Source organism: Salipiger bermudensis (assembly GCF_020171625.1).
GTDB lineage: Bacteria > Pseudomonadota > Alphaproteobacteria > Rhodobacterales > Rhodobacteraceae > Salipiger > Salipiger bermudensis_B.
This window is the reverse complement of sequence record NZ_JAIUZY010000005.1, coordinates 504,715-554,370: the sequence shown is the minus strand read 5'-3', so window position 1 is coordinate 554,370 and position 49,656 is coordinate 504,715. Positions and strand designations below refer to the sequence as shown.

The following is a 49,656-nucleotide window of genomic DNA, read 5'->3' as shown; positions in this document are numbered from 1 at the left end:
GAAGGGGCTTTTACGGATACCCCCCGATACCCGCAACCCCTTTTTTAAGAAAACGTCATGATTTTCCGGAACCAAGTGGAATAAAGAACGATATCAGAGACTTAGGTGATGATTTTTCTTACCCCAAACCCCCGCCAAACCACCTGACCCAGGGGCAAGTAAACCGCGCAGTGTCGGCTCGTCGGGGCGTATTGCGAGCTACCCACAGACCTATCCACAGATCCATCCAGAATCCGGCCGATTCAGCCCCCGAGTCAGCCGAGTCACCCCTCGGAATCGCAAGCGGCCCCGACTCGGACGAGTCGGGGCCGCTTGTCGGAGGTCGGAAAGAAAGCGCCTCAGCCGCGCAGGGCCACGCGGCGCTGAAGAACCGGGAGCCGCAGCGCCACCAGCACCGCCGTCGCCCCCAGATACAGAAGCGGCTCGATCTGGAAGCCCTTCGCCAGCATCACCCAATGCAGCGCGCCGAGCAGCACCGCGGGATAGACCAGCTTGTGCAATTGCCTCCAGCGACGCCCGAGCCGCCGGATCGCCCGGTTGCTCGAGGTCAGGGCCAGGGGCAGCAACAGCAGGAAGCCCGCCATGCCCACGGTGATATAGGGGCGCTTGAGAATGTCGGCCCAGATCCGCGCCGGGTCGCGGATGTCGAGCCCCAGCCACACCGCGAGGTGCAGCGCCACGTAGAAGAAGCCGATCAGCCCCACGGCGCGGCGGAACTTCAACAGGTTCACGCCGGCATAGCGGCGCAGGGGCGTGATGCAGAGCCCGGCGATCAGAACCTGCAGCGCCAGTACCCCGAGCGCATGTTCCAGTCCGGCGATCGGCTCGACCCCGAGCCCGCCGGTGAGGCCCTGATACAGGAACCAGAGCGCCGGCAGCGGCGCCACGGCGTAGAGCGGCCAGGTCGGCAGTTTGCGCGCGGCAGCATTGATGCGATCCGTCAGCATCAGAAGTTCCGGATCAGGTCCATGCCCTCGTAGAGCGATGCGACCTCCTCCCCGTAGCCGTTGAACATCAAGGTGGGCTTGCGGGCCGAGAACAGCCCACCGCCGATCTCGCGTTCGGTCGCCTGCGACCAGCGCGGGTGGCTGACCTCGGGGTTCACGTTGGAATAGAAGCCATATTCGCGCGGGTTGGCCTTGTTCCACGCGGTCGGCGGCTCGCTGTCGGTCAGGGTGATGCGCACCACCGACTTGATCGACTTGAAGCCGTATTTCCACGGCACCACCAGCCGGAGCGGCGCGCCGTTCTGTTTCGGGATGTCGCGCCCATAGATGCCGGTGGCCATGATGGTGAGCGGATGCACCGCCTCGTCGAGCCGCAGCCCCTCTACATAGGGCCAATCGAGCACCTTGTAGGCGGTGCCGGGCATCTCGTCCGGGCGCAGCACGGTCTCGAAGGCCACGTATTTCGCCGAGGACTGCACGCCGGCCAGATCCAGCAGGTCGGCGAGCTCGAAGCCGTTCCACGGCACCACCATCGACCACGCCTCGACGCAGCGGAAGCGGTAGATGCGCTCCTCGATGGTCATCTGGGACAGGATCTCGTCGAAGGCATAGTCGCCGGGCCGGTCGACCAGCCCGTCGATGCGCACCGTCCACGGATCGATGGTGAGCTGGTCGGCGTGGCGGGCGGGATCCTCCTTGCCGGTGCCGAACTCGTAGTAGTTGTTGTAGCCGGTGATCTCCTCCCACTCGTTGGGCTCGAGATCCTCCGGCGCCGCGGCTGCCCTACCGGCGATGCCAGCCAGACCGACCCCGGCGGCCCCGGCCATCAGCTGGCGACGGTTGAGCCAGACATGTTCTGGGGTGACGTCGGATGCGGTCAGCGGACTCTTGTAGCGGCCGGCCATGGGGAACCTCCTTTGCTTGCTTGGGCAAAAGGTATGCGAACAAGGCAGGTCTGCCAAAGCAAAGCGTCTCACGTTCACGTTCGGGCACTGAAATATTGCGGCTGCCCGGCCTCTGGGAACGGCGAGGCCCCTCTCCCGCCCCCCGCATCCGTCCGGCGCCGCAGTCATCTGAGAAACCGCCCCGCCCTCTCGGCCAGGTTCGAGGCCGCTTCTGAGATCGTGGCTTGATATCGTGTAAGGTGATCGTGCCAGACCGCGACCGCCGTGCTCTGGCGGAAGAGCGCAGCGCCTGCGCCCTCACCGCGGGACTGCGCCGCAACAGGACTTGCGGCGCGGCCCGCAGCCCCCCACCTCGGCGGGCCACCGGAAGGTCTGGCCAAGGTCGCCCGGGTCTTCAGAAGGCGAGCCCCACGCGAAGGGCCGCACGACGCTAAGAGAATTTGTGACGCCTGCGCCGGGAGGACGCCGGCAGGCTCATCCCGACCGGCTCCCCCTGCGCTGCGTTCCGCCCTATGCCCCGATCAGGCTCCGGTCCGGGGCGCCGCGACGTCGGGCTGATAGCTCGGGCGGATCTTGTTGAACGGGATCGAGCTGCCATCCGGCTGCACGATGCGCACATGCCGCCGCCGCATCTGGCGCGGCTCTGAGACGCCGACCGAGTGGGCGATGGTCTCGACCTCCTTGATCACGCCCTTGGCGTAGTTGGCGACCTTCTTGTACTTGTTCTGCACCACGAGCCCCTGCTGCAGGCGCGGATCATGGGTGGTGATGCCGGTCGGGCAGGTGTTGCGGTTGCACTTCAGAGCCTGAATGCAGCCGAGCGAGAACATGAAGCCGCGCGCCGAGGTGACGAAGTCGGCACCGAGGCAGATCGCCCAGGCCACGTCGGCGGGGTTCACCAGCTTGCCGGAGGCGATGATGCGGATGCGGTCCTTGAGCCCGTAGCGGTCGCGCAGGTCGACGATGCGCGGCAGCGCCTCGCGGATCGGCATCCCGACGAGGTCGATGAGCGGCATCGGTGCCGCGCCGGTGCCGCCCTCGCCGCCATCGATGCAGATGAAGTCGGGCGCGCTCTCGCTGCCGCGCTCGACGATCAGCTTGAAGAGATCCTCCCACGCATCCGACGAGCCGATCACCGTCTTGAAGCCGACCGGCTTGCCCGAGACCTCGCGGATGTGGCCGATCATGTCGAGCAGGTCGTCGAAATCGTCGATCTCGGGGTGGCGGTTGGGCGAGATGCCCGCCTGCCCGACCTTGAGCCCGCGGATCGCGGCGACCTCCTCGTTGACCTTCTCGCCGGGCAGGATGCCGCCTTTGCCGGGCTTGGCACCCTGCGCCAGTTTCAGCTCGAACATCCTGACCTGAGGGTTGGCGGCCACGGCGCGGAGCTTGTCATCATCGATGAGGCCCTGCTCATTGCGCAGGCCGAACTTGGCGGTGCCGATCTGGAACACCAGATCGCAGGGAGCCGCCCCGTGATAGGGCGACAGCCCGCCCTCGCCGGTGTTGAGCCAGATCCCCGCCTCGCAGGCGCCCTTGCTCAGCGCCTCGACCGCCGGCTTCGAGATCGCGCCATAGCTCATCCCCGAGATGTTGTAGATCGACCGGGCGAGATAGGGCACCCGCGCGTGCGGGCCGATCACCATCGGGTCGGTCGTGGCGAATTGGTCGTCGAGCGGCGGGAACACCGCGTTCACGAAGATCGGCGTGCCGGGGATGTTGAGGTTGCGCGTCGATCCGAAGGCGACGGTGTTATCCTTGCCCTTGGTGGCGTGATAGACCCAGTCGCGCTGCGCCCGGTTGAAGGGCATCTCCTCGCGGTCCATGGCAAAGAAATATTGCCGGAAGAATTCGCCCAGCTTGGTGAAGAGGCCGCGGAACCGCCCGATCACTGGGTAGTTGCGGCGGATCGCGTCGTTCGACTGCACCGAGTCGACGACATAGAGCGCCAGCGCGACGAACACGCCGATCCCGACCACCGCGACAAAAACCAGTGCCAGCACCTGAAGCGCATACATCGCCGCACCCATGGTCACATCCTTACGTATTCATTGCTTCGAGTGAGATCCGCCTCCCGCACACTCTGCGGGTCCTGGCGGCACAGTGACAACGCTTGCCGGCAACGGCAACCAAAAGGGCGCGGAGCGAGATCAGGATGAGGTGTGCCCGCCACGCCCCGGCGAGACGCCGCCGCCCGCCCCCTGGGAACTCCCTGCTTAGCAGACTCAGCGCGCCTGCGACACGATCCACGCCACCGCCTCGGGCAGCAGCCGCGAGGTGGCACGGTCGAAGGCCGCGACGAGGTTGTCGAGGTCGGTCGCGGCGGCAAGCTCGGTGGCCTCGAAGCTTCGGGTCGCGACGACACTGGCATCGCGCTCGCGCACCACGCGCAGCACGAAGCGCACCCGCACCAGCCCGGTCTCGGCGCCCTGCATCGCCTCGCCCTGAAAATCGGTCAGCTCGCCCAGCACCGCGTAATCCGCGCGCGGACCGACAGGCCGGCGGCTGACCGAGCCCAGCGCAGCGCTCTCGCTCAGGCTGCGCACCAGCATCGTCTGCAGCATAGCCGGCGCCGGATCGGCCCAGCGCACGCCGGGCAGGTACTGCGCCTGCAGCGGCGAGGGCCGGATCATGATGCGTTCGGTCGAGAGCGAGCCGCTGGCCAGCGGCTCCTCGACGATCACTTCCACGCCGCGACGCGCTCCGCTTTGCGCCACCGCCGGGGTGCGCAGCTCGTAGACCTCGAGCGGCGTCGCCGCGTCTTCGAGCGCGGTGAGCGCGCCGCAGCCGCCGAGGGCGGCGGCAAACAGGATCGGGGTCAGGCGCAGCATGGGGTCATCTCCTTATCGCCCGTATTCCGGGGCACGCTGGTCGAGCAGGAAGCGGCCCGGATCGCGCCCGAGGCGCTCGACCAGGTCGTCGAGGTTGTTGATGAGGGTCCGCGTTTCGACCGCCAGCCGCCCGAACTGCGGCAGCGCATCGGTGGCGAAGGCGCGCACCGCAGGCGAACTCTGCCCCACCGCTGTCTCGATCTCGGCAAAGGCGGCCTGCGCCGAGCGGCTGGCAGAGCGCAGCTCCGCGGTGACGCCCGGCACCTCGTCCGCGACCTCGGCCACCGCCGTCTCGAGCTGGGCCAGCGTCGCGCGCAGGCTTGCGGCGATGCCCGCCACCTCTTCGTTCATCACCCGGTCGGCGCCCTGAAAGGTCTGTTCCGCCGCCCGCAGGGCGCGGTCGCCGGTCTCGAGCGCGGCGTTGATGGCAGAGAGCGTGTCGTTGGCATTGCGGAAGGTCACGCGCACCTCGTCGAGGGTTTCGCCCGCATTGCGCGCCAGATCGTCGAGCTGGCCGGAGGCCGAGGACAGGTCCTCGCCCACCCGCGCCGCCACGCCCGAGGCAGTCTCGGTGGCGCTGCGGATATCGGCGATGATCGCTGGCAGATCGGTCTCGGCCACGGCGCCCACCTGCCCGATCACGCGCCGCGCCTCGGCGGTGGCCGCGCGCAGGTCCGCCACCAAGGCCGTGCCGTCGCCCGCAAACAGCGTATCGACCGATTGCGCCGCGCCGTCGACGGTCTCCATCGTGGCGCCGATGCTGGCGATCATCTCGTTGGTGGCGGCCAGCGTCTCGCGCGCCTCGGTCAGGCGCTGCGTCGCGGTCTCCCCGGTTTCGGTGAAGGTCACGACCAGCCCGCCGGCGCTCTCGCTGAGCGCGGCGAAGCGGGTCTCGATATCGGCCACCGAGCGCTGCAATTGTTCGGTCGCGGGGCCAAGCTGGTCGATTACGTAGCGCTCGGCGGAGCCGATGGCGCTGTCGGCCTGCGCCAGCGTGCCGCCGCCCTGCTCCAGCACGACCCGCGCCTCCTCGGACAGCTCCCGGATCGAGACCACCGCCTCGCGCACCTCGGCCAGCGTCGCCGAGGCATCGCGGCTGACCGTGTCGAGCGTGTTGTTGAAGCGGTCGATCTGGTCCGCGAACGAGGCGACCGAGCCTCCGACCGCCGAGAAATCGTCGAGCGCCTGCGCGAAGGCGACCGAGGAGTCCTCGACATTGTCGAGGATGCTCTGCACCTTCGCCTGATTGTCCTCGCCAAAGAGCTGGCGCACGTCCTGCACCGCGCGCAGGGTCTCCGAGATCAGCAGCGGCGCGTCTTCGGTGAGCGATTGCAGCACCGATTGCCCCGCCTCGATCGTCGGCACGTCGGCGTCCGAGACCTCGGCCAGCAGCGGCGCGTCGGGCGTTCCGGCGGAGATGCCGACATAGGACACCCCCGTCACGCCCTGCGCTTCGATGGTGGCGACGCTGTCGCGGCGCACCGGCGTGTCGGCGCCGATCTCGATCCGCACCCGCACCGTGCCGTCGCGCTCGGGCGACAGGCGCACGTCGACCACCTGCCCCACCGGCAGCCCCGAAAAGCGCACGTCAGAGGCATCGGACAGGCCCGAGACGGTGGGGAAGTCGATGTCGTAATAGGCGAACTGGCGGTCGAGCTGGATATTGGCGAACCACATGAAGGCCGCCAGCATGGCAACGAAGCCCGCCAGCGTGAACGCCCCGATCAGCACGTAATTGGCGCGGGTTTCCATGCCTCAGTCCTCCCGGTCTGCCGCGGTGTCGGCAAACGCCGCCCGGGCACGCGGCCCGTGGAAATACTCGCGCACCCAGGGGTCGTCGACCTCGAGCATGTCCTCGAGGCTGCCGGTCACCAGGACGCGGCGCTCCGAGAGCACGGCGATCCGGTCGCAGATCGCGTAGAGCGTATCGAGGTCATGTGTCACGAGAAAGACCGTAAGCCCGAGGGACTGGCTGAGGTTGCGGATCAGCGTATCGAAAGCCGCCGCGCCGATGGGGTCAAGCCCCGCCGTGGGCTCGTCGAGGAAAACGATCTCGGGATCGAGCGCCAGCGCCCGCGCCAGCCCCGCCCGCTTGCGCATCCCGCCCGACAGTTCGGACGGGTAGAGATCGCCCGCCAGATAGGGCAGCCCGACCATCGAGATCTTCAGGTCCGCCAGTTCGCGCCGGATGTCGGCGTCCAGCCCCGGCACCGCCTTCATCGGCACCTCGATATTCTCGCGCACCGTGAGCGACGAGAACAGCGCCCCGTCCTGGAACATCACCCCCCACCGGTCGTCGAGGCTGTCGCGGTCTGCACCGCCCGCCAGCACGTCGACGCCGAACACCTCGATCTCGCCCGCCGCCGGTATCTGCAGCCCGGTGATGGTGCGCAGCAGAACCGACTTGCCGGTGCCCGAGCCGCCGACCACACCGAGGATCTCGCCGCGATAGACATCTAGGTCGAGATTCTCGTGTACCACGTGGCTGCCGAACTGGGTCTTCAGCCCGCGCACCCGGATCACCGCCTCTCGCCCATCCTCGGTCATATGCCCACCTTTGCAAAGAACACCGAGAACAGCGCATCGGCGAGGATCACCGCGAAGATCGCCGCGACAACCGAGCCCGAGGTCATCCGCCCGAGCGACTCGGCGTTGCCCTTGACCTGCATCCCCGCGTGGCAGCCCACCACGCCGATGATCAGCGCAAAGGCCGGTGCCTTGACCAGCCCGACGACAAGGTGCCCGACGCCGGTGCCTTCGATCAGCCGCGTGACGAACATCGAGGGCGAGATGCCAAGCTCGAGCCACGCCATAAGCGCGCCGCCGAAAATGCCCATGAAATCGGCAATGATCCCGAGGATCGGCAGCATCAGCAGCAGCGCGAGGATACGCGGCACGAACAGCATCACCCCGGGATCGAGCCCAAGCGTGCGCATGGCGTCGATCTCCTCGCGCATCTTCATCGAGCCGATGGCGGCGGTGAAGGCCGAGGCGGTGCGGCCCGCGACGATGATCGCGGTGAGCAGGATGCCAAGCTCGCGCAGCACCGAGATGGCGATCAGGTCGACCACGAAGACCTCGGCGCCGAACTGGCGCAGCTGTTCGGCGCCTTGGAAGGCCAGCACCACGCCGATCAGGAAGGCCATCAGCGACACGATCGGCACGGCGCGCAGCCCGACATCCTCGCAATGCGCCACCAGCGCGGTCAGGCGAAACTGCGACGGGTGGCGCAGCACCCGCGCGAGCCGGGCGAGGAACAGGCCGAAGAACCCGGTCAGGTCGGCGAAATAGCGCAAGGCGCCCACCACGGCGCGGCCGATACGCTCGAGCAGCGCCCGAACGCCGCGCGCCGCCTCGGGCCGGTTTTCCGGTTCGGGGCGGGCCTGCCTTACGTTGTCGAGCAGCAGCGCGGTGGTGTCGCGCACGTTGCGCAGATCGAGGCTGCCGCCAGCAGACTGCGCCCGCGTCTCGAGATCAACCAGCAGCCACGCGCCGGCGGTGTCGATGCGCGCGACCCCGGCAAGATCGACGACCAGAGGTCGGTCGAGGTTCAGCGCGGCCAGACGGTGGCGCAGCTCGCTGACGGTGCGGATCGAAAGGACGCCCGAGAGGCTCAGCGCCGCCCCTGCGTCTGTCTCGGAAAGACCGAGTTCGATGCGTTCCTCTCGCGCCGCCATTCGTCCTGCCTCTGTTCCGGCCCCACCGGGCGGCCCCTCACGGATCGCGCGGCGACGTTCCGCCGGGGTCGCTCTGCGTGGATCGCGAGGCCCGGCAAACCGGGCCGCCCCCGCAGGCTACGGTAGCCACTCTGAGGCTCGCAGCAACCGCAGTTTGCACGGCAGCGCCATGCGGCAACTCGAAGCAGTGGCCGGGGCGGCGCTGCTCAGCCCATGATCGCCTTGCGCAGCATGTTGAGCGCCACGAGGATCAGGAAGGCGCCGAATAGTTTCTTGAGCGGCGCCGGGTCCATGGCGTGGGCGAGCTTCACGCCCAGAGGCGCGGTCAGCAGGGTCATGGCGATCACCACCAGAAAGCCCGGCAGGTTCACCGCGCCGATGGTGAAGGGCGGGCGCGAGCCCGGCTCGATGGTCAGCAGCAGGAAGCCCACCGCCGAGGGCACCGCGATCAGCACGCCGAAGCCGGCCGCGGTGGCCACGGCGCGGTGGATCGGCACGTTGTGCAGGCTCATCAGCGGCACGCCGAAGCTGCCACCGCCGATGCCCATGAGCACCGACAGGAAGCCCACCGCCGGGGAATAGATATACTGCTTGCCGCCGCTCGGCATCGCCTCGGCCAGCCGCCAGCTGCGCTTGCCGAAGGTCATGTAGGCGCCGATCACCAGCGCCAGCACCCCGAAGATCACCTGCAGGCTGGTGGATTTCAGCGCCGAGGCGGCAAGCACGCCGACGATGGCGCCGATCACGATGCCCGGCGCCCAGCTCTTGAGGATGTCCCAGTCGACCGCTCCCTTGCGGTTATGGCTGACCACCGAGCGCAAGGAGGTGACGATGATCGTCGCCAGCGAGGTGGCAAGGCAGACCTGCATGGTCTGCGGCCCGTCATAGCCCAGCGCCTGGAAGGTGAAGAAGAAGGCCGGCACCAGCACGATGCCCCCGCCGACGCCGAGAAGCCCGGCGAGCACCCCGGCAAAGCCTCCGATCACCACCATGAAAAGCAGCAGTTCCAGCGTCAGTGTCAGATCGGGCATATGGGTCTCCAGAAAGCTTGGACGGCAGCGGCGCGGATCACTCCGCCCGGCGGGCCAGGATGTCGGTCAATACGATGTAGGACGAGGCCACGTGGCTGCGCATCAGCCGCCGCGTGGTTTCGGAGTCCTGCGCGAGGATGGCCTCGGTGATACCGCGATGCTCGGCGCGCGAGGTTTCGAGCCGCGAGGCATCTTGGTGGAAATTGGCGGCGCGCCACGCCAGCGTGCGCAGGTTCAGCTCGTCGAGCGTGGCGGCAAGGATGGCGTTGCGTGCGCCGCTCTTGAGGATCTCGTGGAAGCGGGCGTTGATCGCGCCATAGGCCTCGGGATCGTCGCAGGCATCGCCCTCGGCGAGGATCGCCTCGAGCTTGCGGCGCTCGATCTCGCTCATGCGGTGGGCCGCCAGAGCCGCCAGCCCGCTCTCGACCTCGCCCGCCGCCTCGAACAGCTCGGCCAGATCGTCGGGCGCCATCTGCCGCACGAAGAAGGCCCGCCGCGCCCCGCGCTCGGCAAGGCGCGCCTGCTCCAGACGGTGCAGCGCCTCGCGCACCGGGGTGCGGGAGACGCCGAACTGCTCGGCCAGCGCCATTTCGACCAGAGGCTCACCGGGAGGCATCCGCCCGGCCACGATGCCGTCGACCAGCGTCTCGAAAATGCTTTCTGCTGTGCGAATAGACATCTGCCGTCCGCCTCACGGGTTTGGAACACTTTTATCTTGCATATGTATACATGTCTCAGCAAGTTGAATTCATAACAAGGTCGCATGATTGGGGAGACATCGACAAAACCGCCTCGAAACCAGACCGAGGCGCGCGAGATCCGGAGCCAACCGGGCCGCGGCAAGGGCACTGGCCTCTACGGAGAAAAAAGGGAGGAGACCATGCCAACAGGAGAGACGAAACATGAAGAAGGTAGATCACAAGAAGGCTCTGGCCGAACGCCTCTCGGCGCGTCTCGGTCGCCGCGCCGTGCTCAAGGGGATGGGCGCAGGGCTTCTGACCGCAGCCGCCTCGACCGGCGCGCCGGGCATCGCCCGCGCCCAGCAGAGCGGCCATCTCAAGATCGCGTCGATCAAGGTGATCGACACGCTCGACCCGCATTTCACCGGCTTTCTGTCGGCGATCCAGATCATCAACAACATTCACAACGGTCTTCTCAAGATCGCCTATGACGGCACCAACGTCACCTTCGAGCCCGATCTGGCCGAGACCTGGGACCTCGAGGACGACAAGACCCACGTCTTCAAGCTGCGCGAAGGCGTGATGTTCCACGATGGCACGCCCTGCAACGCCGAAGCGGTGAAGTTCTCGCTGCTGCGCGTCAAGGAGGGCGAGCCCAAGTCGCCGCACGCCTGGAAGCTGGAGCTGCTCGACGAGATCGAGATCGTCGACGACCTGACCGTCAAGCTGCACTTCTCGCAGCCCTATGCCTTCCTGCCCGTGGCGCTGAACGGCTCGACCGGCCGCGCCGGCACCATCGTCAGCCCCGCCGCCGTGCAGAAATACGGCGCCGATTACGGCCGCAACCCGGTCGGCACCGGCCCGTTCAAGTTCGTCTCGTGGCGCGAGAACGACGCCATCGAGCTCGAGGCCAACACCGAGTATTTCGAAGAGGGGATGCCCAAGCTCGAGCGCGTCACCTTCGTTCTGATGAACGAGGCCTCGACCGCGCTGGCCGCGCTGATGGCCGGCCAGATCGACGGCATGACCGACTGCCCGATGCAACTGGTGGATCAGGTCGACGCCTTCCCGAACGCCAAGCTCTATGGCGAGATCGAGGGCAACTACACCTTCGTCGGCATGAACTGCGCCCGCGCGCCGTTCGACGACATCAACCTGCGCCGCGCCGTGGCCTGGGCCCTGGACCGCGAGACCCTCGTGAAGCAGGCCTATTTCGGTCGCGCCCAGCAGGCCTATACGCCGATCTCGCCGCCGATGACCGACTTTTTCGACCCCGACATCGCGACCTCGGGCCGCGGCCAGTGGTTCGATCTCGAGAAGGCCAAGGAATTCCGCGCCAAGGCCGCCAATCAGGGCGAGGTCGAGGTGACCTACATGATGGCCGAGCGTGGCCCCGTCGGCACCCGCGTCGCTCAGACCGTGGCGCCGATGCTGGCCCAGATTGGCATCAAGGCGAACCTCGAGCTGATCGAGCCCGCCGCATGGGTGAAACGCCGCAACGAGGGCGATTTCGACCTTTACGATTTCGAGTGGGTGGCCGACCTCGACCCGGACGAAACGCTCTACCCCGAGTTCCGCTCGGACGGCGCGTGGAACTTCGGCAAGTGGGTCAACACCGAGTTCGACGAGCTCTGCGCACAGGCGCAGGTGGTGCTCGAAACGGAGGCCCGCAAGGAGCTCTACTACAAGGCAGAGGATCTGCTGATGGATGAGGCGGCGATCGCCGTCATGGCGCACATGCCCATCTACAAGGTGTTCTCGAACAAGGTGCAGGGCTTCGAGTACATCCCCGCCGACCTCGTGAACCTTCACACGGTGAGTCTCGCCTGATGTGGGGACAGGCACTGGGAAAGATCGCGCAGACGCTTGTCGTCCTGTTCGTCGTCTCGGTGGCCAGCTTCGGACTTCTGAAGCTGGCGCCGGGCGACCCGATCCAGATCATGCTGGGATCGGAGTTCTCGCAGGAGGCGTATGACTCGCTCACCGCCGAGCTGGGGCTGGATCAGCCCTTCCTCGCGCAATACGCCGACTGGGCGGTGAGGTTCGTACAGGGAGATTGGGGCACATCCTATGTCGCCCGGACGGATATCTTCACCTATGCCTTCAAGGAGGCGCTGCCCGTCACGCTGACGCTCGCCTCCTTCTCCCTCGCCTTCGCGATCTTGATCGGCGTGCCCTTGGGCGTGCTGTCGGCGGTCAAGAAGGACACCGCGTTCGACGCGGGCGCCGCGGTGCTGGCCCTGACCGGCACTGCCTTCCCCTCGTTCCTGCTCGGCATCCTGCTGATCTGGTTCTTTGCCGTGAAGATGCAGCTCTTCCCGGTGATGGGCTATGTCTCGCCGTGGCAGGATTTCTGGGGCGGCATCTATCACATGATCCTGCCCGGACTGACGCTGTCGACCTATTTCATCGCGATGATCACCCGCCTCACCCGCGCCACCCTCATCGAAGTGATGGAGCAGCCCTACATCGCCGCTGCCCGCGCGCGCGGCGAGCCGTCGTGGCGGGTGATCTGGGTGCATGGCGTGCGCAACATCGCCATGCCGCTGGTCACCATCCTCGGGCTTCAGCTCGGCGTTCTGCTGCAGGGCACGGTGCTGACCGAGACGGTCTTCAACCTGCCGGGCATCGGCCAGATGCTGACCTCCGCCGTTCTGGGGCGCGAATACATGGTCGTGCAGGCCGGCGTGATGATGACCGCCACCCTCTTCATCGGAGTGAACCTTCTCGTGGACCTCTCCTACCCCGTCCTCGACCCGCGGCTGAGGACACGGAAATGAGCATTCAGACCCCCGAAGCCCCGACCACCCTGCCGCCCGCCGAGCCGCCGAAGAAGGTCAGGACCGGCCGGCGCTCGATCTTCCTGCGGCGCCCGTTCTTCACCATCGCCCTCATCGTTGCGGCGGGCTACGTGCTGGCGGCGATCTTCGCTCCCTACGTGGCGCCCTATGATCCGGTGATGCAGGACATCAACGCGATGATGCAGGCGCCGAGTGTGGCGCACCCGCTGGGCACCGACAGCTACGGTCAGGACATCCTGAGCCGGGTGATCTATGGCGCCCGCTACGCGCTGATCATCGGCCTGTTCTCGGTGCTGATCGGCGCCGCCGGCGGCCTCGTCATCGGCCTTGCCGCCGGTCTTTCGGGCGGCTGGGTCGAATGGGTGCTGATGCGGCTGATCGACTCGATCCTCGCGCTGCCCTCGCTGATCCTCGCCGTGGCCTTCATCGCCATCCTCGGACAGGGCGTCGACAAGGTGGTCGTCGCCGTGGGCCTGTCGATGATCGGCCCCTTCGCCCGCACCGTGCGCGCCGACGTCATGCAGGTGCGCGTGCAGCTCTTCGTCGAGGCGGCGACGCTGATGTCGATCCCCTATCTCAGGGTGATCTGGCGCCACGTGCTGCCCAACGTGATCTTCCCGCTGGCGGTGCAGGTCACCATCCGCATCTCCGAGGCGATCCTCGTCTCCTCGTCGCTCTCCTTCCTCGGCATCGGCGTCACGCCCCCCACACCCGATTGGGGCCTGATGATCGCCGAAGGCCGCGCCTTCGTCAGCTTCGCGGCGTGGATGTCGGCGATGCCCGGCTTCGCGCTCGCCCTGCTGCTGATCGCGCTGTCGATCGTCGGCGACGGCATCCGCGAGGAATTCGACCCCAAGCTCCGGAGGGGCGCATGAAGGACATGGCAACCCAACCGATCCTCACCCTTTCTGATCTCAGCGTGCATCGCGGCGCGGCCAAGATCCTCGACCGGGTGACCCTGTCGCTGGCCGAGGGCGAGACGCTCGCGCTCGTGGGCGAGAGCGGCGCCGGCAAGTCGACCATCGCCACGGCGCTGATGCGCCTGCTCGATGGCGCCAAGGTCGAGGGCACGGCCGAGATGGCGGGCGCCGGCGACCTGCTGGCGCTGCCCGAGCGCCAGATGGTCAAGCTGCGCGGCCGCCGGCTGTCGATGATCTTTCAGGATGCCGGCTCGGCCCTGAACCCGTCCTACACCGTGGGGCGACAGCTCATCACCGTGCTGCGGCGCAATCTCGGCCTGTCGAAAGCCGAGGCACGCAGCCGCGCCATCGAGCTTTTCACCTCGGTCGGCATCAACGATCCCGAGGGCCGGATGACCGCCTATCCGCACCAGCTCTCGGGCGGGATGCAGCAACGCGTGATGGTGGCCATCGCGCTGGCCTGCAACCCCGACCTGCTGCTGGCGGATGAGCCGACCTCGGCGCTCGACGTCACCATCCAGGCCCAGATCGTGCGGCTGATCCTCGCGCAGACCAGATCGCGCGGCGCGAGCTGCATCTTCGTGCTGCACGATCTGGCGCTGGCCAGCCAGTCCTGCGACCGCATCGTGGTGCTCTATGCCGGTCAGGTGGTCGAGGCGGGCCCCTCCCGCGACATCCTCGAACGTCACCGCCACCCCTATACCAAGCAGCTGAAATCCTGCGTGCTCGAGATCGGCACCAAGGACATCACCGCGCCCGAGGGCACGGTGCCGCCGCATAGCGAGATGCCCTTGGGCTGCCGCTTCGCCACCCGCTGCCCCCGCGCCCTGCCGCGCTGCGCCGGAGAGGCACCGCCGCTGCAACCGGCCCGCGCCGGGGCAGATGGCCCGCTCGATCACCAATTCGCCTGCTGGAACCCGGAATGATCATGTCGCAGATCCAGACCAAGCGCCCCGCCATGGCGCCAAACCCGCCGGTCTTCGAGCTGATCGAGGTCGAGCAGGAATTCTCCGTGCCGAAACCGGGCCGCAGCCTCCTGAGCCGCGAGACCGTCGGTCTCAAGGCGCTCGACGGGGTGCGGCTGAGCATCGCGCAGGGCGCCTCGCTGGCGCTCGTGGGCGAGAGCGGCTCGGGCAAGTCGACGCTGCTGCGCGTGCTGCTCGGGCTCGACGCGCCCAGCGGCGGGCGCGCGCTCTATCGCGGCAGGCCGATCCGCGAGGCCCGCGCCCGCGGCACCGGCTTCGCCCGCGACGTGGCGATGGTCTATCAGGACGCGCGCGGCTCGCTCGATCCGCGCATGACCGTGGGCCACCTCATCGCCGAGCCGCTGCGCCATTTCGACATCGTGCCCAAGGCCGAGGAAGCCGCCCGCGTGGCGCAGCTCATCGACCGGGTGGGCCTGCCCACCGACGCCGCCAGCCGCTACCCTTCCGGCCTGTCCGGCGGTCAGGTGCGGCGCGTCGCCATCGCCCGCGCGCTGGCCTCAGAGCCCTCGGTTCTGGTGGCCGACGAGGCGGTCTCGGGCCTTGACGTGTCGACACAGGCACAGCTGCTGACGCTGTTGCGCAGCCTGCAGCGCGACATGGGGCTGACGCTCGTCTTCATCACCCACGACCTTGGCGTGGCGAGCTATCTCTGCGAAGAGATTGCCATCATGTATCTGGGCCGGATCGTCGAGACCGGCCCCACGGATGCGGTGCTCGAAAGGCCCGCGCATCCCTATTCCGCAGCCCTTCGGGCAGCGGCTCCGCGGTTCTTCGAACCGATCCCCGAGCCGCTCCCGGGCGAGATCCCGAGCCCTCTGGATCTGCCCAAGGGCTGTCGTTTCTCCTCGCGCTGCCCGGCAGCGCAGGACGATTGCCGACTGCGCGACCCGCAGCTCGGCCAGCAAGGCGCCGGGCGGGCCGTCGCATGTCTTCACCCGCTCACTTCGACGGAGGCGCAGGCCTCTGAAACTCGCTAAGGTCCATACATCACTCACGGAACCGAAGCACAAAAGCAGGACACAAAGACCCATGTTCGACTTCTTCTCCGCCCGGCGTCCCAGCACTCTGGCCTCCGACGCCATGATCGCCACGTCGCACCCGCTGTCGACGGCGGCCGGGCTCGAGATCCTCTCCGCCGGCGGCAATGCCGTCGATGCCGCGATCAGCGCCGTTGCGGTGCAATGCGTCGTCGACCCGCTGATGACCGGCATCGGCGGTGACTGTTTCGCGCTCTACGCCCCCAAGGGCGGCGCGGTGAAGGCGCTCAACGGATCGGGCCGCGCCGCCAAGGCCGCCACCGTCGAGGCGCTGAAGGCCGCGGGCCTCACCGACGAGATCCCGCAAACCAGCCCGCACGCCGTCACCATTCCCGGCGCAATCTCGGCCTGGTGCCGCCTGCACGAGGATCACGGCTCGATGCCGCTCGATCGGCTCTTCGCCCGCGCCATCCACTACGCCGAGAACGGCTATGTCGTGACCCCGCGCGTCGCGATGGACTGGGCCGAGACCGCCGCGCTGGTCGGCAAGGACGAACACGCTGCCAAGGTCTTCCTGCCGAACGGTGCCGCACCCAAGGTCGGCGAGAGGCACGCCCAGCCGCTGATCGGCGCGCGCCTGCGCGAGATCGCCGAGAAAGGCGCCGCCGGGTTCTACGAGGGCGAGACCGCCGCCAAGATGGCCGCGCATCTGCAATCGCTCGGCGGTCTGCAGACCGAGGAAGACTTCCACGCCGGCAAGGACGCCGCCATCTGGGTGGACCCGATCTCGACCGAGTTCGGCGGCTATGACGTCTTCGAGTGCCCGCCCAACGGCCAGGGCCTCGCGGCGCTGCTGATCCTGCGCATTCTGTCCAAGTTCGACATGGGCCCGGACCTCTCCGAGGCCGACCGCATCCACATCCATGCCGAGGCCGCCAAACTCGCCTATCACCACCGCGACGCGCTGATCAGCGATCCGGAGCATTGCCCGGACGTCACCGAAACCCTGCTCTCTGACGAAGTGGTCGACACGCTTGCCGCCCGCATCGACATGAGCAAGGCCGGCGCACCGGCGCTCTGGGATGAGCCAGAGCACAAGGACACGATCTATCTCTGCGTGGTCGATGGCGAGGGCAACGCGCTGTCCTTCATCAACTCGATCTTCCACGGCTTCGGCTCGACCCGGCTCGACCCGGAGACCGGCGTGCTGTTCCACTCTCGCGGCGCCTCGTTCCGGCTGATCGAGGGCCATCCCAACGCCATCGCGCCGATGAAGCGCCCGATGCACACCATCATCCCCGGCATGGTCTGCAAGGACGGCGAGGCGGTGATGCCCTTCGGCGTGATGGGCGGCCAGTATCAGGCGGCAGGCCACGGCCAGTTCCTGTCCAACATGTTCGACCTCGGGCTCGACCCGCAGGCGGCGATGGACACGCCGCGCAGCTTCGGCTTCGGCGGTGAGCTTCAGCTTGAACCGGGCGTCTCGGCCGAGGCCCGCGCCGAGCTCGAAGCGCGCGGCCACAAGCTCGCCATCCAGAAGAGCCCCATCGGCGGCAGTCAGGCGATCCTGATCGACCGCAAGACCGGCACGCTCACCGGCGGCAGCGACAGCCGCAAGGACGGCATGGCGCTGGGATTCTGATCCCCCTGCGACCGCCATCCGGCGATACTGTCCCGGGCGTCATCCCTTGCGGGATGGCGCCCTTTTCGTTGCCCGAGCGGTCAGGTTCGCGAATGCTTCTACGAGTGAGAATAGAGGGCGTTCGCGCCGAATCTCCCGACAGGCCGCGCCCAGCACCCCGGCGCAGGCAGGCGCCTCCCTGCGAACAGCGAAAGCGCGCACGCCGTCGCCAAGCGATGCTGTCGAGCGCGCTCGCTCCTCGCGAACAGCTTAAACGGCAGCCCCGGTCAGCCGGTGATCGCCCGCGCGCCCATCCACAGCGCTATGGCCACCATCATCACGTTCTCGGTCAGCGACACGAAGCCCAGAGGCACGTTCGACCCGCCGCCCACGCAGGCGCATTTCAGCTCGCGCTTGTCGATATAGACCGCCTTGAACACGCTGACCGCGCCGATTGTCCCGATCACCAGCGCCACCGGCACCGAGATCCATGTCAGCGCCCCGGCAGTCATCAGGATGCCCGCCAGCGCCTCGCCGAACGGGTAGATCTTGCCGTAGGGCACCCAGCGCCGGGCCAGCAGGTCGTAGTTGAGGAACATGGTCGAGAAGCTCTCGAGGTCCTGCAGCTTCTGGATCGCGAGGATCGCCATCGACAGCGAGATGAACCACTCGACCGCGCGCAGGGTGAAGATCGTGCCGTACTGGTGCCACGACAGCCCCAACGCCAGCAGCGCCGCGACCGAGAAGATCGCGATGACCGGCTGGTAGCTGGTCTCGCTCTGCTCCTCCTTCGGCGGATCAAGCTCGAAATACACGCGCAGATCGTCATAACCGCCGATGCGCTTGCCATCGATGAAGGTCTGCGGCGTGGTCTTCACGTCATGTTCCCGCTGGAAGGCGTCGGTCTCCTCCCGCGTGGTGAGGTGATGGTCCTCGACGTCGTACCCCTTACGCTCGAGCAGATCCTTGGACTTGAGGCCGAAGGGGCAGAGATGGTCGGGCATCACCATGCGATAAAGCACGGCGGTCTTGGCGGTATCCTTGGGCATTTCTGGTCTCCCTTGCAGGTATGTGGTGCGGCCGAGGCGGCACAGATCCCGTCCGCGACGGCGGCGATGAGGTCCGGACGCGCGCCGATCCCGTGTCCGTCGACCGGGGGCGGTCGGCGCGTCGGCGTCGCAGCCGGTACGGCACGCCACGGATCGTCATCGCGGCACAGGCCTCGCGGCGAAATCGGCCCAGCCTGCTCCCTTGACCGGCAAACCGCCGGTCGCGCCATTCAGGGCCGGCGGTCCAGACAGGAAGGGGGCGGTAAGCATCGGGCGGTTCCGTCGTTTCGGCAATCTCAGGATCAACGACCTTCCACCGCGGGAGGGTTCCCGGAAAACGCCCGGACAGTCCCTGCTCCCGAACGCACCCCCGATCGCGGCCCGTCGGAGCGGCTTTAAGGCGAGACCCCGGCCTCAGCGCGGCCCCCCCACCAACGCGCAGCCCTGTCACTGACGAGACCGCGAGCGCGCACCCTGTGCGCAGCCCCCAGCCATGCCGCCTGTCGCGCGTCGCCCGCCTCGCGATGGCAGCGTTTGAAAAAGCCCACGTTCTGGACAATACCGGACCGGACATCGCCACGCGGGGCCGCCCCCGCCGTTTCATCGCAGGAGCCTGCCATTCGTTTTCCGCTGACCATCGCGCTCATCCTGGTGCTCTCCGCCGTGGGCCTGACCTACGAGATCGCCGCCGGCCGGGTGCTGGCGCCGTTCTTCGGCACATCGCTTCTGACCTGGACCACCGTGATCGCCACGGTGCTGGGCGGCTTTTCCCTCGGCAGCGCCCTCGGGGGCATCGTCGCCGAGCGGCCCCGCGAGGCTGCCCTGCGCACCACGCGCGGCGCCCTGGTGGGAACGGCGGTGCTGATGGCCGCCTCCCCGACCCTGCTCGGCCTGCTGCACAACTGGGGCGCGCGCGGAACTGACGGCATGATGGTCAGCGTCTTCCTCGTCTTCTTTCCGGCCTCGGTGCTGGTCACCCTGCCCTCGCCCCTGCTGGCAAAGCTCGCCATGGAGGCCCGGCCGGGGCGCGAGGGCTCGTCGCTGGGCTTCGTGCTTGCCGCCGGCTCGATCGGCGCCATCGCGGGCGCGATCCTCGCGGGGTTCGTGACGCTGCCGCTGATCGGATCGACGGCGACCTTTGCCACGTGCGGCGCGCTCACCCTATTCTGCCTGCCGTTCCTGCGCGCCGGCCCGCCCGACAACCGCGTCGTCACCCTCGCGGCGGTGGGGTTCGTAGGCGTGGCCGGTCTCGCCGGCTCCCCCGCCTGTGAGTATGAATCCGGGCTGTCCTGCCTCGACATCGCCCACAAGGGGCCAGAGGTGTTTCTGGTCTCGGACGGCACCGTACAGGCGGCGGAGCGCCGCGCGCCGGAGGAGCTCGGGCAGGGCTCTGTCCCGCTCGCCCTCGGCTATACCGACTGGCTCTGGTCGCGGATGGCGCAGGACCTCGGACAAGCGGCTTCGGTGCTGTTCATCGGCGGCGGCGGGTACACGCTGCCGACCAAGCTGCTCGCCACGCGGCTCGATGCGCAGGCGGTCGCGGTCGAGATCGACCCGCTGGTGACCGATGTCGTGCGCCGCCACATGCCCCGCGCCGCCGCGATGATCGACGCCACCGGCTATGAGGCTTCGGACGGCGACGCTGGATCGGGGCGGCTCGGTATCGTGCACGCCGATGGCCGGGTCTACCTCAACGAAACCGAGGCGCGCTTCGATGCCGCCGTCATGGATGCGTTTTCCTCCGGGTCCGTGCCGGCGCATCTGGTCACCCGCGAGAGCTTCGCACGGCTGCGCGACATCGTCGACGGCCCGGTCTACGTGAACCTTCTGGACGCGCCGGACGGCCCTCTGGCCCGTGGCGTCCATGCCATCCTGACCGAGCTCTATCCGCATGTGGTGGTGGCACAGGGCCCGGTGAGCGCGCGCAACCGGGCAAACGTCCTCTTTGCCGCCTCCGCTCAACCGCTGGACGCCTTGACGGAGCAGCCCGAGGGCTACGGCCCGGTCCGGATCAGCGAGGCCCGGGCCTTCACCGACGATCGCGGCTGGATCGGGCACCGATAGGACCGCCCGCGCCTCGCGCCTCTCCGGCGGCGGAAAGACGTGGCAGACGATCCCTGGCATGGAGATCCTGCCCGACACTCGACCACCGTTGGACGAGGCTGAGCCTCCCGGCAGATGACAGCCCCGTCACGGTGTGCAAAGACGCTCCGCCGACCGGCTGAGTGGCACGTCCGGGAGCACGCCATACGCGATGACCGGCATTTGAGCAGCGCCGCCCTTGATTTGCGCCCACATCAGGCGCAGCTTAGCACCATGAACAGCCTTACGCCTTTTCCGGGCCCCGGCCACGCGCAGGACGTCGTCGCCTTCCACCGGACCGAGTTGAACGTCATCCTCTCGCTCTACGGGCGCATGGTCGCAGCCGGCGAATGGCGCGATTACGGCATCTCCTGCCTGCGCGACGTCGCCGTCTTCTCGGTGTTCCGCCGCACCGCCGAACACCCGCTCTACCGCATCGAGAAACGCCCCAAGCTGCGCAGCAAGCAGGGGCAATACGCGGTCCTCAGCATGGAGGGGCAGGTGCTCAAGCGCGGCCACGACCTGCGCACCGTGCTCCGCGTGCTCGAGCGCAAGCTGATCCGCGCTGTCGACTAGCGAGGATTAGCGTGGACGGGCGCCCACCGAAGGCGCTCAGCTCTCGGGCTCGCTCTGCAGCAGCACCTCGCGCGATTGCGAGGCGAACTCGCGGCGCAGGATCATCACCAGCGCGACCGCGGCGGCGACGATCAGCGCTTCGGGACCAATCAGCCAGCCGGTCGAGGCGATGCCGAAATAGACCGCCCGCAGGCCGCGGTTGTAGCTCTTGGCGGCGAAGATGTTGATCTCGGCCGCCTTGGCGGCGCGGGCATAAGCCAGATCGCTTGCCTCGTTCGGCACCGCTCCCATCATCACCGAGCAATAGCCGAAGAGCCGGTTGGACCAGACGAATTTCAGAAAGGCGTTGGCGGCGAAGAGCAGCGGCAGCAGCAGCTTGACCTCCCAGACGAAGACCGGCGCCACGCCGTCGGTCAGATCGCCGGCCACGCCGCGCAACTGTTCGGTGTTGCCCAGGAGCGCGAAGATCCCGCCGATGGCGATCATCGAGGCCGAGGCAAAGAACGCGGTGCTCTGGCGCAGCGAGGCGACGATCTGCGAATCGAAGATGCGCGGCTCCCGGGTGACGAACTGCACCATCCAGACCCGCCGATACTCGGCCATCAGGCTCGACACCGAGGGCCGCCAGCTTGGCGGGTGCTCGACGAACCACGAGGACAGCAGCCAGCCCGCGATCAGCAGCACCGTTCCCGCGAGATCGAGCAGGCGGAAATAGTCGAACTGGTCGAGCCACCCCATCGATCAGAACGGCTTGACCACGACGACCCAGAGCACGGCAATCACGCCGACCACGCTGATCTCGTTGAAGATGCGCAGGAAAAGATCGGACTCGCGGAACGCGCCGCGCTTGGCGCGGAGCACCATCTTCCCGGTCCAGACGTAATGGACCACCAACAGCGCCACCAGCGCCAGCTTGACGTGGATCCACGGCGCCCAGGCCCAGAACTGCGCCAGCACCAGCCCGGTGATCAGCGCGATCACCGCCAGCGCCGCCGAGAACCGGTAGAGCCGGACGGTCAGGTCGCCCAGCGGGCCGAACGCGCCCAGCTTGGCATATTCGCGCTTCCAGTAGATCAGCGCGCGCGGCACCGCGAAGATGGAGGTCATCCAGCCCATCACGCAGAGAAGATGTATGATCTTTACCCAGTCCATGGCCCACTCATGCTACCGTTTTCCCGCCGAACGCAAGCCGCAGGCGCCCTCGTGAGCCGCGCGCCGGAAAATGTCTGGCGCCAACGCGGCAAATTGGTTATATCACTTTACCAATTCCAAGGGAGGACCCTCAGATGCAGATGCCCGAGCCCGACGCCAGGGTACTGAGCCGTAAGGCCGAGATCGTCGCGCGCCTGCGCGAGGTGCTGCCCGCCGACGCGGTGATCGACGACGAGGCCGAAACCCGCGCCTATGAGTGCGATGCGCTCACCGCCTATCGCTGCCCGCCGCTCTGTGCGGTGCTGCCCGCCTCGACTGAAGAGGTCTCGGCGGTGCTGACGATCTGCCACGAGGAGGGCGTGCCGGTGGTGCCGCGTGGCTCCGGCACCTCGCTGGCCGGGGGCGCGCTGCCGACGGCGGATTCGGTGATCCTCGGCGTGGCGCGGATGAACGAGGTGCTCGAGACCGATTACGAGAACCGCTTCATCCGGGTGCAGACCGGTCGCACCAATCTCAGCGTCACCGGCGCCGTCGAGGAAGAGGATTTCTTCTACGCCCCCGACCCCTCGTCGCAGCTGGCCTGCGCCATCGCCGGCAATATCGCGATGAACTCGGGCGGCGCGCATTGCCTGAAATACGGCGTCACCACCAACAACCTGCTGGGCGTCACGATGGTGCTGATGGACGGCACGGTGATCGAGCTCGGCGGCGCGCATCTCGATCCCGGCGGGCTCGACCTGCTGGGGCTGGTCTGCGGCTCGGAGGGCCAGCTCGGCGTGGTGACGGAAGCCACCCTGCGCATCCTGCGCAAGCCCGAGGGCGCGCGCCCGGTGCTGATCGCGTTCAACTCGAACGAGGTGGCCGGCGAATGCGTGTCGGACATCATCAAGGCGGGCGTCCTGCCGGTGGCGATCGAGTTCATGGACCGGCCCTGCATCGTTGCCTGCGAGGCCTTTGCCAAGGCGGGCTATCCCGATTGCGAGGCACTGCTCATCGTCGAGGTCGAGGGCTCGGAGGCCGAGATCGCCGAGCAGCTCGGGCTGATCACCCAGATCGCCCGCCGCCACGATCCGGTGGAGCTGCGCGAGGCACAGGACGCCGACGAGGCCGGCCGCATCTGGCTTGGCCGCAAGAGCGCCTTCGGCGCCATGGGGCAGATCAACGATTACATGTGCCTCGACGGCACGATCCCGGTCTCGGCCCTGCCGCAGGTGCTGCGCCGCATCAGCGAGCTGTCGCGCGAGATCGGGCTCGAGGTGGCCAACGTGTTCCATGCCGGCGACGGCAACATGCACCCGCTGATCCTGTTCAACGCCAACCAACCCGGCGAGCTCGAGAAATGCGAGGCGCTGGGGGCGGAGATCCTGAAGCTCTGCGTCGAGGTCGGCGGCTGCCTGACCGGCGAGCACGGGGTGGGCATCGAGAAGCGCGACCTGATGTCGGTGCAATATGCGCCCGCCGATCTCGAGGCGCAGATGGCGGTGAAGGACGTGTTCGACCCGGGCTGGCTGCTGAACCCCGCCAAGGTGTTCCCGCTCGCGGTGTCCGAGGCGCGGCGCGCGGTGGCCGCCGAATAGCCGGGGGCGCTGCCCCCGTCCGCGCGAAGGCGCGGACTCCCCCGAGGTATTTTTGAACCAGAGAAGCCCATGAGACCTGAGACAGAGACCGAGCTGGCCGAGATGATCCGGGACGCAAGCGGCCCGCTGAGGGTGCGCGGCGGTGGCACCCGCGCGGTCGGCAGGAGCGCCGGCGAGGTGCTGGAGACCGGCGCGATGTCGGGCATCGTGCTGCACGAGCCGGGCGCGCTGACGCTGGTGGCCAAGGCCGGCACGCCGCTGGCCGAGATCGAGGCGGCGCTCGAGGCCGAGGGCCAGCGGCTGGCCTTCGAGCCGATGGACCATCGCGGGCTGCTGGGCACCGACGGCGCGCCGACCATCGGCGGCGTGGCAGCGGCGAACGTGTCGGGGCCGCGCCGGGTGCAGGCCGGCGCCTGCCGCGATTTCATGCTCGGCGTGCGCTTCGTCGACGGCGCCGGCCGCGTGGTGAGCAATGGCGGGCGGGTGATGAAGAACGTCACCGGCTACGACCTCGTCAAGCTGATGGCGGGGAGCTGGGGCACGCTGGGGGTGATGACCGAGATCGCCTTCAAGGTGCTGCCGAAACCGGCGGCCACGGCGACGCTGGTGCTCGCCGGTCTGAGCCCGGAAGAGGCGGTACCGGTGCTGTCCCAGGCGCTTGGCTCTCCGTTCGATGTGAGCGGCGCGGCGCATCTGCCCGAAGGGCCCAAGGGCGGGCCACTGACACTGGTGCGGATCGAGGGCTTTGCCGACTCGGTGGCCTATCGCGGCGGGCGGCTTTCAGAACTCTTCGCGCGCCACCAGCCGGTGGTGGAAACGGACGCGGCGCGCGGCGCGGCGCTCTGGAAGGCGGTGCGCGACGTCGAGTCGTTCCACGGAAAACCGGGCGATGTCTGGCGGATCTCGTGCACGCCGTCCGACGCGCCGGCGCTCGCCGCAAGGCTGGGCGCCGAGGCGCTGGTCTTCGACTGGGGCGGCGGGCTGATCTGGGCGCTGCTGCCCGAGGGCGCCGATGCACGCGACAGGCTCGGCGCGGGGTTCCGCGGCCACGCCACGGCGGTGCGCGCCAGCGGCGACCTCCCGACCTTCCAGCCAGAGCCCGCGCCGGTGGCGGCGCTGAGCGCAGGGCTCCGGGCGCGCTTTGACCCGAAAGGCCTGCTCAATCCCGGGTTGATGGCATGAGCCCCGTCATCGCCTTCGCGCCATGCGTCAAGCGCGCCCCTGCCCCGCGCCGCGCCATCGCGACGACCACCGGCCTCTGCGCCACTCCCCTTTCCCGCTCCGGGCACGCCACCGCCCGGAGGATGACCTCCTGAGAGTTCCATGCAGACCCATTTCACCGACCAGCAGCTTCAAGACCCGGGCACCGAGCGCGCCAACGAGATCCTGCGCGCCTGCGTGCATTGCGGCTTCTGCACCGCCACCTGCCCGACCTATCAGGTTCTGGGCGACGAGCTCGACAGCCCGCGGGGGCGGATCTACCTGATCAAGGACATGCTCGAGAACGAGCGCGTGCCGGACGCCAAGACCGTCAAGCATATCGACCGCTGCCTGAGCTGCCTCGCCTGCATGACCACCTGCCCGTCGGGGGTGCATTACATGCACCTCGTCGACCACGCCCGCGCCTATATCGAGCAGAATTACCAGCGCCCGTGGAGCGACCGCGCGCTGCGCTGGCTGCTGGCGCGGATCATCCCGCACCCGATGCGGTTCCGCGCCGCGCTGGCCGGTGCCAAGCTCGGCCGGCCCTTCGCGCGCCTGCTGCCCGATCCGCGCCTGCGCGCCATGCTCGAGATGGCGCCCAAAACGATTCCGCCGGTGAGCCGCAACGACGACCCGCAGAGCTTTGCGCCGAAGGCCCCGCGCCGCAGGCGGGTGGCGCTGATGACCGGCTGCGCGCAGAAGGCGCTCAACACCGATATCAACGACGCCACGATCCGGCTGCTGACCCGGCTGGGCTGCGAGGTGGTGGTGGCCAAGGGGGCGGGCTGCTGCGGCGCGCTCACCCATCACATGGGGCGCGAGGGCGAGAGCCACGGCTCGGCGGCGCGCAACATCCGCGCGTGGTGCGCCGAGATCGACGGGGACGGCCTCGATGCCATCGTCATCAACACCTCGGGCTGCGGCACCACGGTGAAAGACTATGGCCACATGTTCCGCACCGACGCGGCGCTGGCGGGCGACGCGGCGCGTGTCTCCGGGCTGGCCTGCGACATCTCCGAGCTGCTGGCCGAGCTGATGCCCGAGGCCGACGTCACCGCGCGCAACCTCGCCAAGGCCGAGATCGCCGGCACCGACATGCCCGAGCCCATGGGCGCCGAGGGCAGCGGGCCGATCCGGGTGGCCTATCACGCCGCCTGTTCGCTGCAGCACGGGCAGAAGATCAAGTCCCACCCCAAGGCGCTGCTGAAAGGCGCCGGCTTCGAGGTGGTGGAGCCCGCCGACAGCCATCTGTGCTGCGGCAGCGCCGGCACCTACAACCTGCTGCAGCCCGAGATCTCGGGCCAGCTCAAGGCGCGCAAGGTGCGCACGCTCGAAGCCAAGCAGCCCGACGTCATCGCCGCCGGCAATATCGGCTGCATGATGCAGATCGGCTCGGGCACCGGGGTGCCGGTCGTGCACACGGTCGAGCTGCTCGACTGGGCCACCGGCGGGCCGAAACCGCGGGCGCTGGCAGAGTAGCGCCAGTGTCCGCGCCCGGTCCGGTCGCGCCCAATTCTTGACAAAGACCGCCGGTACCCCCGAACTGGGTGAAAAGGGGAAGTCGCGGTGCGCCTCATTCTGGCAGTCCTGTTGATCTGCCTGTCCGGCCCGACATGGGCGGATGGCAGTCTGTTTTCGATGCAGAGCCGCGAAGACGGCCGCCCGTGGGAGGCCGTCGGTCGGCTCGAGCTGGCGGGCAAGGCGTTCTGCACCGGGGCGCTGATCGCGCCGGATCTGGTGCTGACCGCCGCGCATTGCCTGTTTGATGCCGAGACCGGCGCGCGCATCCCGGCCGGTCAGATCCAGTTCCTTGCCGGATGGCGCAACGGCCGCGCCGCCGCCTATCGCCGGGTGCGCCGGGCGGTCGCCCACCCCGCGTATGATTTCTCCGCGCCGAGGGACGCCAAGCGCGTCAGAAGCGACGTCGCGCTGATCGAGCTGCAGCTGCCGATCCGCAACACCACCATCCAGCCCTTCGCCACAGGGCCGCACCCGGCGATCGGCAGCGAGGTGAGCGTGGTCTCCTACGCCCATGACCGCTCCGAGGCGCCGTCGCTGCAGGGGCTTTGCGGCGTGCTCGACCTGCAGAGCCGCATGATGGTGCTCTCCTGCGCGGTGGATTTCGGCGCCTCGGGCTCTCCGGTCTTCGCCGGCCCCGAGGACGCGCCGGTCATCGTGTCGGTGATCTCGGCCAAGGCCGAGGCAGATGGCCGGCCGGTGGCCCTCGGCGCCGAGATCGCGGGCGCGCTGGCGCCGCTGCGCGCCGCGCTCGAAACCGATGCGGTCCGCCAGACACTGGACGCCGGGATGCGGCGCGAAACGGGGGCAAAATTCATAACGCCATGAGATATCTCGCCGCCGCCTGCCTCGCGCTCCTTAGCCTGACCCCAGCGGCGACAGCCCAGAGCCGCGCCGTGTTCGACGTGATGGAAAGCCGCGGCGACCTGCTTGGCTGGGAAGCGGTGGGCCGGCTCGACCTGCCCAACGGCTTCTGCACCGGTGCTCTCATCGGTCGCGACCTCGTGCTCACCGCAGCGCATTGCGTCTTCGATCCCGTCACAGGAGCGCCCTATCCGGCCCGCGGCATGACCTTCCGCGCCGGCTATCACCACGGCAGCGCCATCACCGAGCGCCGGGTGGATCGCTGGGCCGTGCCCGAGCGCTACTCCGAATTGGCCGCCGACGGGACCTCGTCCTCCGGCAGCGCCGTCGCGACCGACGTGGCGCTGCTCAGGCTGGCGCAGCCGATCTCGAGCGCCGAGGCCGATCCCTTCCGCGTGCACGAGATGCCCGCGCCGGGCACCCGCGTGAGCGTGGTCTCCTATGGGCGCGGCCGCGAAGAGGTGCTCTCGCGCCAGCCGGACTGCGAAATCACCCGGCGCTACCGCGAGGACGTCCTTGGCTTCGACTGCGACGTGACCTTCGGCTCGTCCGGGGCGCCGGTCTTCGTGCGCGAGGACAACCGCCTGCGTATCCTGTCGGTGATCTCTTCGGGCAACGCGCGCGGCGAGTCCTACGGGCCGAGCCTGCCGGCGCTGGTCTCCGAGCTGCGGCAGCGCCTCAACCGCGAGGATGCGCGGCCCAAGGTGACCACCGGCGCGCGCCGGATCACCGTCGGTGGCGGCAGCCGAGAGGGCATCGGGGCGCGCTTCATCAAGCCCTGAACCGGGGGTCTTGAAAGCCCCGATCCCCCTCCCCAACTATCAGCTATCCGGAGTGCCTGAGACAGGGCTCCGGCGTGTTCCAGCCGCCTGTCCCATGCCGGGAAGGCGCATCACATATGGTATCGCTCAATGGAGGATGACCCATGCGTCACTTTGATTTCGCACCGCTTTATCGCGCAACCGTCGGCTTCGACCAGATCGCCGACCTGATGGACCGGGCGCTGACCAGCGACGTCGCCCAGCCGACCTATCCGCCCTACAACATCGAAAAGACCGCGTCGGATTCCTACCGCATCTCGATCGCCGTGGCCGGCTTCGCGGATGACGACCTCTCGGTCGAGCTGAAAGAGCATCAGCTTGTCGTGTCGGCCCGCAAGGCCGAGGAGGACGAGGCCCGCAGCTACCTGCACCGCGGCATCGCCACCCGCGCCTTCGAGCGCCGCTTCACCCTTGCCGACCACGTGCGCGTGACCGGTGCGGTGCACGAGAACGGGATGCTGCACATCGACCTCAAGCGCGAGATCCCCGAGGCCCTGAAGCCGCGCCGGATCGAGATCGCCCGCGCCTCCGGCACCCCGGCGCTGGAAAAGGACGTGGTCGACAGCAAGTCGGTGAACTGACCGCAACCCGACAATCGCCTGCAGGGCCCCGGCATCCGCCGGGGCCTTTTTGCATGAAACGGGGGGCCGGTCTCAGTGTGGCGTCAGCGCGCAGCAGCCGCTCACCGCGCGGCTGATCTGGCCCGTCAGCACCAAGGTGGCCGCAAGCCCATAGAGGCGGTCGGACATGCCGTCGCTGCACGCAGCCTCCGGGGTGACGACGAGGGTCGCCTGCAGGTCCGGCGCCGCCGCCACCGAGACGAACGGATGCAGCCCGCCATCGACGCGCCGGGTCTGCCCCGCCATCAGCGTCACCGGATCCCCGTCAGGCTCCGACCAGCGCGCAACCTTGTCGGGGTCGACACGGTAGCTCCAGAACGGTTCGGTGCCGAAGCAGCCCAGCTCGGCGGCATCGGGCATGGCGCTGCCCGGCTGCATCTCGAGGAACGAGAGCGACGCCCAGCCGCTGCCCTCGCCGGTGTTGAGCCGGCCCCAGGTGCCGGCCTCGTTGATGGCGGTGATCTCGATATCGGTGGCGTCGGGCGCCAGCGTGCCGACCTGCACCGCGTCGGCCTCGGGTGCTGCGCGGATGTTGAGGTGGTCACCGCCCGCCACGCCGGTCACGTCATAGAGCGCGGGCGCCTCCTGCGCGGCGCTGGCGCCGGCGAGGCAGGTGGACAGGCAAAACAGTACGGTTCGGAACATCGGTGGGCCCTCCTTTGAGACGATCGAACGCGCGGTCCGGCCCCGTGGGAGACGGACCTTACCGCCGGGCGCTCCAGCTCGCCGAGGCGTGCTTGCGCGTGTAGAACTCTCCCATAAGGCCAATCATGATGAGAACCAGCGACAAGTACAGGGCATATTCCCAATCGGAATTGCGCGGGTTGTAGTCGACGAAGGCATATCCGCGCGACTGGTCAATGGTGTGGAACAGCGGGTTCCAGTCGAACATCACCAGCATGTAGCTGGGCAGCGTGTTGGCCACGAACATCTTGCCCGAGGCAATCATGTTGGCGCGCTGATAGACGGTTGAGAGGATCTGCACCGGGGTCGGGAACCACGGCTTGGCGGCAAGGAACACCATGCCGATCGCCGCGCCCGAGAACCACGACAGCAAAATCATCGCCATGCAGCCGATGGGATCGTGGATCTCCTGCATGACGAAGGGATTGAACGCCACGTCATAGACGAACAGGATGAACACGAGGCTCAGGATCTGGATGTAGAGCGTGCTCAGCATCGCCGAGGCGATGGCGATAGCGGTGTTCATCGGCGCGTGCTGCATCATCGGGCTGGCCGGCCCCTCGGAGCCCACCACCGCGCTCAGCGTCTTGGTGTGTGTCATGTAGAGGAACACGCCGGTCATGATGTAGATCATGAAATCGCCGCGGATCGCCGTGCTGCGCATTCCGAGGATCTGGAACATGAAGTAGAAGGCCAGCACGAAGATGATGGTCTGCAGCATGTTCATGAAGAGCGCCATGAAGGCGTTGCCATGGGTCCGGCGGACCGCGCGCACCGAATTGTGGTAGATCAGTTCGGAGATGTAGAGCGCGGAACCCAGCCGCGAGCGCGGCTTCGTGGTCTGAAACATGGCAAAACTGCTCCGAAGCCGGCGGGTGCGACGGGTCTTTCTTGCCCATCTTGGTCGAGGAAAGCATAAGGATTCGTGGCTGCCAACGCAAACATTGCGCCGCCGCGGTAAAGGAGAACCACTTTGAATTACGAAACTCTTGTTCGGGTCATGCGCCGCCTCGCCCTCGAAGCCGGCGACAAGATCATGGAGATTTACGAAAGCGACGATTTCGAAGTGAAGTCGAAATCCGACGCCAGCCCGGTCACCGAGGCCGACGAGGCCGCCGACGCGCTGATCTCCGCCGGCCTGCGCGAAAACTTTCCCGACACCGCTCTGGTCACCGAGGAACAGGCCGACAGCCACACCCAGGACGCGATGACCTTCCTCATCGTCGACCCGCTCGACGGCACCAAGGAGTTCGTGCAGCGCCGCGGCGATTTCACCGTGAACATCGCCTATGTCGAGGACGGCGTGCCGACCCGCGGCGTGGTCTATGCCCCCGCCAAGGGCCGCATGTTCTACACCACCGCCACCGGCAGCTCGGTCGAGGAGACCGGCCCGTTCGACAAGGACACCGTGGGCGAGACCACTCCGATGAAGGTGTCGGACGCGGACAACAGCGCGCTGATGGTGGTGGCCTCCAAGTCGCACCGCGATCAGGCCACCGACGATTACATCAACAAGTACGAGGTGAGCGATTCCAAGACCGCCGGCTCGTCGCTGAAGTTCTGCCTCGTGGCCACCGGAGAGGCGGATCTCTACCCGCGCCTTGGCCGCACCATGGAGTGGGACACCGCCGCGGGCCATGCCGTGCTGAACGGTGCCGGCGGTCGGGTCGTGCGCTTCGACGACCACTCCCCGCTGGCCTATGGCAAGCCGGAATTCGCCAACCCGTTCTTCATCGCCTACGCCCCGGGCGTGGAGCTGAAGGAAGGCTGATCCGGCGATGGGCGTGCTCCCGGTCAGCGTGGTGATCGTGAGCCGGGGCCGCCCCGGCGCATTGTCGCTCTGCCTGACCGGCGTGGCGCAGCTCGATTACCCGGCCTTCGAGGTGATCGTGGTGGCCTGCCCCGAGGGCGCCGCCGCGGTCGCCGCACGCCCCGACGCGGACCGGATCAAGCTTGTCGCCTTCGACGCGCCCAACATCTCGGCGGCGCGCAATCTCGGCATTGCCGCGGCCGCCGGCGAGGTGATCGCCTTCCTCGACGACGACGCGGTGCCCGAGCCGATATGGCTCGCGCATCTCTGCGCCCCCTTCGCCGACCCGCAGGTCGCGGCGGCGGGCGGCTATGTCCGGGGGCGCAACGGCATCGATTACCAGTGGCGGGCGCAGGGTGTCACCGCCCGCGCGCAGGAGCGTGACCTGCCCATCGAGGGCAGCGCGCCGCGCATCCTGCATGGCCGCCCCGGCGTCGCGGTGAAGCTGCAGGGCACCAACATGGCGCATCGGCGCAGCGTGCTGGCCCAGATGGGCGGCTTCGACCCGGCCTTCCGCTTCTTCCTCGACGAGACCGATCTCGACATGCGCCACGCCGCCGAAGGTCACGCCGTGGCCATCGTGCCGCTGGCCGAGGTGCATCACGGCTATGCCGAAAGCCCGCGCCGCGCCGCCGACCGCAGCCCGCGCGACCTCACCGAGATCGGCGCCTCGCTGGCGGTGTTCCTTTCCAAGCACTGCCCGGAAGCCGAACGCCGCATGGCATGGCTGGCGCTGCGCGAGGCCCAGCGCCAGAGGCTGCTGCGCTTTCTGCAGCGCGGCCCGCTCGGCCCCGACGACGTCCTGCGCCTGATGCGCGGCCTCGAGCGGGGCTGGACCGAGGGGCTGGCGCGACCCTTTGGCGATCTGCCGCCGCTGCCCGAGGCAAGCGCGCCGTTTCTCGCCTATCCCGGACGACCCGGGGCGCCGCGCCGCGTTCTCTCGGGACGTGTGTGGACCCGCAGGGCCATGCGCCGCGACGCGGCCCGCCACGCCACGGACGGCGAGATCGTCAGCGCCTACCGGTTCTCCCACACGGCACTGTTCCACACGCTCAGGTTTCGCCCGGAAGGGTATTGGGAGCAGATCGGCGGCCTTTGGGGCCGCAGCGAGCGCTCCGGCGCGGCGTTCCAGCCGCACGGCTTTGCGGCACGTGTGCGGGCGGAAATGGCCCGTGTCGCGCCCGTTCGGGACCGCAAAGAGCGAATTTAAGGCACCGCAATCATTCAATCTAGGGCTGATTTGTCGCGAATTTGACCCGTTTGCGCGCTATCCCTTACATGGTAGAGAATCAGACGAAGACCAGCGTGTGCGTGTCAACGTCGCGTGACGATTTTAGGAGCAGACTATTATGAGCAACAAGGTCACCAAGGCGATCTTCCCGGTGGCGGGACTCGGAACGCGTTTTCTTCCGGCGACGAAGTCGGTTCCGAAGGAGATCATGACCCTCGTCGACCGGCCGCTGGTGCAATACGCGATCGACGAAGCACGTGCCGCGGGCATCAAGGAGTTCATCTTCGTCACCTCGCGCGGCAAGAACGCGCTCGAGGACTATTTCGACCACGCACCGCAGCTCGAGCAGGAGCTTGAAGCCAAGGGCAAGGACGAGCTGCTCGCCGTTCTCAAGGACACCTACATGGACTCGGGCGAGATCGCCTATATCCGCCAGCACAAGGCGCTGGGGCTCGGCCACGCGGTGTGGTGCGCCCGCCGCCTGATCGGCGACGAGCCGTTCGCGGTGATCCTGCCCGATGACGTCATCGCCGCCGACACCCCCTGCCTGCAGCAGATGGCCGAAGCCTATCAGGAGACCGGCGGCAACATGGTCGCCGCGATGGAGGTGCCGTCCGACAAGGCCTCGTCCTACGGCATCCTCGACGTGCAGGAAGACATGGGCTCGATGGTTTCGGTAAAGGGCATGGTCGAGAAGCCCAAGGCCGGCGAGGCGCCGTCGAACCTCGCGGTGATCGGCCGCTACATCCTGTCGCCGAAGATCCTCGACAACCTCGACGCCAAGACCGCCGGCGCCGGCGGTGAGATCCAGCTCACCGATGCCATCGCCAAGGAGATCGGCAGCCCGGAAGGCGTTTACGGCTATCGCTTCAACGGCCAGCGCTACGACTGCGGCTCCAAGGCGGGCTTCCTGCAGGCCACCGTCGCCTTCGGCCTGTCGCGCGACGACCTGCGCGACGATCTCGAAGCCTACCTCCACGAGGTGGTGTCGGCCCGCAAGGCCGCGCAATAAGCGGGCCGGGCCGAGACATGTCCAACGTACTGGTCACCGGGGGGGCGGGCTATATCGGCTCGCACGCCTGCAAGGCGCTCAGGGCCGCCGGCTTCACGCCGGTGACCTATGACAACCTCGTCACCGGCTGGAAGGATGCGGTCAAGTTCGGCCCGTTCGAGCAGGGCGAGCTGTCCGACCGGGCCCGGCTCGACGCGGTCTTCGCGCAATATGAACCGGTGGCGGTGATGCATTTCGCCGCCCTCAGCCAGGTCGGCGAGGCGATGTCCGAGCCAGGCCGCTACTGGCGCAACAATGTCGAGGGCTCGCTGACGCTGATCGAGGCCGCCACCGCGGCGGGCTGCCTGAACTTCGTGTTCTCCTCGACCTGTGCCACCTATGGCGAGCATGACAACGTGGTGCTCGACGAGGGCACGCCGCAGGAGCCGCTCAACGCCTACGGCGCCTCCAAGCGCGCGGTCGAGGACATCCTGCGCGATTTCGGCGCCGCCTACGGCCTCAAACACGTGATTTTCCGCTACTTCAACGTGGCCGGTGCCGATCCCGAGGGCGAGGTGGGCGAGCATCACCGCCCCGAGACCCACCTGATCCCGGTGATGCTCGAGGCGATCGACGGCACCCGCCCGGCGCTCACCATCAACGGCACCGATTACGACACCCCCGACGGCACCTGCGTCCGCGACTACGTGCACGTGATGGACCTCGTCGATGCGCATGTGCTCGGCCTCAAGTGGCTGCAGGACGGCAAGGAAAGCCGGGTGTTCAACCTTGGCACCGGCGATGGCTTCTCGGTGCGCGAGGTGATCGACGCCTCGCGCGCGGTGACCAACCGCGAGGTGCCTTACTCCGAAGGCCCGCGCCGTGCCGGTGACGCCACCAAGCTGGTCTCGGGCTCGACCCGCGCCGCCGCCGAGCTGGGCTGGACACCCGAGCGCTCGACCATGCCCCAAATGATCGCCGACGCATGGCGCTGGCACCAGAATGGACATTACGAGGGCTGATCCGCCCCCACGCCTTCTGGATCTGACGCGCCTCGTCTCGCGCGCCGGACGGCCCTTCACGGGGATCGACCGGGTCGAATACGCCTATCTCAGGCGCTTGCTGCGCAGCGGCCCGCTCTACGGTCTGGTGCGCAGCTCTCTGGGGTATCTGCTGCTCGACCGGCGCGGCTGCGCCGAGCTGAAGCGCCGCATCGATGGTGACGACTGGGCCGCCCCCGATCTTCTGGCAAAGCTGCGCAGGCTCGATCCCGGACGCGCCGGCGCCGAGCGCGCGCTGCGCGCCGTTGCAGTGGCCCGCTGCCTGCCGCGCGGACTGGTCGCGATGCTCCGCAGGCAGCTGCCCGCCGGCACGCAGTACCTCAACATCGGTCACACCAATTTCACTGATCGCACCATCGCGGCGCTGCGCGGCATTCCGGGCATCCGCATCGCCGTGCTGCTGCACGACACGTTGCCGCTGGACGTGCCCGAGCACCAGCGCCCCGGCATTCCCGAGCGGTTCGAGGGCTTTCTCACGCGGGTCGGCCGCCATGCGGATCTGGTGATCTGCAACTCGCACCAGACCGAGCGCGACCTGCGCCGCCACCTGCCAGACAGCGCGGCACAAAGCGTCGTGGCGCATCTTGGCATCGATCTGCCCACAGCGACCATCGCCCCCGGCGGGCCGTGGCAGGGCAGACCCTATTTCGTCGCGCTCGGCACCATCGAGCCGCGCAAGAACCACGCGCTGCTTCTCGACATCTGGGAGCAGCAGCGCCCGCCGGCCGATCTGCTGATCTGCGGCAGCCGCGGCTGGAACAACGACGCCGTCTTCGCCCGGCTCGATGCCGGCATCGCCGGCGTGCACGAGCTGCCGGGCCTCGATGACGGGCAGATCGCCGCGCTACTGAAAGGCAGCGCCGGGATGCTGTTCCCCAGCCTTGCCGAAGGCTACGGCCTGCCGCCGATGGAGGCCGCCTGCCTGGGGGTGCCGGTGCTCGCGAGCAACCTTTCCGTGCTGCGCGAAGTGCTTGGGGATATTCCCGTTTACGCTCCGGTGGCGGACCGGTATCTTTGGGCCCAGTTGATAACAACGATGGCCGAGGATCACCGGGCAGGACAGGGCGCGGCACCAGACGCGGCGGCGGCATTCGCCCCGCCAAGCTGGGACGCGCATTTCGAGACCGTGTTCACCCTGATCTGACAGCCGCAGGGGAACGCGGCCGGAGCTTCCGGTCGGACGAGGGCGCACAGTGAGTGCATGGCAGTCATACCGGCTGAGGCTTCAGCGCAAGCGCTGGCGCATCCGCGCCCTGCGCAAAAGCCGCGAACTGGTTCCCGTCAGCGACCGCACCGCCACCCTGCGCCCGAGCGATCTTCTGGTGTTCTGCACCCAGCGCAACGAGGGCATCCGCCTGCCCTATTTCCTGAAATACTATCGGGACATGGGGGTGAACCACTTCTTCTTCGTCGACAATGACAGCACCGACGGCTCGCTCGAGTACCTGTCGCGGCAGGAGGACGTCTCGGTCTGGAGCAGCCGGGGCAGCTACAAGCGCGCCCGCTTCGGAATGGACTGGATCAACGTCCTGCTGCGCAGATATGCCCATGGCCACTGGGCGCTGACCGTCGATCCCGACGAGTTCTTTCTCTACCCGTTCTGCGACACGCGGCCCCTGCGCGCCCTGACCGACTGGCTCGATGCCTCCTCGATAAAGAGCTTCTCGGCCATGCTGCTCGACATGTATCCCAAGGGCCGGATCGACGCGCAGCCCTATACCCGCGGTCAGAACCCGCTCGAGATTGCGTCGTGGTTCGATGCCGGCAACTACACGATCACCCGCAACAAGCGCTTCGGGAACCTGTGGATTCAGGGCGGCCCACGTGCGCGCGTCTTCTTTCCCGACCGCCCCGAACGGGCGCCCGCGCTGAACAAGATCCCGCTGGTGAAATGGGACCGGCGCTACACCTATGTCAGCTCGACCCACATGCTGCTGCCGCGCGGGCTCAACGCGGTCTACGACGAGTGGGGTGGCGAGAAGGCCAGCGGCCTGCTGCTGCACACCAAGTTCCTCGACACCTTCGGCGCCAAGGCCGAGGAAGAACTGAACCGGCGCGAGCACTATGCCGGCTCGACCGAGTATCTCGCCTATGCCGCCGGCATCCGGGACAACCCCGAGCTCTGGTGCAAGTGGTCCGAGAAATACATCAACTGGCGCCAGCTCGAGATCCTCGGCCTGATGTCCAAGGGGAACTGGGCATGAGCGTCGGCATCGTGATGCTGGTGCACACCGCGTTCGACCGCGCCGAGCAGGTCGCCCGGCACTGGACCCGCGCCGGGTGCCCGGTGGTGATCCATGTCGACAGCATGGTGCCCGAGACGATCCATGACGGCTTCGTGCGCGGTCTTGCGGATCAGCCGGACGTGCACTTCTCGACGCGCCACCGCTGCGAATGGGGCACCTGGGGGCTGGTGGCCGCGGGACAGGATGCCTCCGAGCTGATGCTCGAGCGATATCCGGACGTGCGCCACGTCTACCTAACCTCCGGCTCCTGCCTGCCGCTGCGCCCGATCGAGGAGCTGATCGCCTATCTCGATGAGCGCCCGCACACCGATTTCATCGAAAGCGCCACCACCGCCGACGTGCCCTGGACGGTGGGCGGGCTCGACCACGAGCGCTTCACCCTGTTCTTCCCGTTCTCGTGGCGCAGGAACCGCCTGCTCTTCGACCGGTCCGTCGCGTTGCAGCGCCGCATGGGCTTTCGCCGCCAAATCCCCAAGGGCGTGGTGCCGCATATGGGCAGCCAGTGGTGGTGCCTCACCCGGCAGACCCTCTCGGCGATCCTGCAGGACCCGGAGCGGCCCCGGTTCGACCGCTACTTCAAACGCGTCTGGATCCCGGACGAGAGCTATTTCCAGACCCTCGCGCGGCGCCACTCCAGCAATATCGAGAGCCGCTCCCTGACGCTGTCGAAGTTCGATTTCCAGGGCAAGCCGCATATCTTCTACGACGATCACCTGCAGCTTCTGCGCCGCTCCGATTGCTTCGTGGCGCGCAAGATCTGGCCCCATGCAGAGCGGCTCTACGACGCCTTCCTCAACCATCCCGAAACGGCGCAGACCCGGCAGGAGCCCAACCCCGGCAAGATCGACCGTATCTTTGCCAAGGCGGTGGACCGGCGGACCCGCGGCCGCACCGGGCTTTACATGCAGTCGCGCTTTCCCAATTACGGCTGGGAGAACGGGCTGACGGCTGGAAGGTACTCGGTCTTTCAGGGCTTTTCCGACCTGTTCAAGGAGTTCGAGACCTGGCTCGCCCGCGCCACCGGCGCGCAGGTGCACGGCCACCTCTTCGGCCCGGAACGGGCCGAGTTCGCCGGCGGGCAGTGCATCCTGAACGGCGCGCTGCCGGACACCGCCGCGCTGCGCGACGCCAACCCCAAGGCGTTCCTCACCAACCTGCTGTGGAATACGCGCGGCGAGCGGCAGTGCTTTCAATACGGGCCGCACGACACGCCCCAGATCCTCTGGGACATGGCCCGCGATCCCAACGCCCAGATCAGCGTGATCTCGGGCGCCTGGGCGGTGCCGCTGTTCCGGTCGAAGGCCAGCTTCGCCGACCTGCGGGCCGAGGCGGCGCAGCTTCAGAAGGTCGAGCACAAGATGCTCGACCAGCTGCGCGCCCCCGAGGCCAAGGCGCGGATCCAGATCTGGACCATGGCGGAGTTCATCGAGGCCCCGATGGAGGCGCTGCAGATGGTCCTCGAGGAGATCGGCCAGACGCCGCAACGCCGCCTTGCCGAGGCGCCGGTGATGGAGGACCTCGCCGGATTCGGCGGCTTCCTGCAAAATCTCAAGAATCAGGGGATGCACCCCTACCTGATGGGCGATTTCCCGGTGGAGCACGCCCCGCGCACGCCCCGCCGCGCCGCGCGCAAACCGTATCTCGCAAGGAAGTAAGCCGCCATGTCCGACCGTTTCGACAGTTTCGTGGTCTTCGCCGAGATGCGGACCGGCTCGAATTTCCTCGAGGCCAACCTCAACGCCATCGATGGGCTGAACTGCCTTGGCGAGGTGTTCAACCCGCATTTCATCGGCTACCCGAACGCCGAGGACGTGCTCGGCGTCACGCAGGCCGAGCGCGACCGCGACCCCTTGGGGCTGCTGAACGAGATCCGCGGCTATGCCGGCGGCCTCGCCGGCTTCCGCTTCTTTCACGATCACGACCCGCGCATCCTGCCCGCCATTCTCGAGGACGCGCGCTGCGCCAAGATCATCCTCACCCGCAACCCCGTCGACAGCTATGTCAGCTGGAAGATCGCGCAGGCCACCGGGCAGTGGAAGCTGACCAACGTCAAGACCCGCAAGGACGCCAAGGCGCAGTTCGATGCGGACGAGTTCGAAGTCCATCTCGACGCCCTGCAGGCGTTTCAGATCACCCTGATGAACGCGCTGCAGACCTCGGGGCAGACGGCGTTCTACGTCGCCTACGAGGATCTGCAGGACGTGGCGGTGATGAACGGGCTGGCGCGCTGGCTGGGCGCCGCCTCGGAGCTCGACAGCCTCAACACCGCGCTGAAGCGGCAGAACCCCGAGCCGATCTCGCAGAAGGTCGAGAACTACGCCGAGATGGCGCAGGCGCTGGCGCGGCTCGACCGGTTCAACCTGACGCGCACCCCGAACTTCGAACCGCGACGCGGACCGGCGGTGCCGGGCTATGTGGGCGGCGCGCGGACGCCGCTGCTCTACATGCCGCTCAGGTCCGGCCCGGAAGAGGCGGTGCGAAACTGGATGTGTGCGCTCGACGACGTCTCGGAGGAGGCGCTGGTGCGCGATTTCACCCAGCAGAGCCTGCGGCAATGGAAGCGCGAGCGCCCGGGCCACCGCAGCTTCACCGTGCTGCGCCATCCGCTGGCGCGGGCACATGATGCGTTCTGCTCGAAGATCCTCAGCACGGGCAAGGGCAGCTACAAGGGCATCCGCAAGACCCTGCGCCGCGCCCACAACCTGCCGATCCCCGAGGGCGAGCCCGGCGCCGATTACACGCTCGAGGCCCATCGCGAGGCTTTCACCGCCTTCCTGCACTTCCTCAAGGCCAACCTCGCCGGCCAGACCGCCGTGCGGATCGACGGCCACTGGGCCAGCCAGTCGCAGGCGCTTCAGGGCATGTCCGAGCTGACCCTGCCCGACATGCTGGTGCGCGAGGACGAAATGGCGAGCTACCTGCCCGCGCTGGCGATGCAGGTCGGCCATCCCGCGCCGCCGGATCCCGTCGCGGTGCCCACGCAAGCGCCCTACGCGCTGGCGCAGATCTACGACGACCAGATCGAAAGCGCCGCGCGCGAGGCCTACCAGCGCGATTACGTGATGTTCGGCTTCGGCGACTGGGGCTGAGGCGACTGGGGCTGACCGCGCCGGGCACCGACAACACTGAATGGCGCGGCGACGTCGGGTGGCGCCGCGCGCAGGGCTTGCAATGTCGGAATGGTGAGCGAAGGTCGTGCCGACCGGGCGCACCCGGTCGAGGACCGGTGGCTCAGGCCGCCTGCGACGAGCGATCCTCGGTGAGGATGGCGTGCAGTGTGGCGGCGTCGGGGTTGGCGCGCAGCTTGTTGCACAGCGCCGCGTCGCGCAGCGTGCGCGAGACCAGTGCCAGCGCCTTGAGATGCTCGACCCCGGCATCGGCGGGGGCGAAGAGCGACAGCACCACGTCGACCGGCTGACGGTCGACGGATTCGAACTCCACCGGCTTTTCGAGAAGAATGAAGACACCCTTCACCCGGTCGAGCCCGTGCATCCGGGCGTGGGGAAGGGCGACGCCATGGCCCACACCGGTTGGGCCAAGGCTTTCGCGTTCCATCAGCGCCTCGATGACCGAGGGAGCCGAGAGCGCATAGGCGCTTTCGGCGAGATCCGCGATGTCATGCATCAGGCGCTTCTTACTGCTGGCCGCAGCAACGACCTTCACCGCTTGCGGTTTCAGAAGTTCCAAGAAGGTCATAGACCGCCTTTCACTGTCTGTTCTGGGGCGATTCAGGCCGCGGCACGGGCGATCTCTTATGGATCGATCCAGCCGATGTTGCCGTCGTCGCGACGATACACGACGTTCACCCCATCCTTTTTCTCATTGCGGAAGACCAGCACGGGGGCCCCGGCCAGTTCCATCTGCATAACGGCTTCGCCCACCGTCAGCGATGGAATCTGGGTCTCCATCTCCGCGACAATGATCGGCTGCAGCGACTCCGGTTCGTCATCATGCGACTCGGCTTCGCCGGCGAGGATATACGAGGCTGCTCCGAAGAGTTCAACGGGCTGGGCGCGATCCTTGTGGTGGTCTTTCAGGCGGCGCTTGTAGCGGCGCAGCTGCTTGTCCACCTTCTCGGCCACACCGTCGAAGGAGGCGTAAATCTCGGTCGCCTTGTCCTTGGCCGAAGAGGTCAGGCCGGTGGACAGGTGTACCGTGACTTCGCAGATATACTCATGTGCGCTTTTGGAAAAGGTGATGGTCGCATCCGTGGGCCGGAAGGCGTACTTCTCCAGGACCGTGCCCAGCTCGTTCTTGACGTGAGTCTGAAGGGCTTCGCCGATATCGATCTGCTTTCCCGTGATCTGATAGCGCATGTTTGTTTCCTTCTCTTCTTTGGACCCGACTACAGTCCCTGCCTTACTGGCAGGTTAGATCTGGTGACGGATCATGGGAGACGCAAGGCAACCGCAGCAAAGTCCCCTTTTTTCCTCTCCTAGAGGCGCTTCGTTCAGACATGCGAAACTGCGCTGCGTCATGGCTATATTTGACGTGAAAGCGGGTCGTCCTGTCAATGATCTGTCGCAAACCCTCGTCAATTCGCGCAGTCACTCGGAAAGAATCCGCCTCAGCCGATCCGGAAGTTCTCGCCCAGATAGACGCGGCGGACATTCTCGTTTTGCACCACCTCGGCGGGGGAGCCGGACATCAGCACCTTGCCGTCATGCAGGATATAGGCGCGGTCCACGATCTCGAGCGTTTCGCGCACGTTGTGGTCGGTGATGAGCACGCCGATGCCGCGTGTCTTGAGGTCCGAGACGAGCATCCGGATGTCGTTGACGCTGATCGGATCGACCCCGGCGAAGGGTTCGTCAAGCAGCAGGTACTTGGGACTGGCGGCAAGGCAGCGGGCGATCTCGACGCGGCGGCGCTCGCCGCCCGACAGCGCCAGCGCGGGCGCACGGCGCAGATGCTCGATCGAGAATTCGCCCAGAAGCTCCTCGAGCCGCTCGCGGCGGCGGTGCCGGTCCCGCTCGGCGATGTCGAGCACGGCGGTGATGTTGTCCTCGACCGAGAGGCCGCGGAAGATCGACATCTCCTGCGGCAGGTAGCCGATGCCGAGCCGGGCGCGGCGATACATCGGCATCCACGTGGCATCGCGCCCGTCGATGGTGACCTTGCCGCCCTCGGGGTTCACCAGCCCGGCCACCGCGTAAAAGGTCGTGGTCTTGCCCGAGCCGTTGGGCCCGAGCAGCGCCACCACCTCGCCCCGGTCGAGATCGAGGGTCACGTCGCGGATCACGACGCGCTTCTTGTAGCTCTTGCGCAGGTTCCGCACGCGCAGGCCGCTCTCGCCTTCGGTCACGGTCAGATCAGGACGGGCCATCGGTACGTCGTTACTCTTCCAGATATTATTGTTGTTGGTCGTCCGCACCCTGCGAGATCACCGTGCGCACGCGCCCCGTCATCTGCGCGGTGCCGTCACCAAGGTTCACGATCATGCGCTCGGAGGTCAGGGCGTTCGGACCCTGCGTGAGCAGAACGTTGCCCGTCATCACGACGCTGCCGTCATCGATGTCGTAATCGGCGCGCTCGGCCTCGGCAGCCTCTTCGCCGCTGACCAGCGTGACCCCGCCGCTTGCCTCGAGCCGCGCGATGCGGTTGCCCGCCTCGTCGAACACCACGAGGACGCGCGGCGCGGCGAGCCGCATCTCGCCCTGCCCGATCACCACGTTGCCGGTATAAAGCGCGGTGCCGTCCGACTGGTTGACCTCAAGCTGATCGGCGCTGACCTCGACCGGCGCGTCGGTGTCCTGCTGCATCCCCCCGAAGGCGACCTGCGCACCCTGCGCCAGAGCCGGCCCCGACAGGGCGAGAAGCACGGCGGCGAAGGTCAGAAATCGGAACATGCTGGAACCCCTATGGATCTTTCGGATCATATATCAGGTTTACGCCTTCGGTGAAAAGCAGTTGCACGTCCTCGCCGGTTTCGCTCGGCGTGATAGTCAGCTTCCCGGCGGTGAAACTCCCCGCCGGCCCCTCGCCCGAGACCGGCGCGAGGGTCTCGGCCTCGATTTGGTCGAGCGCCGTGCGCAGGCGCTCGGTGTCGATCCGGTAGCCGGTGCTGCTCTCGATCCGCACCTTACCCTCGAGATCGGCGCTCTGTTCGCCACTGCTAACAACCGCCCGGTCGGAGCGCAGGGTGATGCGGCTGCCGTCGGACATGTCGATGTCGATGTCGAGCTGGTGCGCGAGCACGTCCTGGAGATCGTCGGACAGCGGCTCGGCGCTGTCGGCCGTGAGGATAAGCTGATCGCCGCGCGCGGTCAGACCGGCATAGCGCGGCGCTAGGATCTGCTGCCGCGCCGGCCCGTCGGGGTTGTCGGGATCGGCAAAGGGAATGCTCGGGGCCGGATCATTGCTGCGGCTGACGAGGAACAGGGTCGAGAGCAGCGCAAGCGCCACCAGCGGCAGAAGGAGCTTCAGCCAGCCGATCACATAGGAATAGGTGTCCCCGCGCGGTGCCATCGGTTCAGGAATGCGCGAAGATGTCGGTGCCCGGCCAGCCCTCGAGATCAAGGCGCGCCCGGGTCGGCAGGAAGTCGAAGCAGCTTTGCGCCAGCGCGCTGCGGCCCTCGCGGGCAAGCATGGCATCGAGCGCCTCGCGCAGCTTGTGCAGGTGCAGCACGTCCGAGGCGGCGTAGTCGCGCTGCGCCTCGGTCAGGGTCTCGGCGCCCCAGTCGCTGGACTGCTGCTGCTTCGAGATGTCGACCGACAGCAACTCCTGCGTCAGCGACTTGAGTCCGTGCCGGTCGGTATAGGTGCGCACGAGGCGGCTGGCGATCTTGGTGCAGTAGACCGGCGCGGCCAGCGCGCCGAAGGCATGATACATCGCGGCGATGTCGAAGCGGCCATAGTGGAACAGCTTCAGCACGTTCTCATCGCGCAGCAGGCGGCAGAGGTTCGGCGCCTCCGTCTGGCCCTTTGCCACCTGCACGAGGTGGGCGTTGCCGTCCCCGGCGGAGAGCTGCATCACGCAGAGCCGGTCGCGATGCGGGTCGAGCCCCATGGTCTCGCAGTCGATCGCCACGACCGGGCCAAGATCGAGCCCGTCGGGAAGATCGCCCTTATAGAGGTGGTTCGCCATGACGGGCCCTTTCCAATATCGATACCGACCGGCCCGAAATAGGCCTGCCCCCCCCGGCTTGCAACTGAAGCTTGAGGATCGCGGCTGCCCCATTTCGCCGAATGAGGTCTCAAATGTGGCGCGATTCGGACCGAGTTGGGCGATTCGTGGGCGCTCAGACGCCGCGATTCGGACCGATTCTCACGTGTTTAACGACACCTGTAACATTCCGTGATCTCACATACTCTTCCTTAACGTGTCATTCGGAAGATTTTTTCAGGTCGCCTGATCGCGCTTTTGAGCCGGTCCGCGCCCGCCTCGAAGGCCGGTTCGCGCAACCTGCGAAAGACCTTCGCCGCGTCGAACCATGTCGCGGGCACTGTTTCCAAAGCTACCCCACGACGCGGCCCAGCTCGCCAAAGCCGGCTCAACGCCGCTCGGCTCGGGCGCGCTTTCGCGACGATGCTTTCTGTCTCTTGGATTTGTTTACTTTTTCGAAACCTGCGCTACGCCCGGTTGTTTCGACTGTTTCCATCAAGACCCCTGCCGAGACCACCCTTTTAAGGCGACTAGCGGTGCGCCTCGCAGGCTGCGAGACCCTCCACCGGAGACGGCATCCGCCCCGCCGGAGACGCCTGCCCCAATTCATCGCACAGGTCCGTGAACAAGACGTCTAAAGGTTAAATCAACTTTCAATTGTGGCGAAAACATGGAGTTGACCGGACCCGGCGGTGCGAGGCATAACCTTACAAGTCGAACGTATGGACACAGTTTCGACACTCTAGGGCACTGGGGTTTGGTGCTTCCATTTTGGGAGTTGTGGTGAGTTTGCTTTGGCCTTGTTTCGGCCAGAAAATCTTCTGAGAGCCTGAACGCGCCGCGCGCTTTGCCGGTCTTCGCTGTTTGCGGGGGCACGGGGCGCTGCGCCCTGCGTTCAGCCGGAAGAACATCCTTGCTAGCGACTTCGTCAATTTAGGCCTCGAGGAGGTTACATTGGCTATTCATATTCGCCGGCCGCTGCCGTCCGCTTCAGGGATCGAAGCTCTTATCGATGATGCCCTGTTTGCGGCCCCCATCGGCGCATCCTACGACCGTCTCACCAAGCGCGCTCTGGATATTACCATCGTGCTTCTGGGCGCACTGCCGGTGCTGCTCGTCACCGTCGTGCTTGCCGCGCTCATCGCGCTCGACGGCAAATCGCCTTTCTACCTGCAAAAGCGCGTCGGCCGGAATGGCCGCGTGTTCCACATGTACAAGCTGCGCTCGATGGTGGCCGATGCGGACAAGCGCCTCGAAGCCTATCTCGCGAGCGATCCCGCGGCCCGCGCCGAGTGGAACCACGCCCAGAAGCTGCGCCACGATCCGCGCGTGACCTGGATCGGCCGGCTGATCCGCAAGACCTCGCTCGACGAGCTGCCGCAGCTGTTCAACGTGCTGCGCGGAGACATGTCGCTGGTCGGACCGCGCCCGATGATGGTCGAACAGCAGGACCTCTATCCCGGCACCGCCTACTACGCGCTGCGCCCGGGCATCACCGGCTTCTGGCAAATCTCGGTGCGCAACGAATCGAGCTTCGCCGAGCGCGCCGGGTTCGATACCGACTACCTGCGCCAGCTGTCCCTCGGCACGGACCTCAAGATCCTCAGCCGCACCGTCCGCGTCGTGCTGAACGGCACCGGCTGCTGAGCCGAACGCACAGCGATATGCGATCAAGGCCCTCGCCATCGGCGGGGGCTCTTTTCTTTCCAGGGCTCAGTACTCAAGCTCCGCCGCCATGCACTGGCGCCCGTCCGCCCCGCGCACCCACGCGCTGCGCGCATCGCGACACAGCGTGACCTCCTCCCCCAGCGTCACCGGCGCGGTGGCCCGGAAGCGAAACGCCTTCAGCGGCGCCTGCTCCTCGGCCAGCAGCATCAGGAGCTGCGCCAGCAGCGGTCCGTGCACCACGAGATCGGTATAACCCTCGACCTCACGGGCGTAGTCGACATCGTAGTGGATGCGGTGGCCGTTGAAGGTCAGCGCGGAGTACCGGAACAACAGCGTGCTGTCGAAGCGCGCGATCCGTGCCAGCGTCTCGTCGCCGCGGGCCGTGGGTGGCACCGGGGCCGGCGCGTCCGGGGAGGGATCCTCGCGGTAAACGAGATCCTGCCGCTCCTCGACGCAGAGCGCCCCGCCCTGCCGGATCTCGTGCCGCACGGTGACGAAGGCGAGCGACCCGCTGCGGCCGGTCTTGCGCGCGACCGTCTCGCGCGCCGAGCGCTTCTCGGCCTCCTTCCCGGCCCGCAGGGGCGCGAGGAAGCGCAGCGCGCCACCGGCCCACATGCGGCGCGGCAGGCCCAGATCGGGGATCAGGCCGCCGGTGCGGGGATGGCCGTCGCGGCCCAGCCCCTCGGGCGGTTGCGCCTCCCAGAAATAAAGCTGGTGAAAGAACGGCGGCAGCGCATCGCCAGCGTCAAGCCGCTCGGAGCGGCCCAGCGCCGCCAGAAGCGCGTTGGCACGCGCCGGATCGAGCCTGTCCGTCAGGCGGGTTTCGGCTTTATCGTCGGGCATGAGCACCTCCCTGCAACAGGATCTAGACCACCCATGGCCCCCACCGTCCAGTCCCTAGACCATCTCGTCCTCACGGTGCGCGATCTTGGCGCCAAGCGCGCCTTTTATACCGAGGTGCTTGGCATGAGGGCCGAGCGCTTCACCCCCTCGGACGGCACGCGACGCTGGGCGCTGCATTTCGGGCACCAGAAGATCAACCTGCATCAGGCCGGGGCCGAGTTCCTGCCCAAGACCGCGCGCCCGACGCCGGGCGCGGGCGATCTATGCTGTCTCAGCGCCACCCCGCTGGCGGACTGGCAGGCGCATCTCAGAGCCAAGCGGATCGCCATCGAGGACGGCCCGGTGCGTCGCGGCGGCGCCGATGGGCCACTCCTGTCGCTCTAGCTCTGCGACCCGGACAGCACCCTGATCGCGCTGTCGAACCGGCTCTGAAACGAAAAACGCGCCGCGGGACAGTCCCGCGACGCGCCGATGTCAGCCGAAGAGCGCCGGATCAGGCGTTCGGCAGGATGACGATTTCCACGCGGCGGTTCTGCGCCTTGCCCTCGGCCGTCAGGTTCGACGCGATCGGCTGGGCTTCGCCGCGGCCGATGACCGAGATGCGGCGCGACGGCACGCCGCTCGAGACCAGCACGTTGGCGACGGTCTGCGCGCGACGCTGCGAGAGGCCCTGGTTGTAGCCGGCATCGCCGTCGCTGTCGGTGTGGCCGACAACCTGAACGCTGGTGTTCGGGTACTCGAGCAGCGAGGCGCCGACGGTACGGATGTCGGCCTGCAGGTCGCTGCGCAGGGTGTCGCTGTCGAAGCCGAACAGGATGTCCTGCGGCATGGTCACGATCAGGCGGTCACCGGTGTTGCGGATGCCGACATCGTTGCCGAGCTGCTGACGCAGTTCCGCTTCCTGCTTGTCGAGCTGGCTGCCGATCACGCCACCGGCGATGGCGCCCACGGCGGCCCCGGCGAGCGAGTTCTTGACGGCGTCGTCGTTGTTGCCGCCGATCAGGCGGCCAGCGGCTGCGCCGCCCAGTGCGCCGAGAAGGACACCCTGATTGGTGTTCCGATTGGGGTTGTTCTCGCCCATCATTTGGCCGTCGGTACAGGCGCTCAGCCCCATCACTGCGGCAAGGGAAAGAAGAATGGTTGTCTTGGCCCGGATCATGGTGTGCCTCTTGATCGTTGTGGCCCCCGCGGCGCGGGGGCGCTCCTCCTCAGTTATAGATCGACCATGCAACGGACCAACAGCGCTGTCACGTGGGTGTCGGCGGGTCTTTGCCCATCCGGGGCCTCACATCACGGTGATGCAACCGCTTCCCGGGCCTCGAGCCGTGCCGCTTCCCACGCGAGGATGGCGCGCTTGACCGGCAGCCCCCAGTGATACCCGCCAAGGCCGCCGGACTTGCGCAGCGCCCGGTGGCAGGGGATCAGCAGCGACACCGGGTTGCGCCCGACCGCCGTGCCCACCGCGCGCACCGCCTTGGGGCTGCCAACTGCCTGCGCAATCTCGGAATATGTGGTGACATGGCCCGAGGGCACCCGCATCAGCGCCTCCCAGACCTTGATCTGGAACGGCGCGCCGATGAGCACCAGAGGCACCTCGCCGCCGGCCCGTCCGAACGCCGCCTGCGCCCAGCCCTCGAGCGCCGGCCCGTCCTCGACATAGGCGGCGCCGGGCCAGCGGCCCTGCAGATCCGCCATGGTGGCCGCCTCCCCCGCCTCGGAGGCAAAGCCGATGCCGCAGATCCCGCTCTCGGTCGCCATCACCAGCGCGCGGCCGAAGAGGCTGTCGAACCAGCCCCAGCGAATCGTCAGGCCCTCTCCGCCGCGCCCATAGGCCCCGGGACTCATCGCCTCCCAGCGCAGGAACAGGTCGTGGAGCCGCCCGCCGCCCGAGAGTCCGGCCGCGTGCGCGGTCTCGAGCGTGGTGAAGCGCTCGGAGAGCAGGGCCTTGGCGTGCCCGAGCGTCAGGTACTGCTGGAAGCGCTTCGGAGACACACCGGCCCAACGCGAGAACAGCCGCTGGAAATGTGCCGGGCTCATGCCCATGCCCGCCGCCAGTTCCTCCAGCGTCGCCTGCGGCCCGGCGGCGTCGACCATCTCGATGGCGCGACGCATGACCTCGTAGTGATACCCTTGCGACGTCTCAGACATGATCCGGCTCCCGTAGTGCCACACCAGACTATGCCGCAGGACATGCGTGCGCGACCCGGTTCCTGCGCTTTCGGCGCACCGGGTCGCGACCGGGCGGGGCGCGCCCGGCTTGCCTTTCCGTCAGTACTCGTCGGAGGTCAGCACCTCGGCGTCCTGCTCCACGTTTGCGACCTTCTCGAGCGTGTTGATCGAGACATGCGGCCAGCCGATCAGGCCCGGGATGCCGTCGCGGCGCGGGAAGAAGTCGAGCATCACCACCTGCAGGTACTGCATCACCAGCTTGGGCTCGTCGCCGACCCCCGGCTCATCAAGCTCCATGATCCAGAAGGTCGCGTTCATCGAGGTCGCGTTGGCGTGCTTGACGATAAACGGAATGTTAAGGATACCCGCCGCCTCGGTGGCGCTGGTGGTCATGTCGAGCCGGGTGGTCCGCTTCACCTTGCCGGGGTCCGGCTGGGCGCCGCGCAGGAGCTCTTCGGGGTGCACCGGGTTGAAGCCGGGAAAGCCCGCTGTCCCCGCGGGGACGGTGCCGAAGAACGGGGTGTCGTGGAAGTGCTTGTAGGGCGCCATATAGGGGCTTTCGAGCGGCGTCAGCACGTCGTTCGCCCCACCGGCGGTGTCGTCGCGCGGCAACATGACCCCATCGGGGAAGCCGTTCACGGCCGGGATATCGGGCGGGCCGTCGAAAATGTCGACCGCGGCATCGAAGCGCCCCAGCGCCAGCAGCGAGTCGCCATGCGGCACCGTGCCGAGCCGGGCGATGTTGATGCCGTCGGTGGTGTGGTTGGTCATGAACAGGAACAGACCGGGTTCGTGGTGGATCGCCGCACCGGGATCGGCCAGTTTGTCGCTGGCGAGATCGGGGCCGCTCTTAGGAAACTCGTCGACCGCCACCTGCTCGACAAGCTGCTGGTAGTCGAGCGCCACGACCAACTGGTCGAGATCGCTCGGTCCACCGGCATCACGCTGGATGCCGCGGTTGGGCGCGCCCTTGTCGGCGGTGAAGAACTGCAGCGTCTCGCGGTAGTGGT

At 67.5% G+C, this 49,656-nt stretch carries 48 protein-coding genes (1 of these 48 only partly in view); 24 read left to right on the top strand and 24 right to left on the bottom strand.

From position 1 onward, the window contains the following. Nucleotides 1–338 precede the first annotated feature (338 nt). The 9 genes from msrQ to LCM15_RS11950 all read right to left on the bottom strand — a co-directional run bounded on the left by msrQ (nucleotide 339) and on the right by LCM15_RS11950 (nucleotide 10,070). Nucleotides 339–947, bottom strand: coding sequence for a protein-methionine-sulfoxide reductase heme-binding subunit MsrQ (msrQ, locus tag LCM15_RS11990; RefSeq protein WP_224856657.1), 609 nt, complete (start codon nucleotides 945–947; stop codon nucleotides 339–341). Beyond that, nucleotides 947–1,852: a protein-methionine-sulfoxide reductase catalytic subunit MsrP gene (gene msrP, locus LCM15_RS11985; protein ID WP_224856655.1), complete on the bottom strand. Its 906-nt coding sequence runs from the start codon at nucleotides 1,850–1,852 to the stop codon at nucleotides 947–949. Before msrP ends, msrQ begins: the two co-directional genes overlap by 1 nt. Before the next feature lie 521 nt (nucleotides 1,853–2,373). Continuing rightward, on the bottom strand, nucleotides 2,374–3,882 hold the full coding sequence (locus tag LCM15_RS11980) for an FMN-binding glutamate synthase family protein (protein ID WP_224856653.1): 1,509 nt from the start codon (nucleotides 3,880–3,882) through the stop codon (nucleotides 2,374–2,376). Between the two features lie 195 nt (nucleotides 3,883–4,077). Beyond that, the gene (locus tag LCM15_RS11975) at nucleotides 4,078–4,683 is read right to left on the bottom strand and encodes an ABC-type transport auxiliary lipoprotein family protein (protein WP_224856651.1); all 606 of its coding nucleotides are present in this window, start codon (nucleotides 4,681–4,683) and stop codon (nucleotides 4,078–4,080) included. 12 nt (nucleotides 4,684–4,695) lie between these two features. Then, nucleotides 4,696–6,435, bottom strand: a complete 1,740-nt coding sequence (locus tag LCM15_RS11970; protein WP_224856649.1) for an MlaD family protein — start codon at nucleotides 6,433–6,435, stop codon at nucleotides 4,696–4,698. Between the two features lie 3 nt (nucleotides 6,436–6,438). Next, nucleotides 6,439–7,230, bottom strand: coding sequence for an ABC transporter ATP-binding protein (locus LCM15_RS11965; RefSeq protein ID WP_224856648.1), 792 nt, complete (start codon nucleotides 7,228–7,230; stop codon nucleotides 6,439–6,441). Next, on the bottom strand, nucleotides 7,227–8,360 hold the full coding sequence (locus LCM15_RS11960) for an ABC transporter permease (RefSeq protein WP_224856647.1): 1,134 nt from the start codon (nucleotides 8,358–8,360) through the stop codon (nucleotides 7,227–7,229). Before LCM15_RS11960 ends, LCM15_RS11965 begins: the two co-directional genes overlap by 4 nt. Before the next feature lie 206 nt (nucleotides 8,361–8,566). After that, complete coding sequence (locus tag LCM15_RS11955; RefSeq protein ID WP_224856646.1) at nucleotides 8,567–9,391, bottom strand: sulfite exporter TauE/SafE family protein; 825 nt, start codon at nucleotides 9,389–9,391, stop codon at nucleotides 8,567–8,569. Nucleotides 9,392–9,428: 37 nt separating this feature from the next. Further along, on the bottom strand, nucleotides 9,429–10,070 hold the full coding sequence (locus LCM15_RS11950) for a GntR family transcriptional regulator (RefSeq protein ID WP_224856645.1): 642 nt from the start codon (nucleotides 10,068–10,070) through the stop codon (nucleotides 9,429–9,431). Nucleotides 10,071–10,293: 223 nt separating this feature from the next. Between LCM15_RS11950 and LCM15_RS11945 the strand changes: the two genes are divergently transcribed. Genes LCM15_RS11945 through LCM15_RS11920 form a run of 6 tightly spaced genes read left to right on the top strand, consistent with a single transcriptional unit; the run spans nucleotide 10,294 to nucleotide 17,397 of the window. Beyond that, nucleotides 10,294–11,901: an ABC transporter substrate-binding protein gene (locus LCM15_RS11945; RefSeq protein ID WP_224856644.1), complete on the top strand. Its 1,608-nt coding sequence runs from the start codon at nucleotides 10,294–10,296 to the stop codon at nucleotides 11,899–11,901. Then, the gene (locus LCM15_RS11940; protein WP_224856643.1) at nucleotides 11,901–12,851 is read left to right on the top strand and encodes an ABC transporter permease; all 951 of its coding nucleotides are present in this window, start codon (nucleotides 11,901–11,903) and stop codon (nucleotides 12,849–12,851) included. The genes LCM15_RS11945 and LCM15_RS11940 overlap by 1 nt, the downstream gene beginning before the upstream one ends. Further along, complete coding sequence (locus LCM15_RS11935) at nucleotides 12,848–13,747, top strand: ABC transporter permease (RefSeq protein WP_224856641.1); 900 nt, start codon at nucleotides 12,848–12,850, stop codon at nucleotides 13,745–13,747. Before LCM15_RS11940 ends, LCM15_RS11935 begins: the two co-directional genes overlap by 4 nt. Beyond that, nucleotides 13,744–14,718 (top strand): ABC transporter ATP-binding protein, encoded by a 975-nt coding sequence (locus LCM15_RS11930; RefSeq protein ID WP_224856639.1) that lies wholly within the window; start codon nucleotides 13,744–13,746, stop codon nucleotides 14,716–14,718. Before LCM15_RS11935 ends, LCM15_RS11930 begins: the two co-directional genes overlap by 4 nt. Beyond that, complete coding sequence (locus LCM15_RS11925; RefSeq protein ID WP_224856637.1) at nucleotides 14,715–15,755, top strand: ABC transporter ATP-binding protein; 1,041 nt, start codon at nucleotides 14,715–14,717, stop codon at nucleotides 15,753–15,755. The genes LCM15_RS11930 and LCM15_RS11925 overlap by 4 nt, the downstream gene beginning before the upstream one ends. Before the next feature lie 52 nt (nucleotides 15,756–15,807). Then, entirely contained in the window at nucleotides 15,808–17,397 is a 1,590-nt protein-coding gene (locus LCM15_RS11920; RefSeq protein WP_224856635.1) for a gamma-glutamyltransferase family protein, read from the top strand. Between the two features lie 266 nt (nucleotides 17,398–17,663). On the opposite strand, the gene LCM15_RS11915 is transcribed toward LCM15_RS11920, so the two are convergent. After that, on the bottom strand, nucleotides 17,664–18,425 hold the full coding sequence (locus LCM15_RS11915) for a glutaredoxin family protein (protein ID WP_224856633.1): 762 nt from the start codon (nucleotides 18,423–18,425) through the stop codon (nucleotides 17,664–17,666). Nucleotides 18,426–19,088: 663 nt separating this feature from the next. Between LCM15_RS11915 and LCM15_RS11910 the strand changes: the two genes are divergently transcribed. Together LCM15_RS11910 and LCM15_RS11905 are read left to right on the top strand one after the other, a co-directional pair. Beyond that, nucleotides 19,089–20,489, top strand: a complete 1,401-nt coding sequence (locus LCM15_RS11910; protein ID WP_318246062.1) for a fused MFS/spermidine synthase — start codon at nucleotides 19,089–19,091, stop codon at nucleotides 20,487–20,489. A gap of 252 nt (nucleotides 20,490–20,741) precedes the next feature. Then, the gene (locus LCM15_RS11905; protein WP_224856631.1) at nucleotides 20,742–21,083 is read left to right on the top strand and encodes a DUF2794 domain-containing protein; all 342 of its coding nucleotides are present in this window, start codon (nucleotides 20,742–20,744) and stop codon (nucleotides 21,081–21,083) included. 36 nt (nucleotides 21,084–21,119) lie between these two features. Here the strand turns inward: LCM15_RS11905 and LCM15_RS11900 are convergent, their stop codons facing one another. Together LCM15_RS11900 and LCM15_RS11895 are read right to left on the bottom strand one after the other, a co-directional pair. After that, the gene (locus LCM15_RS11900; RefSeq protein ID WP_224856629.1) at nucleotides 21,120–21,821 is read right to left on the bottom strand and encodes a DUF599 domain-containing protein; all 702 of its coding nucleotides are present in this window, start codon (nucleotides 21,819–21,821) and stop codon (nucleotides 21,120–21,122) included. A 3-nt stretch (nucleotides 21,822–21,824) separates the two neighbouring features. Further along, entirely contained in the window at nucleotides 21,825–22,235 is a 411-nt protein-coding gene (locus tag LCM15_RS11895) for a CopD family protein (protein ID WP_224856627.1), read from the bottom strand. A gap of 134 nt (nucleotides 22,236–22,369) precedes the next feature. Between LCM15_RS11895 and LCM15_RS11890 the strand changes: the two genes are divergently transcribed. From LCM15_RS11890 to LCM15_RS11865, 6 genes are all read left to right on the top strand, one after another. Next, nucleotides 22,370–23,812 carry an FAD-linked oxidase C-terminal domain-containing protein gene (locus LCM15_RS11890; RefSeq protein WP_224856625.1) on the top strand — a complete coding sequence of 481 codons (1,443 nt, stop codon included), beginning with the start codon at nucleotides 22,370–22,372 and terminating at the stop codon, nucleotides 23,810–23,812. 69 nt (nucleotides 23,813–23,881) lie between these two features. Then, nucleotides 23,882–24,994: an FAD-binding protein gene (locus LCM15_RS11885; protein WP_224856623.1), complete on the top strand. Its 1,113-nt coding sequence runs from the start codon at nucleotides 23,882–23,884 to the stop codon at nucleotides 24,992–24,994. Between the two features lie 141 nt (nucleotides 24,995–25,135). Continuing rightward, nucleotides 25,136–26,494, top strand: coding sequence for a glycolate oxidase subunit GlcF (gene glcF / locus LCM15_RS11880; protein WP_224856621.1), 1,359 nt, complete (start codon nucleotides 25,136–25,138; stop codon nucleotides 26,492–26,494). Nucleotides 26,495–26,581: 87 nt separating this feature from the next. Then, the gene (locus LCM15_RS11875; RefSeq protein WP_224856619.1) at nucleotides 26,582–27,361 is read left to right on the top strand and encodes a trypsin-like serine peptidase; all 780 of its coding nucleotides are present in this window, start codon (nucleotides 26,582–26,584) and stop codon (nucleotides 27,359–27,361) included. Continuing rightward, nucleotides 27,358–28,179, top strand: a complete 822-nt coding sequence (locus tag LCM15_RS11870; protein ID WP_224856618.1) for a trypsin-like serine peptidase — start codon at nucleotides 27,358–27,360, stop codon at nucleotides 28,177–28,179. The genes LCM15_RS11875 and LCM15_RS11870 overlap by 4 nt, the downstream gene beginning before the upstream one ends. A gap of 143 nt (nucleotides 28,180–28,322) precedes the next feature. After that, on the top strand, nucleotides 28,323–28,799 hold the full coding sequence (locus LCM15_RS11865) for an Hsp20 family protein (protein WP_224856615.1): 477 nt from the start codon (nucleotides 28,323–28,325) through the stop codon (nucleotides 28,797–28,799). A gap of 72 nt (nucleotides 28,800–28,871) precedes the next feature. Here the strand turns inward: LCM15_RS11865 and LCM15_RS11860 are convergent, their stop codons facing one another. Beyond that, nucleotides 28,872–29,483, bottom strand: coding sequence for a COG3650 family protein (locus tag LCM15_RS11860; RefSeq protein ID WP_224856613.1), 612 nt, complete (start codon nucleotides 29,481–29,483; stop codon nucleotides 28,872–28,874). Nucleotides 29,484–29,541: 58 nt separating this feature from the next. After that, nucleotides 29,542–30,372 (bottom strand): ABC transporter permease, encoded by an 831-nt coding sequence (locus LCM15_RS11855; RefSeq protein ID WP_224856611.1) that lies wholly within the window; start codon nucleotides 30,370–30,372, stop codon nucleotides 29,542–29,544. Between the two features lie 123 nt (nucleotides 30,373–30,495). On the opposite strand from LCM15_RS11855, the gene cysQ reads away from it, so the two are divergent. From cysQ to LCM15_RS11815, 8 genes are all read left to right on the top strand, one after another. Next, entirely contained in the window at nucleotides 30,496–31,293 is a 798-nt protein-coding gene (gene cysQ / locus LCM15_RS11850) for a 3'(2'),5'-bisphosphate nucleotidase CysQ (protein WP_224856609.1), read from the top strand. 7 nt (nucleotides 31,294–31,300) lie between these two features. Next, entirely contained in the window at nucleotides 31,301–32,542 is a 1,242-nt protein-coding gene (locus tag LCM15_RS11845) for a glycosyltransferase family 2 protein (protein ID WP_224856607.1), read from the top strand. 139 nt (nucleotides 32,543–32,681) lie between these two features. Continuing rightward, the gene (gene galU, locus LCM15_RS11840) at nucleotides 32,682–33,575 is read left to right on the top strand and encodes a UTP--glucose-1-phosphate uridylyltransferase GalU (RefSeq protein WP_224856605.1); all 894 of its coding nucleotides are present in this window, start codon (nucleotides 32,682–32,684) and stop codon (nucleotides 33,573–33,575) included. Between the two features lie 17 nt (nucleotides 33,576–33,592). After that, nucleotides 33,593–34,576, top strand: coding sequence for a UDP-glucose 4-epimerase GalE (gene galE / locus LCM15_RS11835; RefSeq protein WP_224856603.1), 984 nt, complete (start codon nucleotides 33,593–33,595; stop codon nucleotides 34,574–34,576). Beyond that, nucleotides 34,557–35,759 (top strand): glycosyltransferase family 4 protein, encoded by a 1,203-nt coding sequence (locus LCM15_RS11830; protein ID WP_224856601.1) that lies wholly within the window; start codon nucleotides 34,557–34,559, stop codon nucleotides 35,757–35,759. The genes galE and LCM15_RS11830 overlap by 20 nt, the downstream gene beginning before the upstream one ends. A gap of 49 nt (nucleotides 35,760–35,808) precedes the next feature. Further along, nucleotides 35,809–36,819: a glycosyltransferase family 2 protein gene (locus LCM15_RS11825; RefSeq protein WP_224856600.1), complete on the top strand. Its 1,011-nt coding sequence runs from the start codon at nucleotides 35,809–35,811 to the stop codon at nucleotides 36,817–36,819. Next, the gene (locus LCM15_RS11820) at nucleotides 36,816–38,516 is read left to right on the top strand and encodes a beta-1,6-N-acetylglucosaminyltransferase (RefSeq protein ID WP_224856598.1); all 1,701 of its coding nucleotides are present in this window, start codon (nucleotides 36,816–36,818) and stop codon (nucleotides 38,514–38,516) included. Before LCM15_RS11825 ends, LCM15_RS11820 begins: the two co-directional genes overlap by 4 nt. A gap of 6 nt (nucleotides 38,517–38,522) precedes the next feature. Then, nucleotides 38,523–39,950 (top strand): sulfotransferase family 2 domain-containing protein, encoded by a 1,428-nt coding sequence (locus tag LCM15_RS11815; protein WP_224856596.1) that lies wholly within the window; start codon nucleotides 38,523–38,525, stop codon nucleotides 39,948–39,950. 142 nt (nucleotides 39,951–40,092) lie between these two features. Here the strand turns inward: LCM15_RS11815 and LCM15_RS11810 are convergent, their stop codons facing one another. The 6 genes from LCM15_RS11810 to LCM15_RS11785 all read right to left on the bottom strand — a co-directional run bounded on the left by LCM15_RS11810 (nucleotide 40,093) and on the right by LCM15_RS11785 (nucleotide 43,948). Continuing rightward, nucleotides 40,093–40,557: a PTS sugar transporter subunit IIA gene (locus LCM15_RS11810; protein WP_224856594.1), complete on the bottom strand. Its 465-nt coding sequence runs from the start codon at nucleotides 40,555–40,557 to the stop codon at nucleotides 40,093–40,095. A gap of 56 nt (nucleotides 40,558–40,613) precedes the next feature. Beyond that, nucleotides 40,614–41,177, bottom strand: coding sequence for a ribosome hibernation-promoting factor, HPF/YfiA family (gene hpf / locus LCM15_RS11805; RefSeq protein WP_224856592.1), 564 nt, complete (start codon nucleotides 41,175–41,177; stop codon nucleotides 40,614–40,616). 251 nt (nucleotides 41,178–41,428) lie between these two features. Beyond that, nucleotides 41,429–42,187, bottom strand: coding sequence for an LPS export ABC transporter ATP-binding protein (gene lptB / locus LCM15_RS11800; RefSeq protein ID WP_224856590.1), 759 nt, complete (start codon nucleotides 42,185–42,187; stop codon nucleotides 41,429–41,431). A 25-nt stretch (nucleotides 42,188–42,212) separates the two neighbouring features. After that, nucleotides 42,213–42,710, bottom strand: coding sequence for an LptA/OstA family protein (locus LCM15_RS11795; protein ID WP_224856588.1), 498 nt, complete (start codon nucleotides 42,708–42,710; stop codon nucleotides 42,213–42,215). 10 nt (nucleotides 42,711–42,720) lie between these two features. After that, nucleotides 42,721–43,329: an LPS export ABC transporter periplasmic protein LptC gene (gene lptC / locus LCM15_RS11790; protein WP_224856586.1), complete on the bottom strand. Its 609-nt coding sequence runs from the start codon at nucleotides 43,327–43,329 to the stop codon at nucleotides 42,721–42,723. Nucleotides 43,330–43,333: 4 nt separating this feature from the next. Beyond that, entirely contained in the window at nucleotides 43,334–43,948 is a 615-nt protein-coding gene (locus tag LCM15_RS11785; RefSeq protein WP_224856584.1) for a ribonuclease D, read from the bottom strand. A gap of 972 nt (nucleotides 43,949–44,920) precedes the next feature. Here LCM15_RS11785 and LCM15_RS11780 point away from each other — a divergent pair. Further along, nucleotides 44,921–45,613, top strand: a complete 693-nt coding sequence (locus LCM15_RS11780) for a sugar transferase (RefSeq protein ID WP_224856582.1) — start codon at nucleotides 44,921–44,923, stop codon at nucleotides 45,611–45,613. Between the two features lie 66 nt (nucleotides 45,614–45,679). On the opposite strand, the gene LCM15_RS11775 is transcribed toward LCM15_RS11780, so the two are convergent. Continuing rightward, entirely contained in the window at nucleotides 45,680–46,477 is a 798-nt protein-coding gene (locus LCM15_RS11775; RefSeq protein WP_224856580.1) for an acyl dehydratase, read from the bottom strand. 33 nt (nucleotides 46,478–46,510) lie between these two features. Here LCM15_RS11775 and LCM15_RS11770 point away from each other — a divergent pair, with 33 nt between their 5' ends. Beyond that, nucleotides 46,511–46,861: a VOC family protein gene (locus LCM15_RS11770; RefSeq protein ID WP_224856578.1), complete on the top strand. Its 351-nt coding sequence runs from the start codon at nucleotides 46,511–46,513 to the stop codon at nucleotides 46,859–46,861. 109 nt (nucleotides 46,862–46,970) lie between these two features. Here LCM15_RS11770 and LCM15_RS11765 read toward each other — a convergent pair whose 3' ends face one another. The 3 genes from LCM15_RS11765 to LCM15_RS11755 all read right to left on the bottom strand — a co-directional run. Further along, entirely contained in the window at nucleotides 46,971–47,636 is a 666-nt protein-coding gene (locus tag LCM15_RS11765) for an OmpA family protein (protein ID WP_224856576.1), read from the bottom strand. Between the two features lie 131 nt (nucleotides 47,637–47,767). Beyond that, nucleotides 47,768–48,625 carry a methylated-DNA--[protein]-cysteine S-methyltransferase gene (locus tag LCM15_RS11760; RefSeq protein WP_224856574.1) on the bottom strand — a complete coding sequence of 286 codons (858 nt, stop codon included), beginning with the start codon at nucleotides 48,623–48,625 and terminating at the stop codon, nucleotides 47,768–47,770. A gap of 120 nt (nucleotides 48,626–48,745) precedes the next feature. Next, a protein-coding gene (locus LCM15_RS11755) for a heme-binding protein (protein ID WP_224856572.1) crosses the window boundary here: on the bottom strand, nucleotides 48,746–49,656 show its 3' portion. It continues 205 nt past the right edge of the window; the window shows 911 of its 1,116 coding nt (coding positions 206–1,116); its start codon lies beyond the right edge, outside the window; its stop codon occupies nucleotides 48,746–48,748.

What these genes read in the sequence shown, in the direction of transcription:
- msrQ (WP_224856657.1), bottom strand. Translation starts at nt 947, where the DNA reads ATGCTGACGGATCGCATCAATGCTGCCGCGCGCAAACTGCCGACCTGG.
- msrP (WP_224856655.1), bottom strand. Translation starts at nt 1,852, where the DNA reads ATGGCCGGCCGCTACAAGAGTCCGCTGACCGCATCCGACGTCACCCCA.
- LCM15_RS11980 (WP_224856653.1), bottom strand. Translation starts at nt 3,882, where the DNA reads ATGGGTGCGGCGATGTATGCGCTTCAGGTGCTGGCACTGGTTTTTGTC.
- LCM15_RS11975 (WP_224856651.1), bottom strand. Translation starts at nt 4,683, where the DNA reads ATGCTGCGCCTGACCCCGATCCTGTTTGCCGCCGCCCTCGGCGGCTGC.
- LCM15_RS11970 (WP_224856649.1), bottom strand. Translation starts at nt 6,435, where the DNA reads ATGGAAACCCGCGCCAATTACGTGCTGATCGGGGCGTTCACGCTGGCG.
- LCM15_RS11965 (WP_224856648.1), bottom strand. Translation starts at nt 7,230, where the DNA reads ATGACCGAGGATGGGCGAGAGGCGGTGATCCGGGTGCGCGGGCTGAAG.
- LCM15_RS11960 (WP_224856647.1), bottom strand. Translation starts at nt 8,360, where the DNA reads ATGGCGGCGCGAGAGGAACGCATCGAACTCGGTCTTTCCGAGACAGAC.
- LCM15_RS11955 (WP_224856646.1), bottom strand. Translation starts at nt 9,391, where the DNA reads ATGCCCGATCTGACACTGACGCTGGAACTGCTGCTTTTCATGGTGGTG.
- LCM15_RS11950 (WP_224856645.1), bottom strand. Translation starts at nt 10,070, where the DNA reads ATGTCTATTCGCACAGCAGAAAGCATTTTCGAGACGCTGGTCGACGGC.
- LCM15_RS11945 (WP_224856644.1), top strand. Translation starts at nt 10,294, where the DNA reads ATGAAGAAGGTAGATCACAAGAAGGCTCTGGCCGAACGCCTCTCGGCG.
- LCM15_RS11940 (WP_224856643.1), top strand. Translation starts at nt 11,901, where the DNA reads ATGTGGGGACAGGCACTGGGAAAGATCGCGCAGACGCTTGTCGTCCTG.
- LCM15_RS11935 (WP_224856641.1), top strand. Translation starts at nt 12,848, where the DNA reads ATGAGCATTCAGACCCCCGAAGCCCCGACCACCCTGCCGCCCGCCGAG.
- LCM15_RS11930 (WP_224856639.1), top strand. Translation starts at nt 13,744, where the DNA reads ATGAAGGACATGGCAACCCAACCGATCCTCACCCTTTCTGATCTCAGC.
- LCM15_RS11925 (WP_224856637.1), top strand. Translation starts at nt 14,715, where the DNA reads ATGATCATGTCGCAGATCCAGACCAAGCGCCCCGCCATGGCGCCAAAC.
- LCM15_RS11920 (WP_224856635.1), top strand. Translation starts at nt 15,808, where the DNA reads ATGTTCGACTTCTTCTCCGCCCGGCGTCCCAGCACTCTGGCCTCCGAC.
- LCM15_RS11915 (WP_224856633.1), bottom strand. Translation starts at nt 18,425, where the DNA reads ATGCCCAAGGATACCGCCAAGACCGCCGTGCTTTATCGCATGGTGATG.
- LCM15_RS11905 (WP_224856631.1), top strand. Translation starts at nt 20,742, where the DNA reads ATGAACAGCCTTACGCCTTTTCCGGGCCCCGGCCACGCGCAGGACGTC.
- LCM15_RS11900 (WP_224856629.1), bottom strand. Translation starts at nt 21,821, where the DNA reads ATGGGGTGGCTCGACCAGTTCGACTATTTCCGCCTGCTCGATCTCGCG.
- LCM15_RS11895 (WP_224856627.1), bottom strand. Translation starts at nt 22,235, where the DNA reads ATGGACTGGGTAAAGATCATACATCTTCTCTGCGTGATGGGCTGGATG.
- LCM15_RS11890 (WP_224856625.1), top strand. Translation starts at nt 22,370, where the DNA reads ATGCAGATGCCCGAGCCCGACGCCAGGGTACTGAGCCGTAAGGCCGAG.
- LCM15_RS11885 (WP_224856623.1), top strand. Translation starts at nt 23,882, where the DNA reads ATGAGACCTGAGACAGAGACCGAGCTGGCCGAGATGATCCGGGACGCA.
- glcF (WP_224856621.1), top strand. Translation starts at nt 25,136, where the DNA reads ATGCAGACCCATTTCACCGACCAGCAGCTTCAAGACCCGGGCACCGAG.
- LCM15_RS11870 (WP_224856618.1), top strand. Translation starts at nt 27,358, where the DNA reads ATGAGATATCTCGCCGCCGCCTGCCTCGCGCTCCTTAGCCTGACCCCA.
- LCM15_RS11865 (WP_224856615.1), top strand. Translation starts at nt 28,323, where the DNA reads ATGCGTCACTTTGATTTCGCACCGCTTTATCGCGCAACCGTCGGCTTC.
- LCM15_RS11860 (WP_224856613.1), bottom strand. Translation starts at nt 29,483, where the DNA reads ATGTTCCGAACCGTACTGTTTTGCCTGTCCACCTGCCTCGCCGGCGCC.
- LCM15_RS11855 (WP_224856611.1), bottom strand. Translation starts at nt 30,372, where the DNA reads ATGTTTCAGACCACGAAGCCGCGCTCGCGGCTGGGTTCCGCGCTCTAC.
- LCM15_RS11845 (WP_224856607.1), top strand. Translation starts at nt 31,301, where the DNA reads ATGGGCGTGCTCCCGGTCAGCGTGGTGATCGTGAGCCGGGGCCGCCCC.
- galU (WP_224856605.1), top strand. Translation starts at nt 32,682, where the DNA reads ATGAGCAACAAGGTCACCAAGGCGATCTTCCCGGTGGCGGGACTCGGA.
- galE (WP_224856603.1), top strand. Translation starts at nt 33,593, where the DNA reads ATGTCCAACGTACTGGTCACCGGGGGGGCGGGCTATATCGGCTCGCAC.
- LCM15_RS11830 (WP_224856601.1), top strand. Translation starts at nt 34,557, where the DNA reads ATGGACATTACGAGGGCTGATCCGCCCCCACGCCTTCTGGATCTGACG.
- LCM15_RS11820 (WP_224856598.1), top strand. Translation starts at nt 36,816, where the DNA reads ATGAGCGTCGGCATCGTGATGCTGGTGCACACCGCGTTCGACCGCGCC.
- LCM15_RS11815 (WP_224856596.1), top strand. Translation starts at nt 38,523, where the DNA reads ATGTCCGACCGTTTCGACAGTTTCGTGGTCTTCGCCGAGATGCGGACC.
- LCM15_RS11810 (WP_224856594.1), bottom strand. Translation starts at nt 40,557, where the DNA reads ATGACCTTCTTGGAACTTCTGAAACCGCAAGCGGTGAAGGTCGTTGCT.
- hpf (WP_224856592.1), bottom strand. Translation starts at nt 41,177, where the DNA reads ATGCGCTATCAGATCACGGGAAAGCAGATCGATATCGGCGAAGCCCTT.
- lptB (WP_224856590.1), bottom strand. Translation starts at nt 42,187, where the DNA reads ATGGCCCGTCCTGATCTGACCGTGACCGAAGGCGAGAGCGGCCTGCGC.
- LCM15_RS11795 (WP_224856588.1), bottom strand. Translation starts at nt 42,710, where the DNA reads ATGTTCCGATTTCTGACCTTCGCCGCCGTGCTTCTCGCCCTGTCGGGG.
- lptC (WP_224856586.1), bottom strand. Translation starts at nt 43,329, where the DNA reads ATGGCACCGCGCGGGGACACCTATTCCTATGTGATCGGCTGGCTGAAG.
- LCM15_RS11785 (WP_224856584.1), bottom strand. Translation starts at nt 43,948, where the DNA reads ATGGCGAACCACCTCTATAAGGGCGATCTTCCCGACGGGCTCGATCTT.
- LCM15_RS11775 (WP_224856580.1), bottom strand. Translation starts at nt 46,477, where the DNA reads ATGCCCGACGATAAAGCCGAAACCCGCCTGACGGACAGGCTCGATCCG.
- LCM15_RS11770 (WP_224856578.1), top strand. Translation starts at nt 46,511, where the DNA reads ATGGCCCCCACCGTCCAGTCCCTAGACCATCTCGTCCTCACGGTGCGC.
- LCM15_RS11765 (WP_224856576.1), bottom strand. Translation starts at nt 47,636, where the DNA reads ATGATCCGGGCCAAGACAACCATTCTTCTTTCCCTTGCCGCAGTGATG.
- LCM15_RS11760 (WP_224856574.1), bottom strand. Translation starts at nt 48,625, where the DNA reads ATGTCTGAGACGTCGCAAGGGTATCACTACGAGGTCATGCGTCGCGCC.